57 protein-coding genes (2 of these 57 running past the window's edge) are annotated in these 57011 nt (G+C 57.3%); 26 read left to right on the forward strand and 31 right to left on the reverse strand.

The genetic code is table 11. The features are described 5' to 3' along the window. From prmA to V2S86_RS19400, 6 genes are all read left to right on the forward strand, one after another. A protein-coding gene (prmA, locus tag V2S86_RS19375) for a 50S ribosomal protein L11 methyltransferase (protein WP_330763747.1) crosses the window boundary here: on the forward strand, positions 1 to 510 show its 3' portion. The gene continues 372 nt to the left of window position 1, outside the view; 510 of the gene's 882 nt are visible here — the last part of the coding sequence; the start codon falls outside the window, past its left edge; the stop codon is at positions 508 to 510. A 192-nt stretch (positions 511 to 702) separates the two neighbouring features. Then, entirely contained in the window at positions 703 to 1437 is a 735-nt protein-coding gene (locus V2S86_RS19380; RefSeq protein WP_330763748.1) for a carbonic anhydrase, read from the forward strand. 381 nt (positions 1438 to 1818) lie between these two features. Further along, positions 1819 to 2784 (forward strand): tRNA dihydrouridine synthase DusB, encoded by a 966-nt coding sequence (gene dusB / locus V2S86_RS19385; protein ID WP_004948691.1) that lies wholly within the window; start codon positions 1819 to 1821, stop codon positions 2782 to 2784. A gap of 21 nt (positions 2785 to 2805) precedes the next feature. Then, a complete protein-coding gene (gene fis, locus V2S86_RS19390; protein ID WP_000462905.1) occupies positions 2806 to 3102 on the forward strand; it encodes a DNA-binding transcriptional regulator Fis in 297 nt (98 codons plus the stop codon). Positions 3103 to 3464: 362 nt separating this feature from the next. Further along, on the forward strand, positions 3465 to 4385 hold the full coding sequence (gene lpxP / locus V2S86_RS19395; RefSeq protein WP_330763749.1) for a kdo(2)-lipid IV(A) palmitoleoyltransferase: 921 nt from the start codon (positions 3465 to 3467) through the stop codon (positions 4383 to 4385). A 127-nt stretch (positions 4386 to 4512) separates the two neighbouring features. Next, complete coding sequence (locus V2S86_RS19400) at positions 4513 to 5208, forward strand: CTP synthase C-terminal region-related (seleno)protein (RefSeq protein ID WP_330763750.1); 696 nt, start codon at positions 4513 to 4515, stop codon at positions 5206 to 5208. 43 nt (positions 5209 to 5251) lie between these two features. Here V2S86_RS19400 and V2S86_RS19405 read toward each other — a convergent pair whose 3' ends face one another. Further along, positions 5252 to 5941, reverse strand: a complete 690-nt coding sequence (locus V2S86_RS19405) for an LrgB family protein (RefSeq protein ID WP_330763751.1) — start codon at positions 5939 to 5941, stop codon at positions 5252 to 5254. Beyond that, positions 5934 to 6356: a CidA/LrgA family protein gene (locus V2S86_RS19410; RefSeq protein ID WP_330763752.1), complete on the reverse strand. Its 423-nt coding sequence runs from the start codon at positions 6354 to 6356 to the stop codon at positions 5934 to 5936. The genes V2S86_RS19405 and V2S86_RS19410 overlap by 8 nt, the downstream gene beginning before the upstream one ends. A gap of 135 nt (positions 6357 to 6491) precedes the next feature. Between V2S86_RS19410 and V2S86_RS19415 the strand changes: the two genes are divergently transcribed. Beyond that, a complete protein-coding gene (locus V2S86_RS19415; RefSeq protein ID WP_330763753.1) occupies positions 6492 to 7379 on the forward strand; it encodes a LysR family transcriptional regulator in 888 nt (295 codons plus the stop codon). 38 nt (positions 7380 to 7417) lie between these two features. Here V2S86_RS19415 and V2S86_RS19420 read toward each other — a convergent pair whose 3' ends face one another. The 5 genes from V2S86_RS19420 to V2S86_RS19440 form a co-directional block, all read right to left on the reverse strand. Then, positions 7418 to 9067: a Na+/H+ antiporter gene (locus V2S86_RS19420; protein WP_330763754.1), complete on the reverse strand. Its 1650-nt coding sequence runs from the start codon at positions 9065 to 9067 to the stop codon at positions 7418 to 7420. Positions 9068 to 9249: 182 nt separating this feature from the next. Continuing rightward, complete coding sequence (locus V2S86_RS19425; RefSeq protein WP_330763755.1) at positions 9250 to 10611, reverse strand: NCS2 family permease; 1362 nt, start codon at positions 10609 to 10611, stop codon at positions 9250 to 9252. A 350-nt stretch (positions 10612 to 10961) separates the two neighbouring features. Beyond that, entirely contained in the window at positions 10962 to 11369 is a 408-nt protein-coding gene (locus V2S86_RS19430; protein ID WP_311994605.1) for a VOC family protein, read from the reverse strand. Positions 11370 to 11416: 47 nt separating this feature from the next. Further along, positions 11417 to 12085, reverse strand: a complete 669-nt coding sequence (locus tag V2S86_RS19435) for a glutathione S-transferase family protein (RefSeq protein WP_330763756.1) — start codon at positions 12083 to 12085, stop codon at positions 11417 to 11419. Then, on the reverse strand, positions 12082 to 12525 hold the full coding sequence (locus V2S86_RS19440; protein ID WP_330763757.1) for a lipocalin-like domain-containing protein: 444 nt from the start codon (positions 12523 to 12525) through the stop codon (positions 12082 to 12084). Before V2S86_RS19440 ends, V2S86_RS19435 begins: the two co-directional genes overlap by 4 nt. A 196-nt stretch (positions 12526 to 12721) precedes the next feature. Here V2S86_RS19440 and bhsA point away from each other — a divergent pair, with 196 nt between their 5' ends. Then, positions 12722 to 12982: a multiple stress resistance protein BhsA gene (gene bhsA / locus V2S86_RS19445; RefSeq protein ID WP_330763758.1), complete on the forward strand. Its 261-nt coding sequence runs from the start codon at positions 12722 to 12724 to the stop codon at positions 12980 to 12982. A 56-nt stretch (positions 12983 to 13038) separates the two neighbouring features. On the opposite strand, the gene V2S86_RS19450 is transcribed toward bhsA, so the two are convergent. Continuing rightward, positions 13039 to 13956: a LysR family transcriptional regulator gene (locus tag V2S86_RS19450; protein ID WP_330763759.1), complete on the reverse strand. Its 918-nt coding sequence runs from the start codon at positions 13954 to 13956 to the stop codon at positions 13039 to 13041. Positions 13957 to 14085: 129 nt separating this feature from the next. Between V2S86_RS19450 and V2S86_RS19455 the strand changes: the two genes are divergently transcribed. Next, positions 14086 to 14835 (forward strand): 3-oxoacyl-ACP reductase family protein, encoded by a 750-nt coding sequence (locus V2S86_RS19455; RefSeq protein ID WP_037433713.1) that lies wholly within the window; start codon positions 14086 to 14088, stop codon positions 14833 to 14835. 61 nt (positions 14836 to 14896) lie between these two features. Here V2S86_RS19455 and ssb1 read toward each other — a convergent pair whose 3' ends face one another. Beyond that, positions 14897 to 15433, reverse strand: coding sequence for a single-stranded DNA-binding protein SSB1 (ssb1, locus tag V2S86_RS19460; RefSeq protein ID WP_006317814.1), 537 nt, complete (start codon positions 15431 to 15433; stop codon positions 14897 to 14899). A 277-nt stretch (positions 15434 to 15710) separates the two neighbouring features. Here ssb1 and uvrA point away from each other — a divergent pair, with 277 nt between their 5' ends. Then, positions 15711 to 18545 (forward strand): excinuclease ABC subunit UvrA, encoded by a 2835-nt coding sequence (uvrA, locus tag V2S86_RS19465; protein WP_311994599.1) that lies wholly within the window; start codon positions 15711 to 15713, stop codon positions 18543 to 18545. A gap of 220 nt (positions 18546 to 18765) precedes the next feature. Continuing rightward, complete coding sequence (locus tag V2S86_RS19470; RefSeq protein ID WP_330763760.1) at positions 18766 to 19818, forward strand: NAD(P)-dependent alcohol dehydrogenase; 1053 nt, start codon at positions 18766 to 18768, stop codon at positions 19816 to 19818. Positions 19819 to 19852: 34 nt separating this feature from the next. Here V2S86_RS19470 and maa read toward each other — a convergent pair whose 3' ends face one another. From maa to V2S86_RS19500, 6 genes are all read right to left on the reverse strand, one after another. Further along, a complete protein-coding gene (gene maa / locus V2S86_RS19475; RefSeq protein ID WP_330763761.1) occupies positions 19853 to 20410 on the reverse strand; it encodes a maltose O-acetyltransferase in 558 nt (185 codons plus the stop codon). 163 nt (positions 20411 to 20573) lie between these two features. Further along, the gene (locus tag V2S86_RS19480) at positions 20574 to 20927 is read right to left on the reverse strand and encodes an MmcQ/YjbR family DNA-binding protein (protein ID WP_311994597.1); all 354 of its coding nucleotides are present in this window, start codon (positions 20925 to 20927) and stop codon (positions 20574 to 20576) included. 4 nt (positions 20928 to 20931) lie between these two features. Then, entirely contained in the window at positions 20932 to 21348 is a 417-nt protein-coding gene (locus V2S86_RS19485; protein ID WP_006317808.1) for a secondary thiamine-phosphate synthase enzyme YjbQ, read from the reverse strand. A 126-nt stretch (positions 21349 to 21474) separates the two neighbouring features. Continuing rightward, positions 21475 to 22668 carry an amino acid aminotransferase gene (locus tag V2S86_RS19490; protein ID WP_330763762.1) on the reverse strand — a complete coding sequence of 398 codons (1194 nt, stop codon included), beginning with the start codon at positions 22666 to 22668 and terminating at the stop codon, positions 21475 to 21477. Between the two features lie 41 nt (positions 22669 to 22709). Next, positions 22710 to 23327 (reverse strand): YitT family protein, encoded by a 618-nt coding sequence (locus V2S86_RS19495; RefSeq protein WP_330763806.1) that lies wholly within the window; start codon positions 23325 to 23327, stop codon positions 22710 to 22712. Between the two features lie 313 nt (positions 23328 to 23640). Next, complete coding sequence (locus tag V2S86_RS19500; protein WP_330763763.1) at positions 23641 to 24108, reverse strand: Lrp/AsnC family transcriptional regulator; 468 nt, start codon at positions 24106 to 24108, stop codon at positions 23641 to 23643. Between the two features lie 353 nt (positions 24109 to 24461). Here V2S86_RS19500 and V2S86_RS19505 point away from each other — a divergent pair, with 353 nt between their 5' ends. Beyond that, complete coding sequence (locus V2S86_RS19505) at positions 24462 to 25850, forward strand: amino acid permease (RefSeq protein WP_330763764.1); 1389 nt, start codon at positions 24462 to 24464, stop codon at positions 25848 to 25850. Positions 25851 to 25863: 13 nt separating this feature from the next. Then, positions 25864 to 26631 (forward strand): transporter substrate-binding domain-containing protein, encoded by a 768-nt coding sequence (locus V2S86_RS19510; RefSeq protein ID WP_311994594.1) that lies wholly within the window; start codon positions 25864 to 25866, stop codon positions 26629 to 26631. Positions 26632 to 26674: 43 nt separating this feature from the next. On the opposite strand, the gene alr is transcribed toward V2S86_RS19510, so the two are convergent. Together alr and dnaB are read right to left on the reverse strand one after the other, a co-directional pair. Next, the gene (alr, locus tag V2S86_RS19515; RefSeq protein WP_006317801.1) at positions 26675 to 27754 is read right to left on the reverse strand and encodes an alanine racemase; all 1080 of its coding nucleotides are present in this window, start codon (positions 27752 to 27754) and stop codon (positions 26675 to 26677) included. Between the two features lie 17 nt (positions 27755 to 27771). After that, positions 27772 to 29196, reverse strand: coding sequence for a replicative DNA helicase (dnaB, locus tag V2S86_RS19520; protein WP_330763765.1), 1425 nt, complete (start codon positions 29194 to 29196; stop codon positions 27772 to 27774). A 180-nt stretch (positions 29197 to 29376) separates the two neighbouring features. Between dnaB and V2S86_RS19525 the strand changes: the two genes are divergently transcribed. After that, on the forward strand, positions 29377 to 30360 hold the full coding sequence (locus V2S86_RS19525; protein ID WP_330763766.1) for a quinone oxidoreductase: 984 nt from the start codon (positions 29377 to 29379) through the stop codon (positions 30358 to 30360). A 304-nt stretch (positions 30361 to 30664) separates the two neighbouring features. On the opposite strand, the gene pspG is transcribed toward V2S86_RS19525, so the two are convergent. Both pspG and dusA read right to left on the reverse strand, forming a co-directional pair. Further along, positions 30665 to 30883, reverse strand: coding sequence for an envelope stress response protein PspG (gene pspG / locus V2S86_RS19530; protein WP_006317798.1), 219 nt, complete (start codon positions 30881 to 30883; stop codon positions 30665 to 30667). A gap of 156 nt (positions 30884 to 31039) precedes the next feature. Then, complete coding sequence (gene dusA / locus V2S86_RS19535; RefSeq protein ID WP_004948772.1) at positions 31040 to 32050, reverse strand: tRNA dihydrouridine(20/20a) synthase DusA; 1011 nt, start codon at positions 32048 to 32050, stop codon at positions 31040 to 31042. A 203-nt stretch (positions 32051 to 32253) separates the two neighbouring features. Here dusA and V2S86_RS19540 point away from each other — a divergent pair, with 203 nt between their 5' ends. The 4 genes from V2S86_RS19540 (at position 32254) to zur (ending at position 34775) form a co-directional block, all read left to right on the forward strand. Further along, positions 32254 to 32787 carry a tetratricopeptide repeat protein gene (locus tag V2S86_RS19540; protein WP_330763767.1) on the forward strand — a complete coding sequence of 178 codons (534 nt, stop codon included), beginning with the start codon at positions 32254 to 32256 and terminating at the stop codon, positions 32785 to 32787. 34 nt (positions 32788 to 32821) lie between these two features. Continuing rightward, on the forward strand, positions 32822 to 33322 hold the full coding sequence (locus V2S86_RS19545) for an RNA polymerase sigma factor (protein WP_442996089.1): 501 nt from the start codon (positions 32822 to 32824) through the stop codon (positions 33320 to 33322). Continuing rightward, the gene (locus V2S86_RS19550; RefSeq protein WP_330763768.1) at positions 33319 to 34077 is read left to right on the forward strand and encodes an anti-sigma factor family protein; all 759 of its coding nucleotides are present in this window, start codon (positions 33319 to 33321) and stop codon (positions 34075 to 34077) included. The genes V2S86_RS19545 and V2S86_RS19550 overlap by 4 nt, the downstream gene beginning before the upstream one ends. A gap of 185 nt (positions 34078 to 34262) precedes the next feature. Beyond that, positions 34263 to 34775 (forward strand): zinc uptake transcriptional repressor Zur, encoded by a 513-nt coding sequence (gene zur / locus V2S86_RS19555; protein WP_013814747.1) that lies wholly within the window; start codon positions 34263 to 34265, stop codon positions 34773 to 34775. A gap of 119 nt (positions 34776 to 34894) precedes the next feature. Here the strand turns inward: zur and V2S86_RS19560 are convergent, their stop codons facing one another. The 4 genes from V2S86_RS19560 to V2S86_RS19575 form a co-directional block, all read right to left on the reverse strand. After that, positions 34895 to 35104: a CsbD family protein gene (locus V2S86_RS19560; protein WP_061799184.1), complete on the reverse strand. Its 210-nt coding sequence runs from the start codon at positions 35102 to 35104 to the stop codon at positions 34895 to 34897. Positions 35105 to 35422: 318 nt separating this feature from the next. Beyond that, positions 35423 to 36760 (reverse strand): MATE family efflux transporter DinF, encoded by a 1338-nt coding sequence (gene dinF, locus V2S86_RS19565; RefSeq protein ID WP_330763769.1) that lies wholly within the window; start codon positions 36758 to 36760, stop codon positions 35423 to 35425. A 217-nt stretch (positions 36761 to 36977) separates the two neighbouring features. Further along, entirely contained in the window at positions 36978 to 37586 is a 609-nt protein-coding gene (gene lexA / locus V2S86_RS19570) for a transcriptional repressor LexA (RefSeq protein ID WP_311994588.1), read from the reverse strand. Between the two features lie 119 nt (positions 37587 to 37705). Further along, entirely contained in the window at positions 37706 to 38074 is a 369-nt protein-coding gene (locus V2S86_RS19575) for a diacylglycerol kinase (protein WP_330763770.1), read from the reverse strand. Positions 38075 to 38223: 149 nt separating this feature from the next. Here V2S86_RS19575 and plsB point away from each other — a divergent pair, with 149 nt between their 5' ends. Further along, a complete protein-coding gene (gene plsB, locus V2S86_RS19580; protein WP_330763771.1) occupies positions 38224 to 40689 on the forward strand; it encodes a glycerol-3-phosphate 1-O-acyltransferase PlsB in 2466 nt (821 codons plus the stop codon). Between the two features lie 61 nt (positions 40690 to 40750). Here plsB and ubiA read toward each other — a convergent pair whose 3' ends face one another. Beyond that, positions 40751 to 41623, reverse strand: coding sequence for a 4-hydroxybenzoate octaprenyltransferase (ubiA, locus tag V2S86_RS19585; protein WP_330763772.1), 873 nt, complete (start codon positions 41621 to 41623; stop codon positions 40751 to 40753). Positions 41624 to 41640: 17 nt separating this feature from the next. Then, a complete protein-coding gene (gene ubiC / locus V2S86_RS19590) occupies positions 41641 to 42165 on the reverse strand; it encodes a chorismate lyase (RefSeq protein ID WP_330763773.1) in 525 nt (174 codons plus the stop codon). A gap of 371 nt (positions 42166 to 42536) precedes the next feature. On the opposite strand from ubiC, the gene V2S86_RS19595 reads away from it, so the two are divergent. From V2S86_RS19595 to V2S86_RS19605, 3 genes are read left to right on the forward strand one after another with little or no spacing between them, the layout of a single operon-like run. After that, complete coding sequence (locus tag V2S86_RS19595) at positions 42537 to 43919, forward strand: MFS transporter (RefSeq protein ID WP_330763774.1); 1383 nt, start codon at positions 42537 to 42539, stop codon at positions 43917 to 43919. A 22-nt stretch (positions 43920 to 43941) separates the two neighbouring features. Continuing rightward, positions 43942 to 44943 (forward strand): LacI family DNA-binding transcriptional regulator, encoded by a 1002-nt coding sequence (locus V2S86_RS19600; protein ID WP_330763775.1) that lies wholly within the window; start codon positions 43942 to 43944, stop codon positions 44941 to 44943. Between the two features lie 21 nt (positions 44944 to 44964). After that, the gene (locus tag V2S86_RS19605) at positions 44965 to 45948 is read left to right on the forward strand and encodes a nucleoside hydrolase (protein ID WP_330763776.1); all 984 of its coding nucleotides are present in this window, start codon (positions 44965 to 44967) and stop codon (positions 45946 to 45948) included. Positions 45949 to 46003: 55 nt separating this feature from the next. On the opposite strand, the gene malM is transcribed toward V2S86_RS19605, so the two are convergent. The 4 genes from malM to V2S86_RS19625 all read right to left on the reverse strand — a co-directional run bounded on the left by malM (position 46004) and on the right by V2S86_RS19625 (position 50402). Then, positions 46004 to 46906, reverse strand: coding sequence for a maltose operon protein MalM (gene malM, locus V2S86_RS19610; RefSeq protein ID WP_330763777.1), 903 nt, complete (start codon positions 46904 to 46906; stop codon positions 46004 to 46006). 97 nt (positions 46907 to 47003) lie between these two features. Then, entirely contained in the window at positions 47004 to 48296 is a 1293-nt protein-coding gene (locus V2S86_RS19615; RefSeq protein WP_330763808.1) for a maltoporin, read from the reverse strand. A 32-nt stretch (positions 48297 to 48328) separates the two neighbouring features. Beyond that, entirely contained in the window at positions 48329 to 49438 is a 1110-nt protein-coding gene (malK, locus tag V2S86_RS19620) for a maltose/maltodextrin ABC transporter ATP-binding protein MalK (RefSeq protein ID WP_330763778.1), read from the reverse strand. After that, a complete protein-coding gene (locus tag V2S86_RS19625; RefSeq protein WP_330763779.1) occupies positions 49431 to 50402 on the reverse strand; it encodes an alpha-amylase family glycosyl hydrolase in 972 nt (323 codons plus the stop codon). The genes malK and V2S86_RS19625 overlap by 8 nt, the downstream gene beginning before the upstream one ends. A gap of 359 nt (positions 50403 to 50761) precedes the next feature. Here V2S86_RS19625 and malE point away from each other — a divergent pair, with 359 nt between their 5' ends. The 3 genes from malE to malG all read left to right on the forward strand — a co-directional run bounded on the left by malE (position 50762) and on the right by malG (position 54621). Beyond that, the gene (gene malE / locus V2S86_RS19630; RefSeq protein WP_330763780.1) at positions 50762 to 51955 is read left to right on the forward strand and encodes a maltose/maltodextrin ABC transporter substrate-binding protein MalE; all 1194 of its coding nucleotides are present in this window, start codon (positions 50762 to 50764) and stop codon (positions 51953 to 51955) included. 186 nt (positions 51956 to 52141) lie between these two features. After that, complete coding sequence (gene malF, locus V2S86_RS19635; RefSeq protein WP_330763781.1) at positions 52142 to 53719, forward strand: maltose ABC transporter permease MalF; 1578 nt, start codon at positions 52142 to 52144, stop codon at positions 53717 to 53719. 11 nt (positions 53720 to 53730) lie between these two features. After that, positions 53731 to 54621, forward strand: coding sequence for a maltose ABC transporter permease MalG (gene malG, locus V2S86_RS19640; protein WP_330763782.1), 891 nt, complete (start codon positions 53731 to 53733; stop codon positions 54619 to 54621). 218 nt (positions 54622 to 54839) lie between these two features. On the opposite strand, the gene psiE is transcribed toward malG, so the two are convergent. Further along, positions 54840 to 55247: a phosphate-starvation-inducible protein PsiE gene (gene psiE, locus V2S86_RS19645; RefSeq protein WP_330763783.1), complete on the reverse strand. Its 408-nt coding sequence runs from the start codon at positions 55245 to 55247 to the stop codon at positions 54840 to 54842. A 222-nt stretch (positions 55248 to 55469) separates the two neighbouring features. Here psiE and V2S86_RS19650 point away from each other — a divergent pair, with 222 nt between their 5' ends. Then, entirely contained in the window at positions 55470 to 56906 is a 1437-nt protein-coding gene (locus V2S86_RS19650; protein ID WP_330763784.1) for a capsule assembly Wzi family protein, read from the forward strand. 63 nt (positions 56907 to 56969) lie between these two features. On the opposite strand, the gene pgi is transcribed toward V2S86_RS19650, so the two are convergent. Further along, on the reverse strand, positions 56970 to 57011 hold the 3' end of the coding sequence (gene pgi, locus V2S86_RS19655; protein ID WP_330763785.1) for a glucose-6-phosphate isomerase. It continues 1605 nt past the right edge of the window; only the last 42 of its 1647 coding nucleotides appear in the window; its start codon lies beyond the right edge, outside the window; the stop codon is at positions 56970 to 56972.

Consider the following 57011-nt stretch of genomic DNA (forward strand, 5'->3'; position numbering starts at 1 on the left):
GATGCGGTCAACGTGATGCTCGACCCGGGCCTGGCGTTTGGTACCGGCACCCACCCGACCACCGCGCTGTGCCTGCAATGGCTGGATGGCCTCGATCTGACCGGTAAGACCATTATCGACTTCGGCTGCGGTTCCGGCATTCTGGCGATTGCCGCACTGAAGCTCGGTGCAGCGCGCGCTATCGGCATCGATATCGATCCCCAGGCCATTCAGGCCAGCCGCGACAACGCGCAGCGTAACGGCGTTTCAGAGCGTCTGGAACTGTATCTGCCGAAGGACCAGCCGGCCGACCTGCTGGCAGACGTGGTGGTCGCCAACATTCTGGCCGGCCCCTTGCGCGAACTGGCGCCGCTGATCGGCTGTCTGCCGAAGTCCGGCGGCTACCTGGGCCTGTCCGGCGTACTGGCCACTCAGGCGGCAAGCGTGGCGGAAGCCTACAAAGATAAATTCACGCTCGATCCGGTCGCAGAACGCGAAGAATGGTGTCGCATTACCGGCCAGCGTAACTAATCACACCTTCCCTTCATGCAAAAATCCATCGGAAGTTACCCCTTCCGGTGGATTTTTTTATTTCCCTCTCGCCTGACTGATTTATACCTATCGTTAGTAGGTGTACTCTTTTCCCCCCTGGCGCCAACGTCCACAGAGGCGACGGCGACGCTTCAGGCAAACCTCACACCGTCGTTTTTAAAGGGAGTTAACATGAAAAATCACTTATTGATTGCTGCGCTTTTAGCCGGCAGCTTTTCGGTCACTGCAGCTGAACAGGCGCATTGGGGCTATGATGGCCAGGAAGATCCGGCGCATTGGGGCAAGCTCTCTCCAGACTTCTCGCTGTGCGAAACCGGTAAAAACCAGTCCCCGGTCAATATCCAGGGTGCCCTGAAAACCCACCACGGCCAACTGCAATTGGCGTTCCAGCCAGGCAAACAGCAGATCGTCAACAACGGTCACACCCTGCAGGTCAACGTCAGCGGCGGCAATACATTGGTGCTGGATAACAACACCTTCACGCTGCAGCAGTTCCACTTCCACGCCCCAAGCGAAAATGAAATTGACGGCAAACAGTTCCCGCTGGAGGCCCACTTTGTTTATAAAGGCAAAGAGGGTGAACTGGCGGTGCTGGCGTTGATGTTCCAGCAAGGCAAAGCGAACGCGCAACTGGCGAAGGCCTGGCAACAGATGCCGACCGCCGTCGATCAAACCGCCGTATTGAACGCTCCGCTGGATATCAAAGCCCTGCTGCCCAAGCAGTTTAACTTCTATCGCTTCAGCGGTTCGCTGACCACGCCCCCCTGCTCCGAAGGGGTTAGCTGGATGGTGCTGGATAAACCGGTCAGCGCGTCGGCAGAACAAATCGCCCAATTCAAGGGCATAGTGCGGCATGCGAACAACCGCCCGATACAACCACTGAATGGCCGGGTCATCGTCGACTAAGGCTATAGCAGGTTGCCGCCGGTTTTGGTCGCCGGCGGTGAATCAGCGCCTGTTTAGCCGTCCCCGCGCAAGGTGGTTCAGCGTAATTCCGCCTATTCTCAACGGAATCCCCTGATAAACACCCTATATTGCCGCGGTTCTCCAGTGGAATCCGCACTGATTACAGATAAAATTCTGTTGTGTCGGGAATATTTTATTGCGCACAAAACAGCCAAATTAAGTCAACTCATTGTTAAATATATATAATATTTTTATGAATCCTGACACAGGCCCTTTTCCTTGCCCGATAACGGCGAATTGGTCAAAGTTTGGCCTTTCATCTCAACGCAAAAATGCGTAATATACGCGCCCTTGCGGACACAGTATGGTTACTCTTTGTCTATGCGCATTGGACACCACCAGCTTACAAATTGCCTGATTGCGGCCCCTATGGCCGGCATTACAGATCGCCCGTTTAGAACCCTATGTCATGCAATGGGTGCTGGGATGGCTGTATCCGAAATGCTCTCCTCCAATCCGGAGGTATGGCGGACGGATAAGTCGCGTCTGCGTATGGTACATAGCGATGAACCAGGGATCCGTTCCGTGCAGATTGCCGGATGCGATCCCGATGATATGGCCGCCGCGGCACGCATTAACGTGGCCGGCGGTGCGCAGATCATCGACATCAATATGGGATGCCCGGCCAAAAAAGTGAACCGGAAGCTTGCAGGGTCTGCATTGCTGCAGTACCCGGATCTGGTTAAACAGATCCTCCACGCGGTGGTTAACGCAGTGGATGTGCCGGTAACGCTTAAGATTCGCACCGGCTGGGCGCCAGAACACCGTAACTGTGTAGAGATTGCCCAACTGGCCGAAGATTGTGGTATACAGGCCCTGACTATTCATGGCCGAACCCGTGCTTGCCTGTTCAACGGCAACGCGGAGTACGACAGCATTCGGGCAGTTAAGCAGAGTGTTTCCATTCCGATTATCGCGAATGGCGACATTACTGACCCGCATAAAGCCAGAGCAGTGCTCGACTACACCGGGGCCGATGCCCTGATGATAGGCCGTGCTGCTCAGGGGAGACCCTGGATCTTCCGGGAAATCCAGCATTATCTGGACACTGGGGAGTTGCTGCCACCTTTGCCGCTTGGCGAGGTTAAGCGCTTGTTGATAGGGCATATTCGGGAATTGCACGGCTTTTATGGCCAAGGCAAGGGATTCCGGATTGCTCGTAAGCACGTGTCCTGGTATCTCCAGGAACACGCCCCGAATGACCAGTTTCGGCGCACATTCAACGCCATAGAGGATGCCAGCGAACAGCTGGAGGCGTTGGAGGCATATTTCGAAAATCTTGCGTAACAAAAAAGAGCTGACAGAACTATGTTCGAACAACGCGTAAATTCTGACGTACTGACCGTTTCTACCGTGAACTCACAGGATCAAGTGACTCAAAAGCCTCTGCGTGACTCGGTTAAACAAGCACTGAAGAACTATTTTGCTCAACTGAATGGTCAGGACGTTAATGACTTGTATGAGCTGGTTTTGGCTGAAGTTGAACAGCCACTGTTGGACATGGTGATGCAATACACCCGTGGCAACCAAACCCGTGCTGCTCTGATGATGGGCATCAACCGCGGTACGCTGCGTAAGAAATTGAAAAAATACGGCATGAACTGATACTAGTCAGTTAACGTATTGAAAAAAGGCGCTTTTACCTCATTTGGTAAGCGCCTTTTTCTTTAACCTTGCACCGAATGAACTCAACCGAAATGCGAATGAGAATATTCGCATGCCCCTCTTACTTCGTAGCCCGTATTGTGTGATACAATACGCATTCCTGGAGCCGCCTTCGCTGGCCTATAGCCATCCTTCCGAAGCCTGATAGCAGCGCGAACCGCCCCTTCGAGTGTAAAGATTTAGTCAATTATGGAATCTGGCTAAACCATAATGATGTCTGGGTGTCTTAGTAGTCGTATCGCAATCGAGTGGATCCTTTATGCGTTACAGGTTACAGCCCCCTACTGCATAAATGAGTTGATATGAAGCGTCCACAAAAATTCCGTTCGGCCTTGCTGCACCCGCGCTACTGGTTTACCTGGTTCGGTCTGGGCATTCTGTTCCTGCTGGTTCAACTGCCTTACCCGCTGTTGCACAAGCTCGGCGTATGGATGGGCCGCACCTCGATGCGTTTCCTGAAACGCCGCGTTTCCATCACCCGTCGCAATCTGGAGCTGTGCTTCCCGGATATGGACGAGGCGCAACGCGAGCGCAAAGTGATCGGCAATTTCGAATCCCTCGGCATGGGTTTGCTGGAAACCGGCATGGCCTGGTTCTGGTCGGATAAGCGAGTCAAACGCTGGTTCAACGTCTCCGGCATCAATCACCTGAAAATGGCGCAGCACAATGAGCGCGGCGTGTTGGTGATTGGCGTGCACTTTATGTCGCTGGAGTTGGGTGGCCGCGCCATGGGGCTGTGTCAGCCCATGATGGCGATGTACCGCCCACACAACAATAAAGCGATGGAATGGGCACAGACCAAAGGCCGCATGCGCTCCAACAAGGCTATGCTCGATCGCAAAGACCTGCGCGGCATGGTGCATGCACTGAAGCGTGGTGAAGCCGTGTGGTTCGCTCCGGATCAAGACTACGGCCCACGTGGCAGCGTATTCGCGCCGTTATTCGCCGTCGATCAGGCCGCCACCACCAGCGGCACCTTTATGCTGGCGCGCATGGCCAAGCCGGCGCTGGTTCCGGTGGTACTGATCCGCCGCGAGAAAGGCCGCGGCTATGACCTGTTGATCCAGCCTGCTCTGGAAGATTACCCGATAGGCGATGAACTCGCTGCGGCCACCTACATGAATAAAGTGGTGGAAAAAGAGATCATGCGCGCGCCGGAACAATATATGTGGCTGCATCGCCGCTTCAAAACCCGGCCGGCCGGCGCACCGTCGCTGTACTGAGCCCAGATGCTGTTTCCCAGCCCGGCCAAGACGCCGGGCTTTTTTGTGCGCTGCGTTTAAAAAACCTGCGGCCGGCCCTTCGGCTTTGCTGTAATCTCTTTTTTTACCCGCACAGGAAAAGGAAACGATGAAGACTCAAGTCCGCATTGCTCTGGTCGGTGACTACAAACCCCAGGCCGTATCTCACCAGGCTATCCCCCTCGCTCTCCAGCTCACCGCCGCACACCTTAACGTCGATATTCAATCCCACTGGCTGCCCACAGAAACCCTTACCGACACTTCGGTATTGCAAAATTATGATGCTATCTGGGTGGTACCCGGCAGCCCGTACAACCATGACGATGGCGTCTTTATGACCATTCGCCATGCGCGCGAACAAAATATCCCCTTCCTCGGCTCCTGCGGTGGCTTCCAGTATGCGGTTGTGGAATACGCTCGTAACGTCATGGGCTGGCACGATGCCGGGCATGCGGAAACCGACACCGGCGGTCGGTTGGTTATCTCGCCATTGAGCTGTTCACTGGTGGAAATAGACGGGGACATTATTTTTCAACCGGACACGCTGGTCGCCCGCGCTTACGGCAGGCTGGAAACGCATGAAGGCTACCACTGCAATTTCGGCGTTAACCCGGAGTTCGTTGCCGATCTGCAGCGACACCCGCTGATTATCAGTAGCCATGATCGCGAAGGTGACGTGCGTTCGATAGAACTGCCGGGGCACCGTTTTTACGCCGCTACGCTGTTCCAGTCCGAACGAGCCGCATTGCGCGATGAGCTGTCGCCTCTGGTGGTCGAATTGATTAAAACCGCGGCCAACAGCTGAAAAAAAGCCCTCGCACGAGGGCTTGTAGCATCGTTAAATATCTTTACCACATCACTTGCCCAATCAGCGGTGCGGCGATCACCGTGATAACCCCCGCCAGCATCATCACCAGGCTGGAAACCACGCCTTCTTCCTGCCCCATTTCATAGGCTTTCGCCGTGCCGGCACCGTGCGACGACGCACCCAGCCCCGCACCCTTGGCCAGGCTGCTGCGCACCGCGAGCCGCAGAAACAGAATGTCCCCCACCGCCATGCCGAACACTCCGGTGATCACCACGAACAATGCCACCAAATCCGGCTGGCCGCCCATCTGTTTGGCAGCCTCCAGCGCAAACGGCGTGGTGATGGAACGTACCGCCAGGCTGCGCTGCACCTCTTCCGGCAGCGTTAGCAGCCGCGCCAGCCACACCGAGCTGTAGACCGCCACCAGCACCGCCGTCAACACCCCAGCGGTGAGCGACAGCCAGTGGCGGCGGATAATATGCAGGTTTTCATAGACCGGCACCGCAAACGCGATAGTCGCCGGCCCCAACAACCACAGCAGCCAGTGCGTTTCGCCAATGTAATCCTGATACGAGATATGCGTCACTACCAGCAACAGCACCAGGATCATCGGGGTCAGCACCAACGGCATCAGCAGCAGGGTTCGGCGGCGGCGGTAGAGCTTCTTATTGGCGAAGTACAACGCCAACGTCGCCAGAAAACAAACCAGGCTAAGGATATAATCATTCATCGCGCTGTTTCCGTCGCTGCAGCCAAAGCTCTAAACGGTATACCCGGTCGACCACCAGTCCGGTGGCACCGAGCGTCAGCATGGTGCTGATCGCAATCACCAGAAAAATCTTCCAGCCTTCCACCATCAGCAACTGGGCATAGTTGACCACCGCCACCACCGCCGGAACAAAAAACAGCAGCATTTCTGCCAGCAGCCAGCGCGAGCCGGCCCTGACCCAACTCAACGGCAAAACCTTCAGCAGGATCAGCGCCAGCAGCATCAGCATACCGACAATGTTGGCGGGCAGCGGCAGATGAAATTGCTGTACCAGCCGATCGGCAATCAGAAACAGCACCGCATACAAAACTACCTGAACCGGTACCTGCAGACGGGTCAACAGAGAGGGGGCTGCGCGGCGTAACGCCAGTGACATGGGAGATAACCTCAAAATAATTCAAGGTTTGCAGTATACGCGGCCAGGAAACCTTGCCTGAAATGAATTAAAATCATCAATATCATGCCATCAGGGAATAGTTTCCCGCCGGTATTGCCCTGAGGAGAACTCAACGTGGATGTCCGCACCCTGCGTTATTTCGTGGAAGTCGTGCGCCAGCAAAGCTTTACCCGTGCGGCAGAGAAACTGTTCGTCACCCAGCCGACCATCAGCAAGATGCTGCGGCATCTGGAGGAAGAGTTGGAATGTACGCTGCTGATCCGCGAAGGGCGCAAGCTGCACTTGACCGACAGCGGCCAGGCGGTATACCAGCGCGGGCTGGCGATCCTTGATGAGTTCCGCCAGTTGGAGGCCGAGCTGGAAGACATCAGCTCGGTGAAAAAAGGTGTGTTGCGGCTGGGTATCCCGCCGATGGTCGGCCGGCAGATCGCCGATTTGATCCGTCAGTTTCGCCAGACCTATCCCGGCATCGAACTGAAAATTTCCGAGTTGGGCGGGTTGTCGGTTGAGCAAGCGGTGATGTCCGGCGAGCTGGATCTGGCAATGACGGTGCTGCCCGTCGACCTGGATCAGCCGCTGACCTTCTTGCCGCTGCTGAGCCATCCGATGTGTGTGGTCGCGCCGCGTACGCCGCACTGGCTTAACCGCACCAGCATTGATATCGCCGAAATGGCCAACTGGCCGATCCTGATTTATAACGAAGATTTTTCGCTGTACAAAATGCTGATGAAGGCATTCCGTCAGGCCGGTTTTGAACCGCAGATTGCCGTACGCAGCGGGCAGTGGGATTTTCTGGCATCGATGGTACAGGCCGGGGTCGGCATCGCTACCCTGCCGGAGCCGGTATGCCAGTGGCTGGATAAAGAAAACCTGATCTGGCTGCCGTTGGAACCGAGGATGGAATGGCGCGTGGGGCTAATCTGGCGCCAGGGCAGCTACCTGTCGCACGGCGCCCAGGCCTGGATCGCCTGCTGTCGCGACTACTGGCCGCCGGTCAAATAGCCCCAAGAACAAGGGCCGCATCTGCGGCCCTGTTGGCATTACCCTTCGCGCTCTATCAGCAGCGCTTCCAGCAGGTCGAGATCGTGCAACAGCTTTTGCAGCGTCTCGTTGCTGATTTTCTGCGTAGCACGCAGGTGATACAACTCCCCGCGCTCGGCGCGCAGTGCGGTCAGGCGGAAGCGTCGCTCGAGGTTCTCCAGCATCAGCGCATTTTCGATATCGTCTTTGGTGGTGATGCGCCGCCGCAGCGTACCCACCACCCGCGAACTGATCTCTTTCAGCACCTGCGGGTCGATGTTTTCCTCTACGTCGACGGCCAGACGTTCTTCCATCTTGTTGACGCTTTCGATCGCCACTTCAGCCGCCATGGCAATCGCCATCCGCTCCTCACTCTTGCTGGCGCTCTTATCGACCACCACTACGCCACGCAGCAGCAACGGCAATGCCAGCACCCCGACAATCAATGAAAGCAGGATCACGCCGGCGGCGATAAACACCAACTGATAGCGCGCCGGGAAAGCGGAACCGTCACTTAGCAGCAGGGGAATCGACAGCACGCCGGCCAGCGTGATTGCCCCGCGCACCCCAGCGAACGACGCCACCCACAGCTCACGCGTACTGTAATCGCCAAACTGCAATGGCCGTTTTTTCATAAAGCGCCGGCTGGCGTTTTTCATCAGCCACAGCCAGGTAAATCGCAGCAACAACAACGCGGCATAGATAATCGCCACGTCGGCGAACAAGTACCAGGTCTGAATGGTTGGATCCAGCTCCGCCTGCAGGATTGAGGTTTCCAGAATCCCCGGCAGTTGCAGGCCCAACATGATGAACACCATGCCGTTAAACACGAACTCCAGCATCGCCCAGACGCTGTTGGCGCGCAGGCGCATCGCCAGCGGCGCATTGCGGATCACGCCGGACTGACTGATGGTCATCCCCGCGGCAACCGCAGCCAGAATGCCGGAGACGCCGATGTGTTCGGCAATCAAATAGGAAGCAAACGGCAACAGCAGCAGAAACACAATCTGCGTGGCCGGATCATCGCCGCTCCAGCGGCTCATCATCCGCAGCGATTTGCTGTAGCACCAGGTGACCGCCACGCCGGCCAGCAGGCCGCCGATAGCGACCTTGAGGAACTCCAGGGTCGCGCCGCCCACGGTAAACACCATGGTGCCCATCGCCACTGCGATGGCGAATTTAAGCGAAACCAGGCCGGACGCGTCGTTCATCAGCGCCTCGCCTTCCAGCACGCCCATAATCGGTTTCGGAATGCGCCCTTTACCGACGATGCCCCCCAGCGCCACGGCGTCCGTTGGCGACAGTACCGCCGCCAGCGCAAACGCCGCCACCAGCGGGATGCCCGGCACCATGGCGTAAATCAGGTAACCGATGCCGACCACGGTAAGCAGCACCAGCACCAGCGCCAGCCCCAGGATTTCGCGGCCGTGATGCAGGAATTCACGCGTTGGGGTTTTCCAACCGTCGGCAAACAGCAGCGGCGGGATAAACAGTACCAGGAACAGTTCGGGGTCAAAGTCGACATGCAGCCCGAAATGGGGCCAGGCCAGCAGGGCCCCGATGGCGATTTGCATTAACGGCAGCGGTATCTGGAACGGCAACATACGTGTCACCACCCCGGACAGGGAGACCACCAGGATCAAAATGAGGATTGTAAAAAATATTTCCATGCTTTCCTTAGACTCTCGGGTTCAGACTACATCACTGATGTATACCCGATAGTAGATCACTTTTTTTACGGCGATTAAAGCTTGTTGTGCCTTTCAAAATGCAGCGCAGGCAGAAGGAGATTTTTCTGAAGAAAAATAGGGGCAAACTTCCCCCGCCCAGCGGGAGGGGGAAACGCAGAGAATTAAATCGCCCAGCCGCCGGCGTAGAACGCCACCAGCGCGACGGCAATCAGCACGGTGCCGATATTCAGCCTGCGCCATTCGCCGGAGCAAATGCGGCCAATCACCAGCGAGCTGAAGCCCAGCATGATACCGGTGACGATATTACAGGTCAGCACGATAAACACCGCGCACAGCAGGCCGGACATGGCGTCGACGAAGTCGTTGAAATCCAGCTTGGTGACGTTGCTTAACATCAGCAGGCCGACGTACATCAGCGCCGGTGCGGTAGCGTAAATCGGCACCAGATAAGACAGCGGCGACAGAAACAGGATCAACAGGAACAGCACGCCAACCACGGTTGCGGTCAGGCCGGTTTTCCCGCCCGCTGCGGTGCCCGCTGCGGATTCGATATAGACCGCCGCCGGAGCCGCGCCCACCAGGCCGGAGAAAATGCTGCTCAGGGAATCCGAGGTCAACGCCTTGCCGCCGTTGATGATCTGCCCGTCTTTGTCCAGCAGGTTCGCCTGACCGGCCACCGCGCGAATGGTACCGGTCGCGTCAAACACTGCCGTCATCACCAGCGCCAGCACGCTAGGCAGCACCACGGGTTGCAACGCCCCCATGATATCCAGGCTGAAGATCAGCGAGTTGCCATTGGCGTCCGCCAGGCTTGGCATGGCGAACAGCCCCTGATATTTCACCGCCGGATCAAACAGCAGACCAATCACCGAAATAGCGATAATCACCAGCAGAATGCCGCCGGGGACACGCAGTTTTTCCAACCCGAAAATCACCGCCAGGCCGAGTAGCGTCATCACCACCGGGAAAGACGTAAATGCACCCAGCGCTACCGGCAGGCCATCCAGTGGGTTCTTCACCACCAGACCCACGCCATTGGCGGCGATCAGCAGCAGGAACAGGCCGATGCCGATACCTGTGCCATGCGCCACGCCCATCGGCAGATTGCGCAAGATCCAGGAACGGATGCCGGTGATCGAGATAATGGTAAACAGTACGCCCATCAGGAATACCGCACCCAGCGCCACCGGAATGCTGATGTGTTGGCCCAGCACCAGGCTGAAGGCAGTGAAGGCGGTCAGGGAAATCGCACAGCCGATGGCCATCGGCAGGTTAGCCCACAACCCCATCAGCAATGAGCCGAAACCTGCGACCAGGCAGGTGGCGACGAACACCGCCGTGGGCGGGAAACCCGCTTTACCCAACATGCTCGGCACCACGATCACCGAATAAACCATCGCCAGGAAGGTGGTTAATCCCGCCACCACTTCCTGTCGCACGGAGCTGCCGCGTGCGGAAATATTAAAATAGCCATCAAGCCCGCCTTTTGGTTTAACGGCGTTGTTCGCTTGAGAATTCGACATGTTGCTGTCCCCTGTGTGTCATTGCCAGCCCGTTTCAAAAGGCTTGTTATTCCGCCCGCGCATGTTCATTACGGAATCGTTTCCGTCACGTTGGCTTCCCTGCCCTTCGGCCGCGCCGCCCATCGGCGCCGCGTAAAAAGGCAAACGTTTAACTCTCATCGCGTGATGCGGGTGATTTATGGTGGTTTATTCAAGGCAAACGATTATCCGGCCTTCCATACCCTCTGATCAACCAAAGATCGCGGCAATTCATGCAGAAAAGCGCCGAGATCAATCATTATCGAAAAGGCGATATTTGTCACATAGGTAAATCCGATGGGAGCGCCCCCGGCTCAGGGGGCAAAAACCGGTTACTGAGCCTGTGCGGCTTTTTCGTCCATGTACATCAGTTCCCAGATATGACCGTCCAAATCCTGGAAACCGTGACCGTACATAAAGCCGTAATCCTGCGGCTGATTATAGGTATTGCCACCGGCGGCTATCGCCTTGCGCACCACACTGTCCACCGCCGCCCGGCTGGGCTGCGACAGGCAAATCAGCACTTCCGTCGCTTTCCTGGCATCGCCAATCGGGTTCGGGGTGAACATTTTGAATTTATCGTGGGTCAGCAGCATCACGTAAATGGTATCGCTGACCACCATGCAGGCGGCGGTATCATCGGTAAACTGCTGATTAAAGCTGAAACCCAGCCGGGTGAAAAACTCGATGGATGCAGGCAGATTGCCCACCGGCAAGTTAACAAAAATTTGCGTAGCCATAGGCTACCTCCGAGCAGACATTAACCCCTCAAGTATAGATCATGCCATCAGCTCAGCAGTTCATAAGGACCACCCTGCTCCAGCGCCCGTTGATAGGCCGGGCGGGTATGAATTCGCTGCAGATAGCCGCGCAGCTTCGGGCAACCGTCCAGCGAGCCGCGCGCCGCCATCGCCTCCAGTGGGAAGCTCATCTGGATATCCGCCGCGCTGAAGTCGTTGCCGACAAACCAGGTGCTTTTGCTCAGGTGCTGCTCGAGATAGTCGCGATGCGTGGCGATCTGTTTGTCCAGATACTCTCGCTGAACCCCTTTGCCAATCGCCCCCGCCACCGGTCGCAACAACCAGGGGATTGGCGGTTGTCCCAGGCGACCGAACACCAGCTTCATGACCTGCAGCGGCATCAGCGATCCTTCCGCATAATGCAGCCAGTAACGGTATTGCTGGCGGGCATGGTGGTCGGTCGGGATAAACAGCCCCTGGGCATCGTAGGCCTCTTGCAAATATTCGATAATGGCGCCGGATTCCGCCAGGGTCAGATCGCCATCGACAATCACCGGAGATTTGCCAAGCGGGTGGATCTTTTTCAGCTCCGGCGGAGCCAGCATGGTTTGCGGATCGCGTTGGTAACGCTGCACCTGATAAGGCACACCCAGTTCTTCCAGAAACCACAAGATACGCTGCGAGCGTGAGTTATTCAGATGGTGCACGATAATCATGAAGTTTCTCCAATCCGTTGCCAAACCAGTTCGCCAATCTGCACGCCGTTGCCGATTTGCAGCGGCACGGTGCGCAGCGTCAGCCGATCGTCAGTGAAGCTGTAAAAGCGTACCTGACGGCTGCCGATCCAGTTGGGGAATGAGCTGCCCTCGACCAGGTGAACAATTCGCTGGTCGCTCTCATCCACCCGATAACGGCCGAAGTAACAAATCATATTGATGAAGGCGGCGCGGATTTCCTGCTCGTTGCCCTGGCCAAAATCGTCAGCGGTAAAGCGCGGCCGCGTAGCGCTGTAAAGCTGCGCCGCCATGGTGCCGTTGGCCTCATAATTAATGCGGCCCAGCACCTGCTCCCCCAACGGGTAATTGACCTTGCCGTCTTCGTCTTTAAATACCGAAGACAGTAGCGACCAGCTGCCGATAAATGCATTGATTGCCATGGTGCATCCCCCCTTTAGGATCGTCATTAAAGGGTAGTGGCGATTATTCCAGCACGCCAGCGCTCAAAATTAAGTCAATTTATTTGAATAAAATACTCAAAACTCTCCGATTTTCTCTGTAAGCATGCCGGTCTATTATTCAACACATCGAGAGACAACAACCTCTCACCTGACAAAATACCCTGAGGAATGAATCATGAAAAACATCAAAATTTTTGCTACCGCTCTACTGCTGGCTACCGCTTCTTTCGCCACCGTTGCCGCTGACCAGCCTTCCAGCCAACCTGCTGCCGACGCTCAGAAAATCGGTGTCATCTCCGTTGCCGGCGCTTCTAACCTGAGCGCACTGGAAACCGAACTGGCTAACAAGGCCGCAGCATCAGGCGCCAGCTCTTACCGCATCATTTCCGCCGGTGGCCAGAACAAACTGTACGGCACCGCAGAAATCTTCAACTGATCGTCAGACAGCCCACTGACGGAAGAAAAAAGCCCCGCGAGGGGCTTTTCTCGTTTTCAGCGCGCGTCAAAACGCGTCGCCAGCTTCTGCAGGCGAAATTGCTCGGTAATGTAGTCGACAAACACCCGGGTTTTACTCGGCAGAAATTTGGTGGTGGGGAAGTAAAGATAAACGCTGCCGCGATCGACATACCAGCCTGGCAACACCCGCACCAGGCGGCCGCTTTCCAGATAAGGCAAGGCATTTGGCATGGCGATCAACGCAATGCCCAGCCCCATTTCCGCTGTGTGCGCCGCCGCCGCCGGCTCATTCACCGTCATGGCAATGGTCATCAAGGGTGCCCGCTGCTCGTTATCCGCATTGCGTAACGGCAAGTTGCGAATACGGCCGGTTTGCGGCGAGCGGATAAAAATGCCCCTGTGATTCACCAGCTGTTCCGGCTGCTCCAACGGCGGATGGCGCCGCAGATAGTCCGCCGAAGCCACCAATACCCCGTGGGCCGGCGCCAGTTCACGCGCAATCATTCCCTGCGCCAGTTCAATACCACCGCCGATTGCGGCGTCGAAGTGTTCGCCAATCATATCGACTTTGCGATTGTCAAAATGCCAGTCCGGCACGATCGCCGGGTAACGAGACAAAAACGCCGGCAACAGAGGCATCACGAAATGCAGACCGAAGGCAGTGCCCATACTGACCTTTAGCGTACCTGCCGCGACAGAGCCACTGCTGTTCACCCTTTTCAGCGCACACTGGATCGACTGCAAACCGCCGCTCACTTCCTGAAGAAAACGTTCCCCCTCTTCGGTCAGGATCAGCTTGCGCGTGTTGCGCTGGAATAGCCGTACGCCTACCAGCGTCTCCAGCCTGGTGACATTTTTCCCCACCGCCGCAGGGCTGATGCCCAGCTTGCGGCCGGCAGCGGAGAAACTGCCGTTTTCCGCGCTGCTGACAAAACATTCCAGATGGCCGAGCATGGTTTTCCTCCGTAGATTTCAAACCAATGGTTTAAGCTGATTATAGCGCTTTGTGGCTAGTGACCGCGTTGCGTTTCTCGGATACTGGTCCGGTAGATTTTTTAACCTTACCCACTCTGGAGAAACATCATGTCAGCAACCCTCTCTCTGCAAGGCAAAGTCGCATTCGTTCAGGGCGGCTCACGCGGTATCGGCGCCGCCATCGTCAAACGGCTGGCGCGGGATGGCGCCGCGGTGGCATTCACTTACGTAGCGTCCGCCGACCGGGCCGATGCCGTGGTGAGTGAAATCACCGCCGCCGGCGGCAAGGCTATCGCCATCAAAGCCGACAGCGCCGACGCCGCAGCAGTACAGCAAGCGGTACGCCAGGCGGTGAACAGTTTCGGCAATCTGGATATTCTGGTGAACAACGCCGGGGTGTTTACGTTGGGCAGCACCGAAGAGCTGGCGCTGGAAGATCTGGACCGTATGTTGGCGGTGAACGTACGCAGCGTCTTTGTTGCCAGCCAGGAAGCTGCACGCCATATGAACGACGGTGGCCGCATCATCCACATCGGCAGCACCAACGCCGAGCGCGTGCCCTTTGGTGGCGCCGCAGTTTACGCGATGAGCAAATCCGCGCTGGTCGGCCTGACCAAGGGCATGGCGCGCGATCTCGGCCCGCGCGGCATCACCGTCAACAACGTGCAGCCCGGCCCGGTGGATACCGAGATGAACCCGGACGACGGCGATTTCGCCGAGCAATTGAAACAGCTGATGGCCATCGGCCGCTACGGTAAAGATGAAGAGATCGCCAGCTTTGTCGCCTACCTGGCCGGCCCGCAAGCGGGCTACATCACCGGCGCCAGTCTGAGCATCGACGGCGGCTTCTCGGCTTAAGGGTTCTGAAAAGCAAAAAGCCCCGCAAGGGGCTTTTTTATTGGCTTCAGACAGCCTGATATCAGAAAGGAATATCGTCGTCGAAGTCCATTGGCGGTTCGTTGCTGCTGGCCGCCGGCGCGTTGTTCTGCGCTGGGCGCGCCTGCTGGCCGCCGCTGAACTGGTTGCCGCCCTGCGGTTGCTGAGGCTGGCCCCAACCGCCCTGGCCGCCTGCAGCCTGACCACCGCCGGCAGGTGCGCCGCCGCCTTGACGGCCGCCCAGCATCTGCATGGTGCCGCCAACGTTAACCACAACTTCGGTGGTGTATTTTTCTACGCCAGCCTGATCGGTCCATTTACGGGTCTGCAGGGCACCTTCGATATACACCTGGGAACCTTTACGCAGATATTCGCCCGCCACTTCAGCCAGCTTGCCGAACAACACCACGCGGTGCCACTCGGTTTTTTCTTTCTGCTCGCCAGTCGCTTTGTCACGCCAGCTTTCGGAGGTCGCCAGGGTAATGTTGGCCACTGCGCCGCCATTCGGCATGTAACGGACTTCCGGGTCTTGGCCCAGATTCCCGACCAGAATTACTTTGTTTACGCCTCTGCTGGCCATGAGAACTCTCCTGATGATTGATTTTTACACAGTATAAACGAGTAAGTTTAACACGCTCAGCCTGAAACGACACCCGTGTTGATAACTGCGTATTGTATTCCAGAATTGTCCTTTCGAGCGACCTTGTTGCATTCATATACTGGATATTCATTCAGGTTTTTTTGTGTCATAATTATGCGTTTCGTACTGGCTGTGCCGATTTTTTGCACGTTTGATTACAAAATCACCCGCACTAAATCCAGACAGGCACGGTGTATCATCAAGACGGGAAGTGTAAATGGACAATATCGAAGTTCGTGGTGCTCGAACCCATAATCTCAAAAACATCAACCTGATTATCCCGCGTGACAAGCTGATCGTCGTCACCGGTTTGTCCGGTTCAGGCAAGTCCTCGCTGGCTTTTGATACGCTGTATGCCGAAGGGCAGCGCCGCTACGTCGAATCGCTCTCCGCCTATGCACGCCAGTTTCTTTCGCTGATGGAAAAACCGGACGTCGACCATATTGAAGGTCTGTCGCCGGCGATTTCCATCGAACAGAAGTCCACCTCGCATAACCCGCGATCCACGGTCGGCACCATCACCGAGATCCACGATTACCTGCGTCTGCTGTTCGCCCGCGTCGGCGAACCGCGCTGCCCGGATCACCATGTCGCACTGGCGGCGCAAACCGTCAGCCAGATGGTGGACAACGTACTCAGCCAGCCGGAAGGCAAACGCCTGATGCTGCTGGCGCCGGTGGTGAAAGACCGCAAGGGCGAACACACCAAAACGCTGGAAAACCTGGCGACCCAGGGCTATATCCGCGCACGCATCGACGGTGAAGTCTGTGACCTCTCGGATCCGCCGAAGCTGGAACTGCAGAAGAAACACACCATTGAAGTGGTGGTCGATCGCTTCAAGGTGCGTGACGATCTGGCGCAGCGCCTGGCGGAATCGTTCGAAACCGCGCTGGAACTGTCCGGCGGCACGGCGGTAGTGGCCGACATGGACGACGAAAAAGCGGATGAGCTGCTGTTCTCCGCCAACTTCGCCTGCCCGATCTGCGGCTACAGCATGCGCGAGCTGGAACCGCGCCTGTTCTCGTTCAATAACCCGGCCGGTGCCTGCCCGACCTGCGACGGCCTGGGCGTGCAGCAGTTCTTCGATCCGGAACGCGTGGTGCAGAACCCCGAGCTTTCGCTGGCCGGCGGTGCGATCCGCGGTTGGGATCGCCGCAACTTTTATTATTTCCAGATGCTGCGTTCCCTGTCGGAACATTATGCCTTCGATGTCGAAGCGCCGTTCAACTCTCTGGACGCCAACGTGCAGAAAGCGGTGCTCAGCGGTTCCGGCAAAGAGTCGATCGAGTTCAAATACATTAACGATCGCGGTGATACCACCGTGCGCCGCCACCCGTTCGAAGGCGTGCTGCACAACATGGAACGCCGTTATAAAGAGACGGAATCCAGCGCGGTGCGCGAAGAGCTGGCGAAGTTTATCAGCAACCGCCCTTGCGCCTCCTGTCACGGCACTCGCCTGCGCGAAGAAGCGCGCAACGTATTTGTCGAAGACACCACGCTGCCGGAAATCTCCGATCTGAGCATCGGCCACGCCATGACCTTCTTCCAGAACATGAAGCTCAGCGGCCAGCGCGCCCAGATCGCCGAAAAAGTCCTGAAAGAGATTGGCGACCGCCTGAAATTCCTGGTGAACGTCGGGCTTAACTACCTGTCGCTGTCGCGCTCGGCGGAAACCCTGTCCGGCGGTGAAGCACAACGTATTCGTCTGGCCAGCCAGATCGGCGCCGGCCTGGTGGGCGTAATGTACGTTCTTGATGAGCCGTCGATCGGCCTGCACCAACGTGACAACGAACGCCTGCTGGAAACGCTGATCCACCTGCGTAACCTGGGCAACACGGTGATCGTGGTGGAACATGACGAAGACGCCATCCGCGCCGCCGATCATGTGATCGACATCGGCCCCGGCGCCGGCGTGCACGGCGGCCAGGTGGTGGCAGAAGGCACCGTCGAAGACATCATGGCGCAGCCCGAATCGCTGACCGGCCAGTTCCTCAGCGGCAAACGCGAAATTGCCATCCCTGAGCAGCGCGTACCGGCCGATCCGACCAAGGTGCTGAAGCTGAGCGGCGCACGCGGCAACAACCTGAAAGACGTGACGCTGACGCTGCCGGTGGGGCTGTTTACCTGCATCACCGGGGTCTCCGGATCCGGCAAATCCACGTTGATCAACGACACGCTGTTCCCGATCGCCCAACGCCAGCTCAACGGCGCCACCATTGCCGAACCGGCGCCGTTCCGCGAAGTGACCGGCCTCGAACATTTCGACAAAGTGATCGACATCGATCAGAGCCCGATCGGCCGTACTCCGCGCTCCAACCCGGCCACCTACACCGGCATCTTCACCCCGGTGCGCGAACTGTTCGCCGGCGTGCCGGAGTCGCGCAGCCGCGGCTATAACCCGGGCCGTTTCAGCTTTAACGTCAAGGGCGGGCGCTGTGAGGCCTGTCAGGGCGACGGCGTGATCAAGGTGGAAATGCACTTCCTGCCGGATATCTACGTGCCTTGCGACCAGTGCAAAGGCAAGCGCTATAACCGTGAAACGCTGGAAGTGAAGTACAAGGGCAAGAGCATCCACGAAGTGCTGGAGATGACCATCGAAGAAGCGCGCGATTTCTTCGACGTGGTGCCGGCGTTGGCGCGCAAGCTGCAAACGCTGATGGACGTCGGTCTGTCCTACATTCGCCTCGGCCAGTCGGCGACCACGCTGTCCGGCGGTGAGGCGCAACGCGTCAAGCTGGCGCGCGAACTGTCTAAACGCGGTACCGGCCAGACGCTGTATATCCTTGATGAGCCGACCACCGGTCTGCACTTCGCCGATATCCAGCAACTGCTGGCGGTGCTGCATCAGTTGCGCGATCAGGGCAATACCATCGTGGTGATTGAGCACAACCTGGACGTGATTAAAACGGCGGACTGGATTGTCGACCTGGGGCCGGAAGGCGGCAGCGGCGGCGGTGAAATCCTGGTCTCCGGCACGCCGGAAACCGTGGCCAACTGCGAAGCTTCGCATACCGCCCGCTTCCTCAAGCCGTTACTGAAAATGAAGAAATAACCTTTCTTGCCGGCGGGCCGTTTGCGGCCCGCCCTTTCATCCGCCCGCAAAAATTAAAGAGAAACAGGCAAGATTTAGACATTTTCAGGCATTTCCCTCCCTGCTCGCAGCTTTTATCATCAATGTTCCCTCTGCGCCGCCCGTATGACCTGGGCCGCGTCTCACCGGTACCCTGCTGCCGGAAAACATCCTCCCCCATTCACTGATGACTGGAGTTACCATGAACATTACGCATGCTTATGCCGCGCATGACGCGAAGTCAGCGCTCGTTCCTTTCGATTACACACCGCGCGCCCTGCGCGACCACGACGTGCAAATCGAAGTTCTGTTCTGTGGCGTCTGCCATTCTGATCTGCACCAGGTGCGCAACGAATGGAACAACTCGATTTTCCCGGTGGTGCCCGGCCATGAAATTGTTGGCCGCGTGACCGCCGTCGGCAACCACGTATCCCGCCATCAGGTTGGCGATCTTGTCGGCGTCGGCTGCATGGTCGATTCCTGTCGCAGCTGCCCGAGCTGTGACGAAGGGCTGGAGCAATACTGTGAAAACGGCTTTACCGGCACCTACAACGGCCAGGATCGGCAAACCGGCGCCATCACCTACGGCGGCTACTCGACCGCTATGGTGGTGGATCAGGACTTTGTGCTGCGGGTGCCGGCAAATCTCGATCCGGCGGGCGTTGCGCCGCTGCTTTGCGCCGGTATCACCACCTATTCGCCGCTGCGCCAATGGGGCGCCGGGCCAGGCAAGAAGGTCGGTATCGTCGGCCTCGGCGGCCTGGGGCATATGGGGGTCAAGCTGGCGCGAGCCATGGGCGCTCATGTGGTGCTGTTCACCACGTCGGCCTCCAAAGTTGAAGACGCCAAACGCCTCGGCGCTCATGAAGTGGTGATCTCGCGCAACCCGGAAGAAATGGCGCAGCACGTCAACAGCTTCGATTTTATTCTCAACACGGTGGCGGCTCAGCACGATCTGAACCCGTTCCTCAACCTGCTGCGGCGTGATGGCACCTTGACGCTGGTGGGTGCACCGGAACACGATCACCCGTCGCCGCAGGTGTTTAACCTGATCATGAAACGCCGCCGCCTCGCCGGTTCGCTGATCGGTGGCATTGCAGAAACCCAGGAGATGCTGGATTTCTGCGGCCAGCACGGTATTACCTCGGATATCGAACTGATCCCGATGCAGCAAATCAACGAAGCCTATGAGCGCATGCTGAAAAGCGACGTGAAATACCGTTTCGTGGTGGATATCAACTCTCTGCGAGCGTAATGCGACGGGCGCCCACTGCGGCGCCCGTTTTTTGTCATAGCTGTTTAATCACCCGCGCCGGATTGCCGCCGACCACGCAGTTGGCCGGCACGTCCTTGGTGACTACCGCCCCGGACGCCACCACCACGTTATCCCCCAGAGTGACGCCGGGATTAATGACCGCCCGGCCGCCAATCCACACGTTATTGCCAATGCTTACCGGTTTGCCGAACTCCGCACCGCCGACGCGGGTTTGCGCATCCAGCGGATGGGTAGCGGTATAAATATGTACCCCCGGCGCCAACAGGCAGTTATCGCCAATATGCACTTCGCACACGTCCAGGATGACACAGTCAAAATTGGCGTAAAAATTCTTCCCCAGGTAGATGTTATAACCGTAATCGCAGCGGAACGTCGGTTCGATGGTTCCCCCTTGATACTGGCCCAGCAGTTCCGCCAGCCACTGTTTACGCAGGTCGCCCTCGTCTGGGGATGAATGATTGTAATGATGCACCAGTTGGCGCGCGCGCTTGCGTTCGCTGCGCAGCAGCTCGTCACCGGCATCGTACAATTCGCCGGCAATCATCTTGCGTTTTTCTTCACTCATGGCCATCTCACGGCATCCTTTGGTCTCGCGGCTCATTGATTAAAAGCCTAGCCTTTCCTGGTGCGCAATCAAACGGGAACGTTCCCATTCTCGAATCGCGATCACAATTTCAAGAGAAAAAAGGAGATGAAGGAGCGGAAAAGGCAGGCAGCCACGCCTGCCCTGCCGATTAAGCGCGCAGTTCCTGCCGCACGTGGTCGGGTAACCCTTCCAGCACCAACTGATATGAACTGTCGATCAGGGTATAAAATTGCGAGTTCGGCAAGTTGCCGTCGAGAAACACCGTATTCCAGTGCGCCTTGTTCATGCCGTCGCAGGCGACGATCTCGGGGTGATGTTCGCGCAGGCTTTCCGCCAACTCCGGGCTTGATTTCACCGCCAGGGCCGGCCGGCCCTGTACCTCGCACACCATGGCGAACATCACGTCGCCGACCTTGATCTGGCTGGCCTGCCACTGGTTCTGGTCGCTTTGTTCCGCGCCCGGCTTCGCCATGCAGTATTCCAGCAGTGCTGTGTTATTCATTGGGTTACTCCCCCTGTAAAGTGGCCACAATACGGCGTGAACCGCCGTGGATGCGGTGCTCCCCCAGCCAAATCCCCTGCCATGTGCCCAACATCAGCCGCCCGTGACTCACAGGCAGCGTTAAAGATGCGCCCAGCAGCGAGGATTTGATGTGTGCCGGCATGTCGTCCAGCCCTTCGTAGTCATGCTGATAGGGTGCGTTCTCGGGTACCTGACGCAGGAAATGCTGCTCCATGTCGGCTCGCACCGTGGGATCACAGTTCTCGTTGAGCGTCAGCGAGGCCGAGGTATGCTGCAACAACAGATGCAGCAGGCCAGTTTGCAGGCGGTGTAAGTGAGTTAACTGGTCAGTAATCTCTTCGGTAACCAGATGAAAACCACGCGCTTTTGCGCTGAGGATAAGCGTTTGCTGATGCCACATGAGTGAGCGCCCCTCAATCAGTATATTCTCTATCCGGTTTGCGGCAACTTTGGCGGCAAACCGACAACAAAAAAGGAGCGATATCGCTATCGCTCCTTTGCTAACGCAACTTTACCCTAACAGTTTTTACTGCACCGCGGCAAACGCCTCGGCCACCTGATGCACGTTGTTGTGGTTCAGGCCGGCCATGCAAACGCGCCCGCTGTGGATCAGGTACACGCCGAACTCTTCACGCAGGCGATCAACCTGCGCCGCGCTGAAACCGGTGTAGCTGAACATGCCGCGCTGCTGCAGCAGGTAATCGAAGTTACGCTGCGGCAACGCGATTTTCAGCGCCTCTACCAGCGTTTTGCGCATCTCAAGGATACGGGTGCGCATGCTTTCCACTTCCGCCAGCCACTGGGCTTTCAACTGCGTATCGTTCAGCACCTTCGCCACCACCTGCGCACCGAAGTTCGGCGGGCTGGAGTAGTTGCGGCGTACGGTGGCCTTCAATTGCCCCAGCACGCGCCCGGCGGCTTCTTCGCTTTCGCACACCACCGACAGGCCGCCGACGCGTTCGCCATACAGCGAGAAGATTTTCGAGAACGAGTTACTCACCAGGCACGGCAGGCCGGCGGCGGCAATAGTGCGGATAGCGTAGGCATCTTCGGTGATACCGCCGCCAAAACCCTGATAGGCGATATCGAGGAACGGGATCAGCTCACGCTCGGCAATCACCTTGACCACTTCATCCCACTGGGCATGGGTCAGGTCAGAGCCTGTCGGGTTGTGGCAGCACGGATGCAGTAGCGCGATGCTGTGTTTCGGCAGCTGTTTCAACGCGCTCAGCATCGCGTCGAAGTTCACGCCCAGGCTTTCGCCATCAAAGTACGGATAGGTGTTCACTTTGAAACCGGCCCCGCCGAAGATGGCAATATGGTTTTCCCAGGTAGGATCGCTGACCCACACCTGCGAATCCGGGAAGTAGCTTTTCAGGAAGTCGGCCCCCACTTTCAGCGCGCCGGAACCGCCTACGGTCTGAATGGTAGCGATGCGCCCCTGCTGCAGCATCGGATGTTCGGCACCGAACAGCAGATGCTGAATGGCGGTACGGTAAGGCAGCAGGCCTTCCATCGGCAGGTACACCGACGCGCCCTGATCCACGCTGTTCAACTGCGCTTCCGCTGCGGCAACCGCCTTCATCTGCGGGATAATGCCCCGCTCGTCATAGTAAAGGCCGATACTCAGGTTAACCTTGTGCGCACGTGTGTCTTTTTTGAATTTTTCCATCAGCGACAAGATAGGATCGCCTGCATAGGCATCAACGTTCTGGAACACGGGGTCGTTCTCCTAGATTGGGTTATTCACAGGGTACAGATTCAAACGCTGTAACGACCAGGGCGATGGTTCATCGCGATAATCAGATTCAGCACCATTGCACCTAATATAGACGCAATTAGCAGGGAAATATTCACCACAAACAGTGAGGCTAACACGATAGAAATATCGACCGCCATTTGCAACTTGCCGGCGCGCAAACCGTATTTATCCTGCAGATACAGCGCGAGAATATTGACGCCGCCCAGGCTGGCCTTATGGCGAAATAACACAATAAACCCTAATCCCATGATCATGCTACCGAACACCGTTGCATAAAAAGGCTGCAGGCGATCAAAGTGGATGAAATAGGGATGCAAATCGGAAAATATCGACACCAGCGCCACCGAGCAGAAGGTTTTGACGGTGAACGCCCACCCCATACGGCGGATCGCCAGATAATAGAACGGCAGGTTAAGCAAAAAGAACGCTACGCCAAACGACAGCGGTGTCAGGTAGTTGATTAAAAAAGCCAATCCGGCGGTGCCGCCGGTCAGCGCGCCGGCCTGCCGCAACAGGATCACGCCGAACGACACCATCAACGTGCCGATCAGGATCGCCAGTATGTCTTCCAGCAGAGTATGGGAAATATTGTCTTCAGGGCTGATGCAGTTATCCATGGTGTTATTACTCAAAGTAGGTTGCCGTCACCACCCGGTGAACCGGGTTTGTACGCTGAATAATGCAAAAGCCACACCATAAGATCAGAAAAAAAGCCGTCATCATGCGATTCCGCAGGATGTTCGGCATTTATCCACAATAAGCCGCTGTTTTTATTTAAAATAAAAAACGCACAAAACACGCATAAAAATCAAAATAACTGCAAATACCATGCATTCAATGCAAAATTACCGAGCACTTATCGCATTAAATGCCCATTAATGGTGCAAGTCGCCCCTAAATGGTTCATTAAATGGATGCGACAATGTCCGATCAGCGCGCGACCGGCAGCAACCCGTTTTCTTTCAGCCTATTCAGTACCACCGCGGTTTTCACGTGCGCTACGCTCTTGTGCATCGACAGGGTTTTGCTGATAAAGTCGCTCAACGCTGCCAGATCGGCCACCGCTACCTTTAACAGATAGTCAGCGTCGCCGGTGGTTTTATAGGCGTCGAGAATAGCGTCAACCTCTTCCAGCATCTGATGAAAGCTGTCTACATGCTCCTGAGCATGGTTGGTCAGGCTCACTTCGATTAACCCCACCATCCCCAACCCAACGGCCTCCGGTGCCAACCGCGCATGGTAACCGCGGATCAACTGAGCCTGTTCCAGGCTGATGCGCCGCCGCGAGCACTGAGAAGCGGACAACCCCACCAACTCGCTCAATTCCTGATTGGTCAGACGGCCATTGGCCTGTAACAGCGTCAGGATTTTCATATCAAAATCGTCAATGTTGTACATAGCCACCTGTAAACCCGTTAAGAAATGTTGACGTTACAGACTATCAGTTTTTTTGCCCCTGTAATCCCCCCGTTTTGATTCCCCGGCGACGCCTCACAGTTTCATTGCACCACTCCGGCCCATTTCCGGTCATCGCGAGCACCCAATGCGAGCATTACGTGCGGGAAATAAGGTTAAAACGCCTTGAATGCCGCAATAAACACGGTTTAATGCACGGTTCGTGAGCCAAAGAGAAAAATAATTAAATAACGTTTTCAGCAAGTTATTAGTGAAACGCTCCCATAACCCTTACCCGCTGGCCCGATAGTTGCTAAATCCCCAACGACACGCATTTACCTTTTTGGGGAACACAGATGGACAATCATCAGTCAGAAAACCAGTTGAAAAGAGGGTTAAAAAACCGTCACATCCAGCTGATCGCTCTCGGCGGCGCCATCGGCACCGGCCTGTTTCTCGGCATCGCCCAGACCATAAAGATGGCCGGCCCCTCGGTGCTGCTCGGTTACGCCATCGCCGGGGTTATCGCCTTCTTTATCATGCGCCAACTGGGCGAAATGGTGGTGGAGGAACCGGTGGCCGGTTCCTTCAGCCACTTTGCCAATAAATACTGGAGCGGTTTTGCCGGCTTTATGTCCGGCTGGAACTATTGGGTGCTGTACGTGTTGGTAAGCATGGCAGAGCTGACCGCCGTAGGCATTTACGTGCAGTACTGGTGGCCGGAAATTCCGACCTGGGTCTCCGCAGCGGTATTCTTTGTGGCGATCAATGCCATCAACCTGACCAGCGTCAAAGTGTACGGCGAGATGGAGTTCTGGTTTTCCATCATCAAAGTGGCGGCGATCATCAGCATGATCGTATTTGGCGCCTGGCTGTTGGCCAGCGGGCACGGCGGACCGGACGCCAGCGTGACCAACCTGTGGCAATACGGCGGTTTCTTCCCTAACGGCATCAGCGGCCTGGTGATGGCAATGGCGGTGATCATGTTCTCGTTCGGTGGCCTGGAGCTGGTCGGCATTACCGCCGCCGAAGCGGATAACCCGGAGAAAAGTATCCCGCAGGCCACCAATCAGGTGATTTACCGTATTTTGCTGTTTTATGTCGGCGCCCTGGCGGTGCTGCTGTCACTGTATCCGTGGCAGAAGGTGGTGGAAGGCGGCAGCCCGTTCGTCCTGATCTTCCATGCGCTGGACAGTAATCTGGTAGCGACGCTGCTGAACATGGTGGTGCTGTCCGCCGCGCTGTCGGTGTACAACAGCTGCGTGTACTGCAACAGCCGCATGCTGTTTGGGCTGGCAAAACAGGGCAACGCGCCGCGCGCACTGCTGAAGATCAACCGGCGCGGTATTCCGCTGGCGGCGCTGAGCGTGTCGGCGCTGGTAACCGCATTGTGCGTGCTGCTCAATTACCTGATGCCGGGCAAGGCGTTTGAATTGCTGATGGCGTTGGTGGTGTCCGCATTGGTGATCAACTGGGCAATGATCTGCATTACCCACCTGAAGTTTCGGCGCGCCAAGCGGCTGGCCGGGCAGCAAACGCGTTTCCAAAGTTTGGGCTACCCGTTCACCAATCTGATTTGTCTGCTGTTTTTAGCCGGGATTTTGGTCATTATGTTTATGACGCCAGGCATCCGGATTTCGGTATGGTTGATTCCGGTTTGGCTGTTGGTGCTGGCGGTAAGCTATCTGCTGAAGAAAAAGAACGCCGCCGCGCCGGGCGCCATTGCTGAATCCAATAACGTATAAGCAAGGGAAACAGATGAAAAAGCTATTACCTCTCGCACTGCTGGTCGCCGCCGGGAGCGCCAGCGCCCAATCCCATCTGGATAAGGTGACACAACAGGGCACGCTGGAAGTGTGCACCACCGGCGATTACAAGCCCTACACCTTTTTGAAGGAAGACGGCAGCTACGAAGGCATTGATATCGCCATGGCGGAATCGCTGGCCAAGAGCCTCGGCGCCAAAGTGAAATGGGTGAAAACCAGTTGGAAAACCCTGACGCCGGACTTTGTCGCCGGCAAGTGCGACATCGCCATGGGCGGCATTTCCGTCACGCTACAGCGGCAAAAACAGGTGTTCTTCGCCGATAAGCTGGATACCGACGGTAAAATCCCGCTGGTGCGCTGCACCGACGTGAAGAAATACCGGACGGTCGAGCAGATCAACAAGGCATCTGTACGCCTGTTGGAGCCGGCGGGCGGCACCAACGAAGCGTTCGTACATGCTTACCTGCCTAACGCCAAGCTGACGTTGACCCATGATAACGTGGGTATTTTTCAGCAGTTAGTGGACAAGAAAGCCGATGTGATGATCACCGACGCTTCCGAAGCGCTGTATCAGCAAAAGCGCTACCCGAAACTGTGCGCGGTAAATCCGGACAAACCGCTGCAATACGGCGAGAAGGCCTATATGTTGCCGCGTGATGATCTGAGCTGGAAGCTGTATGTGGATCAGTGGCTGCACCTGGCCAAAGCGACCGGTGAGTATCAGAGCATTATCGATCAGTGGCTGGCGGTAAAGAAGTAACGCGTTGAAGGTTGGGGCCGGCACCTTGCCGGCCCACGACAGGCTATTCGCCGATATATTCCATCGCCACGCGCTGCGTCAGCTTGGTAATCAGCTCATAGGCGCTGATGCCGGTACAAGCGGCAATGCGTTCAACCGGCAACGCCTTGCCCCATAGCACCACTTCATCGCCGACCTTATCGGTCGCGTCCGGCCCGAGATCGACCGAAATCATGTCCATCGACACCCGGCCGACCACCGGAACTTCGCGGCCATTGAGCCACACCGGGGTACCGGAAGGCGCACTGCGCGGGTAACCGTCGCCGTAACCCATCGCCACCACGCCCAGACGAGTGTCGCCTTCGCTCACCCAGGTGCCGCCGTACCCCACCGACTCGCCGGCCTTGTGGTCACGTACCGCAATCAGGTTGGACTTCAGCGTCATCGCCGGCTGCAGATCAAACTGGCTGCCGCAGGAATCCTCCATCGGAGAAACGCCGTACAGGATAATGCCCGGACGCACCCAGTCATTGTGCGCATCCGGCCACAGCAAGGTACCGCCCGAAGCGGCGATCGAGCGCTGGCCCGGCTTGCCACGGGCAAAACTTTCGAAGCACTGCATTTGCTTGAGCGTAGCGTCAGAGTCCGGTTCATCGGCACGGCTGAAATGGCTCATGATATTGACCGGCTGCGCCACGTTACGGCAGGCGCTCAGACGCTGATAAAAGGCTTCGGCCTGTTCCGGACGAACGCCGAGGCGGTGCATGCCGGTATCCAGCTTCATCCATACCGGCACCGGGCGCGCCAGCTCGGCCTGCTCCAGCGCTTCAAGCTGTTCGATGCTGTGCACCGCGGTTTCGATGTTATTCGCCACCAGTACCGGCAGATCTTCAGCGCAAAAGAAGCCTTCCAGCAACAGGATCGGTTTCACGATGCCGCCGGAGCGCAACATCAGCGCCTCGCCAATGCGTGCCACGCCGTAGCAATCGGCGTCTTGCAGGGTGTGAGCTGTTTCCAGCAGGCCATGTCCATAAGCGTTTGCTTTCACAACGGCAATCAGGCGGCTTTGCGGCGCCTGGCGGCGCACCTGTTGCAGATTATGTCGCAGAGCGCGGCGGTCGATGACAGCGGTTGCCGCTTTCATTTCAATTCCTTAGCTGATTATTCATCATCATACTGTGGCCCCGCGTAGTTATCGAAACGCGACCACTGGCCGTTAAAGGTCAGGCGCACGGTACCGATCGGGCCGTTACGCTGCTTACCCAGAATAATTTCGGCAATCCCTTTCATGTCGCTGTTCTCGTGATAAACCTCGTCACGGTAGATGAACATGATCAGGTCGGCATCCTGCTCGATGGAGCCGGACTCACGCAGGTCGGAGTTGACCGGGCGTTTGTCGGCGCGTTGCTCCAGGCTTCGGTTCAACTGCGACAGCGCCACCACCGGCACCTGCAGCTCTTTCGCCAGCGCCTTCAGCGAGCGGGAAATTTCGGCGATCTCCAGCGTACGGTTGTCGGACAGGGCCGGCACGCGCATCAGCTGCAGGTAGTCGATCATGATCAGGCTGAGGCCGTCATGCTCGCGGAAAATACGGCGTGCGCGGGAACGCACTTCGGTTGGTGTCAGGCCGGAGGAGTCGTCGATGTACATATTGCGCTTCTCCAGCAGAATGCCCATGGTGCTGGAAATACGCGCCCAGTCCTCGTCGTCGAGCTGGCCGGTACGAATACGCGTCTGGTCGACGCGCGACAGCGACGCCAGCATACGCATCATGATCTGGTTGCCGGGCATCTCCAGGCTGAAGATCAGCACCGGCTTTTCCTGCGTCATGGCGGCGTGTTCGCACAGGTTCATGGCGAAAGTGGTTTTCCCCATCGAAGGACGGGCGGCGACGATGATCAGGTCCGATTTTTGCAAACCGGCGGTTTTCTTGTTGAGATCCTGATAGCCGGTGTCTACCCCGGTAACGCCGTCGTGCGGCTGCTGATACAGCTGTTCGATACGCGAAACGGTGTCTTCCAGAATACGCTCGATACCTTTCGGGCCTTCATCTTTACTGGCGCGATTTTCCGCGATCTGGAATACCCGCGACTCGGCCAGATCGAGCAGATCTTCGCTGCTGCGGCCCTGCGGATCGTAACCGGCGTCGGCGATCTCGTTGGCTACCGAGATCATTTCGCGTACGACCGCACGTTCACGCACAATGTCAGCATAAGCGCCGATGTTGGCGGCGCTTGGGGTGTTTTTCGACAGCTCGGCCAGATAGGCGAAACCGCCCACCGAATCCAGTTCACCGCGCTGCTCGAGCGATTCTGACAGGGTGATCAGGTCGATAGGCCGGCTCATTTCCAACAGCCGCTGCATCTCGGTGAAGATCAGGCGGTGCGGACGGCTGAAGAAATCGTTGGAGACCACGCGTTCCGATACGTTATCCCAGCGTTCGTTATCCAGCATCAAACCGCCCAACACGGACTGTTCCGCCTCCAGCGAATGTGGCGGCATCTTCAGCCCTTCCATCTGGCGATCTCGGGGGCGATCTCTGGCGTCGTCCGCGTAAGTTTTGTTGGTTGGTTTTTTTCCTGCCATGAAGCGTATTCTTTATCCGGTTGCGAATGGAGAATCCTGACGCGAGAGTATACGTGATTTTTATCTGTGATTCCCGCGGCATAACCGATGCAAAAAAGGTATCAATCCGCGCCCGGCTAAACTGGATCGTCAATACTAAAACGCGTAGGGTGAAATCAGACACCCCAATGAGGCAATGAAATGGCAAAGCGCATTCAATTCTCCGCCACCGGCGGCCCGGAAGTGTTGCAATACGTTGATTTTACGCCTATCGATCCGGCACCCGGTGAGGTCCAGGTTGAGAATAAGGCGATCGGTATCAACTACATCGATACCTATATTCGCAGCGGTCTCTACCCGCCCGCCAGCCTGCCAAGCGGGTTGGGCACCGAAGCGGCCGGCGTGGTGATCAAGGTAGGTGCCGGCGTCAGCGCGGTGAAACCGGGCGACCGTGTGGTTTACGCCCAGTCATCACTCGGCGCCTACAGCGACGTTCACAATGTTTCGGTGGAGAAAGTGGCGATCCTGCCGCATAACCTGAGCTTTGAGCAGGGTGCTGCCTCGTTCCTGAAAGGGCTGACGGTACATTATCTGCTGCGCCAAACCCATGAAGTGCAGCCGGGCGAAGTGTTTCTGTTCCATGCCGCCGCAGGCGGCGTCGGGTTGATTGCCTGCCAGTGGGCCAAGGCGCTCGGCGCAAAGCTTATCGGCAGCGTCGGCTCCGACGAAAAAGCTGAACTGGCTAAACGCGCCGGTGCCTGGGCGACCATCAATTACCATAAAGAAGATATCGCCCAACGGGTGGCTGAACTGACGCAGGGCGAAAAAGTCGGCGTGGTGTACGATTCGGTGGGCCAAAGTACCTGGCAGGCGTCACTCAATAGCCTGAAACGCCGTGGGCTGATGGTCAGTTTCGGCAACGCCTCCGGCCCGGTAACCGGCGTCGATCTGGCACTGCTGAACCAGAAAGGTTCGCTGTACGTCACCCGCCCTTCGCTTAACGGTTACGTCACTACCCGCGACGAGTTGCAATTCGCCAGCAATGAGCTGTTCTCGTTGATCGGCAGCGGCGCAATCAAGGTCGACGTAAAAGATGAGCAAAAGTTTGCGCTGGCCGATGCGCAGCGTGCGCATGAGGTGCTGGAAAGCCGCAACACCAGCGGTTCGAGCCTGCTGATCCCCTGATCCCCAGGCAAAAGAAAAGGGCTCCGCAAGGAGCCCTTTCTATTACTGCATTTGTAGGGGTAGAGCAGAGTCCGCCAGAGACAGGGGTTGCTTCAGCAACGCTCGTATTGGGTAATATTGTCTCTTGCGGTGATGAAATAGGTCGCATCGCTGCATCGACAAACATCCTACCAGCCCCTAAACGCGAAAAACACGCTTAATGTGCCGCATTCGCATTTAAAACGCCAAGGTGTGATCGTCGCCGCATTCATGATGAATTCGTTACGCAAATTTCAGCGTGACTGTCTGATTAATCGACAAAAAATCAGTAACGACGTATTTGCGGCTTCTGCATCGAACGGTATATCCAGACGCCCACCACCGCCAAAATCAGCCAGGGCAACAGCTTTATCACCATCGCAAACAGGCCGCCCAGCAGCATAAACGCCGCCGCGACCAGTAACGCGGCGAACACGCCTAGCAGCGAAATTCCGGTCACCATCAGCATCACTACAAAGCCAATGAGAAAGAAGAGTTCTAACATGATTGCTCCTTCGCAAAACAAAGTCTCTGCAGGAGTATTACAAGATGCGTGCCAGAACGGCGGGAAAGATAAGCAATTGAAATACAAAAGCAGGCAAACAGCAGAGTGCTGAATGCCTGATGAAAAAGACTAACTGTTAGTCAAATTCTTTGTGTATTACGCCACTTCGGTACGCGGCAGACGTACCAGATCCAGCGCAGCTTCCACCACGCGCGCATCGGCGCCCGGTTTGTGGGCGTTCTCGCTCAGATGGCGACGCCACTGGCGCGCTCCCGGCACGCCCTGGAACAGGCCGAGGATATGGCGGGTGATGTGCCCCAAATAGGTGCCGTTCGACAGCTCACGTTCAATATACGGATACAGCGATTCGATAATCGCCACGCTGTCCATGACCTCGGTCTGGCGACCAAACAGCTCGCTGTCGACCCGCGCCAAAATGCCCGGATTCTGATAAGCCTCGCGCCCCATCATCACACCATCCAGATGCTCCAGATGCTGCTTTGCTTCTTCCAGCGTTTTCACACCGCCGTTGATGGCGAGAGTCAGCTGCGGGAAATCCCGTTTCAGTTGGTACACGCGCGGATAGTCCAGCGGCGGTACTTCACGGTTTTCTTTCGGGCTGAGGCCGGACAACCAGGCCTTGCGCGCATGGATAGTAAACATGTCGCACTCGCCGCGCCCGGCGACGGTGGCGATGAAATCACACAAAAACTCGTAGCTGTCCTGGTCGTCAATACCGATGCGGGTTTTGACCGTCACCGGGATCGACACCACGTCACGCATCGCCTTGATGCAGTCGGCAACCAGCGTCGCTTGCCCCATCAGACAGGCACCGAACATGCCGTTCTGCACCCGATCGGACGGACAACCGACGTTGAGGTTAATCTCGTCGTAGCCGCGCTGTTCGGCCAGTTTGGCACAGTGCGCCAGCGCAGCCGGATCGCTGCCGCCCAGCTGCAACGCCACCGGGTGTTCTTCTTCGCTGTAGGCCAGGTAGTCGCCCTTGCCGTGAATAATCGCGCCGGTGGTCACCATTTCGGTGTACAGCAACGTTTCTTTGGTCAGCAGGCGATGGAAGTAACGGCAATGACGATCGGTCCAGTCGAGCATCGGCGCAATGGAGAAACGATTGGCGGCATATTTTGAGGCGTGGTTGTCTGTCGTCATGCTGAGTTACTGGCTACCTGATCTGTCTGGGATTCAACGAACGGCGTACTGCCGCAAACGGCTATTATAACGACAATCGGCGGCGTTGGGAAAACCGCCGTGCCATCAGGCCAAAAAGAAAAAGAAAAAACGAATAAAAACGCCGCTTCAAGTGTTCTCTCGCCAAGGGGGCAATTCGTCCCCCTTCCAATGAGGAAAAAACCATGAACAGTTTCGTTAAACGCCTGTTGCTGACCGCTATTGCCGGCTTTGCGCTGTTTTCCGGCGCGGCCCTGGCAATGGGGGGCGACGACAGCGGCCAAACCACGCCAACCTGCCCGAAAGGCCAGATATACGACACAAAAACCAAGACCTGCATGGTGGATAAAAGCAGCATGATCGGCGACAACGATCGGGCGAACTACGCCTATGCGCTGGCAAAAAGCGGCCGCTATCAGGATGCCCTCGACGTGCTGAACACCCTGAAAAATCCCAACACCGCCGTGGCGCTGAACTACCGGGGCTACGCCACCCGCAAGCTCGGGCGCACGGATGAAGGGATCGGCTACTATTTAAAATCCGTAGCGATCGATCCCAACTACGCGAAAGTCCGCGAATATCTGGGCGAGGCCTATATGGTGAAAGGCCGTCCGGACCTGGCGAAAGAACAACTCGGCGTGATCCAATCGCTGTGCGGCACCGGTTGCGAAGAGTATCGCGATCTGGCGGCAGCCATCGATCACCACCCCGAATCCTAGGGTAAGGCCGGAGGCAATTATCAGCAGCGACGCAATCCGCAACGAAATCGGCCAGTATCTTGCCCGCCTGTGGCGCTATGGTTTAGTGCTCTCTCACCGGCGGGATATCGCCGACGATTTGGTACAAGCCACCTGTGTACGGGCGCTGGAGCGCGCCGCACACTTTACTCTGGGCTCGCGTATGGATCGCTGGCTGTTTTCGATTCTGCATTCCATTTGGCTGAACGAAGTCCGTGCCCGGCATATCCGTCAGGGGCAGGGTTTTGTCGACGTCGACGATCTGGCCGGCGAGGAAAACGGGGAAGAGACGATATGGGCCAATGAGGTGATGCAGCGGGTCAATCGCTTGCCGGAGGCGCAGCGCAATACGCTATTCCTGGTGTACGTGGAGGAGCTTTCTTACCGGGAGGCGGCCGAGGTACTCGGCGTCCCCATCGGCACCATCATGAGCCGCCTGGCAGCGGCACGTCTACGGCTTGCGAACGACAGCGCGCTGCAAACCCGCGCCCCGCAGTTAAAAGGAGAACGATCATGAGCTCATACTACACTGCGGATGAACTGCTGGTCGCCTATCTGGACAATCAACTGGATCCCCAGCAGCGCCGCAGCCTGGAGCAGCGCCTGGTCGATGAACCGGCATTGGCCGACCGTTTGTCGCTGCTGGAGCGCGGCAATCTGCCGTTCAAACAGGCGTTCGCCCCTTTGCTGGATGAGGCGCCGGTGCAACGGCTCCAAGCCAGATGGCCACTTGCCGCGCCAGCCCCACAACACCGCATCAGCCGCCGTGCCCTGATTGCCGCTGCCGTCGGTTTTCTGGCGCTGGGGGTCGCGGGCGATCGCGCCTGGCAGCAAGCGAGCCAGCCGGAAGATAGCTGGCGTTGCCTGGTCGCGCAGTATATGGCGCTCTACACCCCGGAAACGCTGGCGGGCTTCGAGGGATCCCCTGCACTGCTCGCCAGCCAGTTGCAGCACACCGGCGAACGGCTGGGCATTGCCCTCACCGCGCCCAAACTGGCATTGAGGGGTGCAGAGCTGAAAAATGCCCGTGTGCTGGCTTACGACGATCGTCGCATTGCTCAGTTGACCTGGCTGGACGCCCGGTTTGGCCCGCTGGCACTGTGCATTATTCAACAACCGGGCAAGCCGGAGGCCGCACAAAGCGAACGCCGTCAGGGGATGAATGTGGTGTATTGGGCCGATGGCAGTCACAGCTTTATGCTGATTGGCCATAATCCGGCGACGGAGATGACCACGCTGGCGGAGCGCCTGCAACGTTCACTGTCCAGCTGAGGAGGGATCACGACGCTTGCCCACCGCTCCGGTGCCGGCCTAGCGCGTGAAGGGTCACTCATTTTTCATCGCACCAGCCGTATCTCCGCATCAGGTTGCTCCTTATCAGCGGAAAAGGGGGCGACTCTCGGCGATTGCGCTTAATCATGGTAAAATCGGTTTTTTTACGTACCGGGATATTTGCCATGAACTCAAGCACCCAGGAAAAGCTGCTGGCGCAGGCTGAACAACTCTGCCAGCAACGCAATGTGCGGCTGACACCGCAGCGGCTGGAAGTGTTACGCCTGATGGCACAACAGCCCGGTGCCATCAGTGCTTATGACCTGCTGGATCTGCTGCGCGTGGCTGAACCGCAGGCTAAACCGCCAACGGTATACCGCGCGCTGGATTTTCTTTTGGAACAAGGGTTTATTCATCGGGTGGAATCAGCCAACAGCTATGTGTTGTGCCATCACTTCGAACAACCGATGCATACCTCCGCGCTGTTTATCTGCGATCGCTGTGCTCAGGTGACTGAACGCACCACCGAAGGGGTCGAGGAGACGCTGCAAAAGCTGGCGAAAGAGTCGGGTTTTGTGTTGCGTCACAGCGTGGTGGAAGCGCATGGCCTGTGTTCAGGCTGTGTTGAGGTTGAGGCCTGCGACAGCAAGCATGATTGCGGCGAGCACGATCACAGTATCGCCATCAAGAAGAAATAAATTATGCGGGGTTGGTCAGGCACTTCCCTGTACCTGCGGCCGTGGCGTTGAGGGGATGAAAAACGCCGGGCCGGCTACAGTCAGTCGCTTACGGCCACCATCCGCTGTGGCCCTGCTCGCTACCAGCGATACTTGTTGTGGTCTTCCCAGGACTTAACTTCTTTCTCGGCCGCCTCTTTCTGGTAGCCATAACGTTCCTGGATTTTACCGACAAGCTGTTCGCGTTTCCCTTCAATGACCGCCAAATCGTCATCGGTCAGCTTGCCCCATTGTTCCTTCACTTTCCCTTTGAACTGTTTCCAGTTACCGTCAGCTTGATCTTTGTTCATAGTCTCTCCGTTAACCTGTGTTAAATCAGTTTGACACTGTGCTGACTGGGCATCTAACCAAGCAATTTTTATGGTCTATTGCTACCAACCAAAGGGATGCCACTCCCCCATTCATTTAGCCAGCCACATGATTAAGTGTAGACGCAGATAACGAAAAAATAACAAAAACCAGAATAAAAACCCATTAAAAAACTATAAATCAGAAAAACACGCCAACAAACAAGGCGCTACCCAGATGGGACGACGCTTTGAAATATGTAAGCAAATATAAATAAAAACATAAGATAAATTACTTGATTATCGGTAAAGATCACTGACTTATCGTACCGCAAACCAGGTGCCGTGCAGCCGGTGACGGTGCCAGAACCAGCCCAGCGCAATGCCCCGCAGCGACAGAAACACCGCCAGCGCCAGCCATAATCCGTGGTTGCCCAACAACGGGACGGTAAATAACGTCAGGCCGAAACCGACGGCCGCCACCGCCATGCTGTTGCGCATTTCTGCACCGCGGGTGGCGCCAATAAACATGCCGTCCAGCAGATAGCACCACACACCGACCAACGGCAGCGCCACCTGCCACGGCAGATAATGGCTTGCCAGCGTACGCAGTTCCGGCAAAGAGGTTAGCGCGGCCACGATATGCTGCCCGGCAACGGCATACACCACCCCAAAGGCCAACGCCACCAGGCAGGCCTGGCGACATGCCGCGCGCCACACCTTGCGCAGTTGGCTGTCGTCGCGGGCGCCATAGGCATGGCCGGAATGCGCTTCTACCGCATAGGCAAAACCGTCAAGCGCGTAGGCGGTGAAAGTCAGTAAATTCATCAGCACCGCGTTTACCGCCACCACGTCACCGCCCAGCCGGGCGCCGAAGATGGTCAGTGAAGCAAAACACACTTGCAGCAACAATGAACGCAGCATAATGTCGCGATTCAGTGCCAACAGGCGCCGCAGATTACCGCGCCAGGCCCGGCGCAGCATCGGTGCGGCAATGCCGCGTATGCGCATCACCCGCCAGGTAAGCCACAGCCCCAGCAACAACGTGGCGTATTCAGAGATGGCGGTGGCTATCGCCGCCCCCTGCACGTTCCAGCCCAACCCCATCACCAGCCAGATATCCAGTACGATATTCAACAGATTACCGACAATCAGCAAGATCACCGGCGCACGCACGTATTGCACCCCAAGCAGCCAGCCCAGAATCACCATATTGGCCAGCGCTGCCGGCGCGCTTAGCCAGCGGATCTCGAGGAAAAGCCGCGCCTGTTCCAGTACTGCGCCATCACCGCCCACAATCTGTAGAGCTGCATCGATCAGCGGATGGCGCAGCAATACGATGGCCAACCCGGCCAATACCGCCATCAGTAGCGGCTGCATAAAAGCGCGTGCCAGTGCCGACGGATCCTGCGCACCGAGCGCCTGCGCCGCCAGGCCGGTAGTGCTCATGCGCAGGAACAGCAGTAGCATAAACAGGAAGCTGGTAGCCATGGCACCAATAGCTACGCCGCCCAGATAGGTGGAGCTTTCCAGGTGGCCAATCACCGCAGTATCCACCAACCCAAGCAGCGGGACGGTAATATTGGAAAAGATCATGGGCAACGCAAGGCGCCATAGGGCTTTATCAGTATCGCTGGTGAAGGCAGAAAGCAGGCGCATAGTGAAATGTTCCCGTGGATACCCTTCATCTTTCAAGGTGCAGATGTGTTGGCTACGCGCGCTCACCCCAGCCACTTACTTGAGTAAGCTCCTGCGGATTCTCTCGCTGGCCGCCTTCCTGCGCCTTGAAATCTATTGGGTATTACATTGAATTAGAAATGACATCGCCCCAGAACTGGGGCGATTTAAATCAGGAGACGACGTTCTGGCGGGTGGGTTAAATCCAGTCGCCATTGCGGATCACGCCGACTGCCAGGCCTTCAATGGTGAAATTCTGCTGACGCAGATCGACCACGATAGGCTGGAATTCGCTGTTTTCCGGCAGCAGCTCGACCACATTGCCGTTTTTTTTCAGGCGCTTGACCGTGACTTCGTCTTCAATACGCGCCACGACCACCTGGCCGTTACGCACGTCCTGGGTTTTATGCACCGCCAGCAGATCACCATCGAGAATGCCGATATCACGCATCGACATGCCATTGACCCGCAGCAGGAAATCCGCGCTCGGTTTGAACAGGGAAGGATCCACCTTATAGTGCCCTTCGATATGCTGCTGCGCCAGCAGCGGTTCACCGGCGGCCACGCGGCCAATCAGCGGTAAACCTTCTTCATCTTCCATCAGCAGGCGAATGCCGCGCGAAGCGCCGGAGACGATCTCGATCACGCCCTTGCGCGCCAGCGCTTTCAGGTGTTCTTCTGCAGCATTTGGCGAACGGAACCCCAGACGCATGGCGATCTCGGCGCGCGTTGGCGGCATGCCAGTTGACGAAATATGATCGCGAATCAGATCATAGACTTCTTGTTGTCTGGTAGTTAGTGCTTTCATTCCGCCCCCTGTTTGTTTATACAGTCTTGCTGTGAGTATATACAGGTAAGCGCGCCTTGGGAACCGAAGAATGAATAAAAATCAGGGATTAGCGCCCCCGCCGCAACCGGGCATTCCACTCAGGCAAAGTGCTGCCACAGTACAGAACCCCAGACAAACAGCGCCAGGACGATCGTCAGCGTTACCGCCGCCGACCCCATATCTTTCGCGCGGCCGGAAAGCTCGTGGTGTTCCGTGCCCACCCTATCGACAATGGCTTCAATCGCGCTGTTCAGCATCTCGACGACCACCACCAACAGCACCGAGCCGATCAGCAAAATGCGCGCTATCGCACCCACATCCAGCCAGATCGCCAGTATGATAGCCAGCACGGTCGCCACCAGTTCCTGGCGAAATGCGGCTTCGTGCTGCCAGGCAGCAGAAAACCCTTTATAGGAATAGCCGGCGGCTTTAATAATACGGGTCAGTCCGGTTGCTTGGTTTGCCATGTTTTTTAGTGCCTTTCACAGAGGTAAGTCATAATTATAGAGCTTGGGTCAGGAAACTCTCCCGGCTCCCGGTTTTCCAACACCACAGATCTGCTACCCGGTTTCTGGTATGCTTGCGGCGCATTGCTAACAAGAGGCTTCACGTTGTTATGTCAGGTTGGCGTAAAATTTATTATAAATTATTGAATTTACCACTCAAATTGTTGGTAAGAAGTAAGGTTATCCCTTCAGATCCGGTCACGGAGTTAGGGTTGGATCCCTCACGGCCGATTCTGTATGTTTTACCTTATAATTCCAAGGCGGATTTACTGACGCTGCGCACCCAGTGCCTGGCGCAGGATTTGCCCGATCCCCTCAATCCGTTGGAGATAGACGGCACCGTACTGCCAAGCCACGTGTTTATTCACGACGGCCCGCGCGTGTTCCGCTACTACACGCCGAAAGAAGAGTCGGTCAAACTGTTTCACGACTATCTGGATCTGCACCGCAGCAATCCGGATCTCGATATTCAGATGCTGCCGGTTTCGGTGATGTTTGGCCGTTCCCCTGGCCGCGAAGGTCACGGCACGCCGCATCTGCGCCTGCTGAACGGCGTCCAGAAATTCTTCGCCGTGCTGTGGCTGGGCCGCGACAGCTTCGTGCGTTTCTCCAACACCGTTTCGCTGCGCCGAATGGCGACCGAACACGGCACGGACAAAACTATCGCGCAGAAACTGGCACGCGTGGCGCGCATGCATTTCTCGCGTCAACGTCTGGCCGCCGTCGGCCCAAGCCTGCCGGCCCGTCAGGATCTGTTCAATAAGCTGCTGGCCTCCAAAGCGATCGAAAAAGCGGTCGAAGACGAAGCGCGCAGCAAGAAAATTTCCCATGAAAAGGCCCAGCAGAACGCCATTGCGCTGATGGAAGAGATCGCCGCCGATTTCTCGTACGAAACGGTGCGTCTTTCCGATCGGGTGCTGAGCTGGACCTGGAACCGGCTGTATCAGGGCATCAACGTCACCAATGCCGAGCGCGTGCGCCAGCTGGCGCAGGACGGCCACGAGATCGTGTATGTGCCGTGCCACCGCAGCCATATGGACTACCTGCTGCTGTCCTACGTGCTGTATCACCAGGGTCTGGTGCCGCCGCACATCGCCGCCGGCATCAATCTCAACTTCTGGCCGGCCGGGCCGATCTTCCGTCGCCTGGGCGCGTTCTTTATTCGTCGTACCTTCAAAGGCAACAAGCTGTACTCGACGGTGTTCCGCGAATACCTCGGCGAGCTGTTTACCCGCGGCTACTCGGTGGAATACTTCGTCGAAGGCGGCCGTTCCCGTACCGGACGCCTGCTGGAACCGAAGACCGGCACCCTGTCGATGACCATTCAGGCAATGTTGCGCGGCGGTACTCGCCCTATCACGCTGGTGCCGATCTACATCGGTTACGAACACGTGATGGAAGTGGGTACCTACGCCAAAGAACTGCGCGGTGCGACCAAGGAAAAAGAGAGCCTGTTGCAGATGCTGCGCGGCCTGCGCAAACTGCGCAATCTCGGTCAGGGTTACGTCAACTTCGGCGATCCGCTGCCGTTGACCGCCTACCTGAACCAGAACGTGCCGCAGTGGCGCGAATCGATTGACCCGATCGAAGCCCAACGTCCAAGCTGGCTGACGCCAACGGTCAACGACCTGGCGGCCAAGATTATGGTACGCATCAACAACGCGGCCGCCGCCAATGCCATGAACCTGTGTTCCACGGCGCTGCTGGCCTCACGCCAGCGTTCGCTGACCCGTGAACAGCTGCTTGAGCAGTTGGAGTGTTATCTGCAACTGATGCGCAACGTGCCTTACGCCGGCGACGTCACCGTGCCAACCCAGACGCCGGACGCGCTGCTGGATCACGCGTTGAACATGAACAAGTTCGAGGTGGAGAAGGATAACATCGGCGATATCATCATCCTGCCGCGCGAGCAGGCAGTGCTGATGACCTATTACCGCAACAATATTCACCATCTGCTGGTGCTGCCTTCGCTGATCGCCACCATAGTGATGCATCACCGCCGGGTGTCACGCGCTGAACTGCTGCGGCAGATCGGCCTGATTTACCCGATGCTGAAAGCCGAACTGTTCCTGCATAACGACAAGGAACAGTTGCCGGAAGTGCTGCGGCTGCTGATCGAGGAAATGATCCGCCAACAGCTTATCTGCGACAAAGGCGAGGATCTGGTGCTTAACCCGGCGCGCATTCGCCCTCTGCAGCTGCTGGCCGCCGGCGTGCGCGAAACGTTGCAGCGCTATGCCATCACCATGTCTATCCTCAGCGCCAACCCGAGCATCAACCGCGGCGCGCTGGAGAAAGAGAGCCGTATCATGGCCCAGCGCCTTTCGGTGCTGCACGGCATCAACGCACCGGAGTTCTTCGACAAGGCGGTATTCTCTACCCTGGTGGCGACGTTGCGTGAAGAAGGCTACATCAACGATATCGGCGATGCGGTTCGTGAGCACACCCTCGAGGTGTACAGCATGCTGAGCGATTTGATTACCCCGGAAATCAAGCTGACTATCGAAAGCGTCAGCATGCCGGCGGAAACCAACGCGCAGCCGGAAACGGCGACTGTGGAAGAGAAAGACGAATAATCGATTGATAATCGAAAACAAAAAGGCACCCTCAGGTGCCTTTTTTATTGCCGAAATACCGCTATCCCTGCCAGTAACTCAATACGATACCGATAAACAGTACCAGCCCGACATAGTTGTTATCCAGGAACGCCTTGAAGCAGGCGTCGCGATCGCGGGTAGCGATTTGCTTTTGCTGATGGATAAACAAGGCACCCGCCAGCAGCAACGACCAATAAAATGCTCCGCTCAGCTGTGCCAAATAGCCCACCGACAGCAGCAGCAGCAGTGTGGCGAACTGCAGCAGACCGACGATCAGCTTGTCGTAACGGCCAAACAGAATGGCGGTGGATTTGACGCCAATCTTCAGGTCATCGTCGCGGTCTACCATTGCATACAGCGTATCGTAAGCCACCGTCCAGCAGATATTGGCCAGCAGCAGCAGCCAGCAGCTCAGCGGCAACGACTCGCTGACGGCAGCGTAACCCATTGGAATGCCCCAGCCAAACGCCGCCCCCAGCACAAACTGCGGCAGATTGGTCACCCGTTTCATAAACGGATAGATCCACGCCAGCGCCAGCGCCGCCAGCGATAGCCAGATGGTCATGGCGTTCAGCGTCAGTACCAACCCAAACGAGATCAGCACCAGCACCACGAACAGGATCTTGGCCTCTTTCTCGCTCACCCGACCGCTCGGCATTGGGCGCCCCGCCGTGCGCTTCACGTGACCGTCAACGGCGCGATCGGCATAGTCATTCACCACACAGCCGGCAGCGCGCATCAGGAACACCCCAAGGACAAACACCAGCAGAATGGACAGCGGCGGCACACCCTGCCCCGCAATCCACAGCGCCCACAACGTTGGCCACAGCAGCAGCAGGCTGCCGATCGGTTTATCGAGGCGCATCAGATGGCTGTAAGCCCGCCATTTGCTTTGAGTCACGCTTCCCTCCAAGGTATTTCCTCTCCTCATCATGCGGTTTCCGTACTGCCCGCCGCGTACAACGGCGAAGCGGGTAAAAACAGTTCGGTCAGCAACAACGGCTTGCCCGCCAGCCGCAAACGGGAGCGGCGCGCCCACAGCGCACCCTGCCGACCCATATGAATGTAATCGCGAGTCAATTCACCGCTGCTGAACAGATAGCGCCCCAGCGGCAGCGTGCCCAAATCCACCAGCGCCTGATCCGGGCCGGTCAGGGTTTCCTGCGGGATCACCGTGCGCCCCAGCAGCCAGGGCTGGTTATCGCCCAGCAGTATAATCTCGCGCAGCCAATAACGCGGGCTGTCCGGCAGATGCTCGGCTTCTTCACCCAACTGGTCGCGGGTAACGAAACACTCGCGCTGCGGTTCAACGTGTACGCGCCCGCAGTGGCGTTCAAAACGGCGGGTCATGGATCCTAACTCCATCAGCCAGTCGCTGACGGCGGCGGGTACCGGGGGGGATTGCGCAGATAACCACTCAAGCGGCGGCAGGATGGAATCCCTATTGCCAGACATTGTTCTACTCCAGGCCTGTCGCCGCCCCCTGCGGGCCGCACCAAACCATACAAACTGTTAACAGAAATCCATTGTAACGCAGAAATCCAAAAGCGGCAGGCTGATTCGTGGCGCGGCAGGCAGCAAAATCGCTGCGGCAAAATGCCGTAATGTCATCTTTTTGCCATCTGTTTTCTCTACCTTAAGGTTCCGGCACGGCGGTGATTCTGTGATCGTCAGCAAAGTTCTGCCTTAGCTGCATTGTGTTATCTACGCGCGTAGATAAGCTGATGTCGCAGCGTTGAATCGCCATATGTCCGACATTTTCGTCAGCAAACCTTCTTGCCGACACCAGGGAAACCAACTGCAGCAAAACAGAGGATATCAATACAATGAGCGAAACAACGCTTGCTACCCCACAGGCCACCGGCGATACGCTGGCGGCCGATGAACGCCTGGCCACCAAAGAAGGGCGCAGTCAATTCTGGCGCGCCACCTTCTCGTGCTGGCTCGGTACCGCCATGGAATATGTCGATTTCGCCCTGTACGGCCTGGCGGCCGGCATGGTGTTCGGCGACGTGTTCTTCCCCGAAGCCACCCCGATGGTGGCGCTGTTGGCCAGTTTCGCCACCTACTCGGTCGGTTTTATCGCTCGCCCTATCGGCGCGTTGATTTTCGGCTGGATTGGCGATCGCAAAGGCCGCCGCGTGGTGCTGATCTCCACCGTGGCGCTGATGGGCGTCTCCACCACGCTGATCGGGCTGATCCCCTCCTATGCGCAAATCGGCATCTGGGCGCCCACCTGCCTGGTGATACTGCGCTTCGCTCAGGGCTTCGGCGCCGGGGCGGAGCTTTCCGGCGGCGCGGTGATGCTGGCGGAATACGCACCGGCCAAACGGCGCGGGCTGGTCGCTTCGATCATTGCTATCGGCTCCAACAGCGGAACCCTGCTGGCCTCGCTGGTCTGGTTACTGGTGTTGCAGTTGGATAAAGCCGATTTGATCGCCTGGGGCTGGCGCATTCCGTTCCTTGCCAGCATTCTGATCGCCGGCGGTGCGCTGTATCTGCGCCGCCACGTGCGGGAAACGCCGGTATTTGAACGCGAGCTACAGCAAAACCACCAGCGCATGCTGGATGCCTCCGCCGCCGCGCCGGATAACCGCAGCTATCTGCAGCGTACCAAGGCCTTCTGGGTGATGCTCGGTCTGCGCATCGGCGAAAACGGCCCCTCTTATCTGTGCCAGGGCTTTATCGTGGGCTATGTCGCCAAGGTGCTGATGGTGGATAAGTCGGTACCGGCGTTGGCGGTGATGATCGCCTCGCTGTGCGGCTTCCTGGTCATTCCGCTGGCCGGCTGGCTCTCTGACCGTTTCGGCCGCCGCATCACCTACCGTTGGTTCTGCCTGCTGCTGGTGTTGTATGCCTTCCCGGCGTTCTGGCTGCTCGACAGCCGCGATCCGGCGACAGTGATTTCGGTGATTGTCGTCGGCATGTGCATTGCGTCGCTGGGGATTTTTGGCGTGCAGGCCGCTTACGGGGTGGAACTGTTCGGCGTCAAAAACCGCTACTCCAAAATGGCGTTCGCCAAGGAGCTGGGTTCCATCCTTTCCGGTGGCACCGCACCGCTGATCGCCACCGCGCTGCTGTCCGGTTTCGGTCACTGGTGGCCTGTCGCCTGCTATTTTGTTGTAATGGCGGCCATTGGCTTAATCACTACCTTCTTTGCACCGGAAACCCGCGGCCGCGATCTCAATCTGCCACAGGATGCGGTGTAACCAGGGCGCACAGGAATCCAACTTGGATAAACAACCCTCACGGCGCATCACCCGCGCCGACGTCGCCCGCGTAGCGGGCACGTCGGTCGCCGTAGTCAGCTACGTGATCAACAAGGGCCCGCGCCCGGTCGCAGAAGCCACTCGCCTGCGGGTGCTGGCGGCGATCGAGCAGACCGGTTATCGGCCGAATGACATCGCCCGGGCGCTGGCCTCGGGCAGTACGCAGACCTACGGTTTGGTCGTGCCCGACATCTCCAATCCGTTTTTCGCCACGCTGGCCCGGGCGCTACAGCGTGAGGCGTTCAGCCACGGTCGCGTGCTGCTGCTGGGCGACGCCGGCGACGACCGTCAGCGCGAGTACGAATTAATTAACCATCTGCTGAGCCGTCAGGTCGATGGCCTGCTGTACACCAGCGTCGATCGCCACCCGTGGTTCGATCTGATCCGCGCCTCCGGCACCCCCTGCGTGATGATAGACACCATCGACAGCCATGCCGGTATCTGCGCCATACGCGTCGACGAACGCGAAGCCGCCTGTCAGGCAACCCGCCATCTGTTACAGCACGGCTACCTGGAGATCGGCATTTTTGTTGGCCCGTTGACCATGCTTAACGCTCAGGATCGCCTGAACGGCTGGCGCGATGCGTTGCTCGAAGCCGGCATTACGCCACGCGAAGAGTGGATTTTTGAAGCGCCCTATACCCGCCAGGGCGGATTCCAGGCTGCACAGAAAATGGTTCGAGGCCCCCGTCCGCGGGCGGTATTCACCTCCAATGAACAGCAGGCGCTCGGCTGTCTCTCCGCGCTGGCGGAACATCAGCTGCGTGTACCGGACGATCTGGCTATCATTTGTTTCAACGGCACGCAGCAATCCGAGTTCAGCGTGCCGCCGCTCAGCGCGGTCGAACAGCCGATTGACGCGATGGCCAGGCAAGCCATCGCCATGCTGGCCGCCGGCGCCGCGCAGCCGGAGCTGCACGAATTCGCTTTCCAGTTGCATATCCGCCGTTCATGCGGCTGTTAGTTTTTTATTCAGGTAACCGTTATGCGTTTGATTATTGATTGCGATCCCGGCAACGGCATTCCCGGCGCCAACGTGGACGACGGGTTGGCGCTGGCATTGGCGCTGGCGGCCAAACCGCAAATCTCGCTGGAGTTGATCAGCATCGTAGCGGGCAATACCCCGCGCGACGTCGGCTTTGCCGTGGCCAACCACCTGCTGCAGCAAACCGGCTACCAGGTGCCGGTCGTGGCCGGAGCCACCCGTGCATTGAGCGAACCGCCAGAGCCGTGGCGCACTCACCTTGACCGGGCGATTACCCGGCCGGATTTGGCCGGCCTGTGGCATAACGTCCCTTACCCGCAAACGGCGGCGATTGCCACGCCAAACGCTGCCGTGGCCATCGGCCAACTGATCTGCGACAACCCGGGGGAAATCACCCTGGCGGCGATAGGCCCGCTAACCAATATCGCTCATGCTCTGCAGTTGTACCCGCAGATGGCGCAGGCGGTGAAGGAAATCGTGATTATGGGCGGGGTGTTCAACGTGGAGGGTTACCTCAAGGATACCAATTTCGGTCTCGATCCTGAAGCCGCCCGACAGGTGCTGACCAGCGGCGCCAACATCACGCTCGCGCCTCTGGACGTCACGACGCAAACCATGCTCACTCAGGCGAATCTGACGCGCATGACGCAACCGGACACACCGCTGTGCCGCTATTTGCGGGCCACTACCCAGCCCTGGATCGAATACTCGCGCCAGACCCGCCACCTGCCGGGTTGCTGGATCCACGATGCGTTGGTGATTGCCTGGCTGCTTGAGCCACCGTGGGTGAGCACGGCAGAGTATTATGTGGATGTCGCCCTGGAAGGTGCCATGACACGCGGCAGCTCTCGTCGCTGGCGGCCGGACAGCCTGCGGTTGACGGTCGGCATGCCGGAACCGCAGGGCAAACCGGTACGGGTGATGGAACAGGTAGATAACGCCCGTCTGCTGGCGCTGATTGGCGAAACGCTGGCCCGCGCATGAAAAAAGGTGCGCCGGGGCGCACCAATCATCGAGCCAGCATCGGCAGCGTCGGGTACTACCCCTTGCCTTTCACGCTGCCAATAAACGTTTCACGCGCTGTGGTGGAACCCAGTCTTTCAGCCTCATTCATCAGTTTCAGCGCTTTATCGATATCGCCCGCCTTCACCGCCTGCCTGATGCTGTTATTGAAGTAGCTTTCGGTGTCGTTCAGCATCGGCTCCGAAGGCTTGGCCGGCGCCGCGGCAGGTGCCACCGTGGCCGGTGCGGTTGACCCCACCACCACCGGTGCAGCGGCCGGCGCCGGTTGCAGCATACCGATCATCACGTTGCCGGAACCCTGTTCAGCGCTCACCTTCAGCTTAAGCGTCCCGCCGGTGCTGTGGCTGGCGATCGGGTCAGGAATATCAGGTACCGCGTTACCCACACCGGCGGCATAAGCCTTGGCCGGGTTAGTCAACTGGGTGGTTTTGGCCAGATCCTGACGGGTGGTGTACACCAGCATATAAATCTGTTTTTGACCGAGCGCCGGAGTCAGCTTCAGCGTGCCCTCGAGGCGATCGGAGGACATCGCCCCCGGCGGTTGGTACGGGAAGTAGCTGCTCGGGTAATAGGCTGCCGGGCGCAGGTGCTCGTCCAGCACCAACACGCTTGGCGCGTAAATCGAATTATTCTTGCTGATGCTGCTCAGCGTGACTTCCAGCGAACCGCGATCGGCCGGCAGCGTATAGGCGGCGATGGCGCCCTGAATGTCGCCCTGATTGATTTGCGGGCTGACATTATCCAGTTTCACTTCCTGGCTGACCGGCGGTACCAACGGCTGCCATGGCAGGCTTTGCAGCGTGGCTGCGCTGATGGCCGGAGCAACGGAGACATTGGCCGGCGTATCGGCATTGGCCGCCAATGGCGCACCCAGGCTCAGCGCCAGTGACAAGCAAAGTGACAGCAGATTCTTTTTCATTGTTATACCCTCTATCAGCGCCGACGCAGGTCAGGCAAGAGAGCCGGCGTCGGCGAATACATGTTGGGGAGAGCGCATGGCCCTCCCCGTCCTGTCATTACCACCAGATTTCCATCTGGGCGCCGAAGGTGACTTCATCGTCATTGCCGCGGCTGAAGGTGTGTACGCTGGTGTCGTTATACGCGGTACCTGAGTTGTAACCGGTGCCGGAATCGCTGTTGGCATAGCCCCATTTCTCATCCCACTTGGCGTAGGTTGCGAAGACGCGGATAGCCGGACGTGACCAGATGCTGTTGCCCGCCTGCCATTGTTGCGCCAGGGTGACTTTGTACTGGCCGTTGCGATCGCCGGTGCGCTGGGATTTCACGTTGTCGTAACCGGCTTCCAGCAAGGTGCTCATGATTGGCGTCCATTTGTACATGGGGCGCACGCCCACGGTGTACCAGGTGGTGCCGTTGTTGTTGTCGCGATCGATATCCTGGAACATGCCGACGTACATCAGCGCCCATTTATCGTTGAAGTCGATGGCACCGTGATCCAGCACGCGGATCATCTTGCCGTTATTGTCGATGGTGGAGCCCTGATTGCGACCGTTGTTTTGCGACGTCATCGAGTCGGTGGCGTATTGCAGCACGAACTTGTTGTAGCCGCTCAGGATGCTCTGGGTATGTTCAGCAGTGAACATCCAGCCGTCTTTGCTGGCGCCGTCAGCCAGGCTGTAACCGTCCTGCACATTGGCGCGGCCGTAGTCCACGCCGAGTTCCAGCGTGCCGCCCGGGTTCAGCTCCAGACCGGCCAGGCGCACGTCGAAGGTATCGTTGACGGTTGGGCGTTGATCCCACTCATTGTCCAGATAGCCGTAGGAGCCGCCGGATTCGGAGTTACGGGTCACGGCGGCAGACAGCTTGCCGAAGCCCAGATCGATGTTTTCCAGACCGGCACCCGGGCCAGAGATATCCCAGTAGTAGAAGTCGATCATATGGACATCATGACGCTGATAGAAGCGCTTACCGGCCCACATGGTGGAGCCCGGCAGCCATTCGATCAGGTTTTTACCCTGCACGTTCACTTCACGGAAGCCCGGAGTCACGTCTTCCCAGTCGGAACGTTGTGAAACGGAATAAGCCAGATTGGTATCGAAGTAGAAGCTTTTATCGCCTTCTTTCCACACTTCCTGACCCAGTTTCAATTCAGCGTAGGTTTCACATTCGTTACCGAGACGGTATTTGCTCGAGGCGCCGGTGGCCTGGAAGCACTGTTGCTCACCGCCGCTGCCGGTCCAGCCGATGCCGGAACGCGCATAGCCCTTAAAATCAACGGCCATTGCCTGGGTGGTCAGCACACCAGCGGCGATTGCCAGTGCCAGAGGAAGTTTGCGCAGAGTAGTCATCATTATTCTCCTGTTATACAGACTGTGATGCTTTAAACGCCCGGCTCCTGGTGCAGCCGTTTACATGCCGTACCGTCTTCACGGAACAGATGGCAGCGGTGAGGCGGCAGGCCTATAGCGAATGTTGCACCTTCTTCTACCAGCACCACGTCGTTCTGGCGGTAAACCAGGTTCTGACGAATTGCCGGGATTTGGATGTGGATTTGCGTCTCGTTGCCGAGTTGCTCCACCACCTGTACGTCCCCTGAAAGCTGAACTTCAGAGGCATTGCTGGGCAGCAGATGTTCCGGGCGGATGCCCAGAGACATGTTCGCGCCGGCCTGAACCTGCGTGCCTTCCACCGGCAGCCATACCAGCTGGCGGTTAGGCAGTTCGACCTGCACCTGTTGCGGCTCTGCGGCGGTCACTTTGACCGGCAGGAAATTCATTTTTGGCGAACCGATAAAGCCGGCGACAAAGCGGTTGGCCGGGTAGTGATACAACTCCAGCGGTTTGCCGACCTGGGCGACTCGCCCGGCGTCCAGCACGACGATCTTGTCGGCCAGCGTCATCGCTTCCACCTGATCGTGAGTGACGTAAATCATGGTGCGCTGCAGGCGTTTGTGCAGACGGGAAATCTCGATGCGCATTTGTACCCGCAGCGCGGCGTCGAGGTTTGACAGCGGTTCGTCGAGCAGGAACACATCGGGTTCCGCCACCAGCGTACGGCCGATGGCCACCCGCTGACGCTGCCCGCCGGACAGCGCTTTGGGCCGCCTGTCGAGCAGGTGGGCCAGTTGCAGCACTTCCGATACCTGATTCACCCGCTGGCTGATTTCCGCTTTCTTCGCACCCGCCAGTTTCAGGCCGAACGACATGTTGTCGGCCACGGACAAATGCGGGTAAAGGGCATAGGACTGGAACACCATTCCAATACCGCGCTCGGAAGGCGGTACGTCATTCATGCGTTTATCGCCGATCAGCAGGTCACCGGAGGTAATGTCCTCCAGCCCGGCGATCATGCGCAGCAGCGTCGATTTACCGCAGCCCGATGGCCCGACAAACACCACAAACTCACCGTCATCGATGGTCAGATTGACGTCTTTGGAAATCACAGCTTCGCCGAAGGCCTTATAAACGCTGCGCAGTGTGACGCTAGCCATGCGTTACTCCCCTGCTTTCGCAGTTAACATTTCGTGTAAAAATGGCGGACGCAAAACCCGCCAAAACCCATTGATGACCCTCTTGCTGCGCGCCGTGCTGCCATGCCAGGGGCAAGGTCGCCTCAGACGGCGCGGCCGCCTGAGTATAAGGCTGCAGATTAATCAGCGCTTCAAGGCATTGATCCTGATGGGTAATAAGTAAACGAATCACACCGTTCTTTTGGCTGACTGCGCTCAACTCACCGTGCTGAATCACCGGTAAGCGACGCAGCGCCAGCAGCGACTGGCAGTAACGTAAAGTGGATTGGCTGTCATGCTGTTGACGACTAATCGCCAGCGCGCGATGCTCTATCGCCACCTGCTGATACCAGTGGATTTCCCCGGCAGTCACCTGTTCTGGTGCCTCGTGCCACGGCATCGGCGTTTGCGCGCCCAGCGGATCCTGCAGGCCGGCGGCGTGCGGCAGGCCCAGTTCCTCGCCCTGAAACAGGCAGACAGGCGCGGGCAGCATCGCCAGCAGCGTCAAAAACGCATCGGCGGAGCGTAAATTCCCCTGTCCCCAATGGCTGACCACCCGTGGCTGGTCGGCATCGCCGGTGCTCCACAGACTGTCAGCCAGCGTGGCGCGACGGGCATGCAATACCTCGACCAGCAGCTCGATGCTGAAGGGCACAACCTCCAGCGCCAACGGACTGCGGACGTACTGCTGCCGGGCGGCAGAATGGCGAACAAGGCTCTGCCCATCGCAGTACCACAACCCGAGCCCCTGAGCCGCTACCGCGGCGGCGGCCTGCGTCGACAGCTCATGCGGCAATACCAGGCCATCGACAGACAGCGTTTTCAGGTAAGGCAGCGCCGCAACCATGCCGTGCACGTCGCCCACGCCATCCCCGTTTCCATCGCGGAAACTGACCGGATGGATCCGGTACAAGGTGGGTTGAGTGGCGGTAGGCATTAGCGACATAAATCCGGTTCCCTGCTGCACGTGACGATGAAAATCAATGCAGCCGATACTGCGGTAATCCCCACAAGGGGTAATCATCCGTAACAAGATTTTTCATGGGGGAGGAGATGGGAGGATGAGAGAACGACGGGCGCGGCGAGAAGTTCAACGCTTAAAGCAAATCTGTGATCCCTATGGCAAAAATCGTCACCCTATTCTGTGTCTGACACCACAAAATAGGGCACAACGTTAACTGGATCACACTACGCAGCCGTGGGGCGTAGAGGGGGGGAGGATGAGAATGTGTCGCTTTGTGACCCACTATTATCGCGAAACCTCTCTCCTTGATTTACGTGCCCACAAAAAAGAAGGATTGGATTATGACTCGCAGCTTTACCACCGCCCGTACGCTGGTGCTTTCCGCTCTGACCACCTTGGTGCTTTCCTCTTCCGCCTTCGCCAAGATCGAGGAAGGGAAACTGGTTATCTGGATCAACGGCGATAAAGGCTATAACGGCCTGGCCGAAGTCGGCAAAAAGTTTGAGAAAGACACCGGCATTAAAGTCACCATTGAGCACCCGGACAAGCTGGAAGAAAAATATCCGCAGGTAGCCGCCACCGGCGACGGCCCGGACATCATCTTCTGGGCTCATGACCGCTTTGGCGGCTACGCGCAGTCCGGCCTGTTGGCCGAGATCCACCCTTCCAAAGCCTTCCAGGACAAGCTGTTCCCGTTCACCTGGGACGCGGTGCGTTATGACGGCAAGCTGATTGGCTACCCGATCGCGGTAGAAGCGCTGTCGCTGATTTATAACAAAGACCTGATCAAAGAAGCGCCAAAAACCTGGGAAGAGATCCCGGCGCTGGACAAAGAGCTGCGCGCCAAAGGCAAGAGCGCCATCATGTGGAACCTGCAGGAACCCTACTTCACCTGGCCGATTATTGCCGCCGACGGCGGTTATGCCTTCAAGTATGAGAACGGCAAGTACAACATCAAGGACGTCGGCGTCGCCAATGCCGGTTCACAGGCCGGCCTGCAGTTCATCGTCGATCTGGTGAAAAACAAACACGTCAACGCCGATACCGATTACTCGATTGCCGAAGCCGCCTTCAACAAAGGCCAGACCGCCATGACCATCAACGGCCCTTGGGCGTGGTCAAACATCGAACAAAGCAAAATCAATTACGGCGTTACCCTGCTGCCGACCTTCAAAGGCAAGGCGTCCAAACCCTTCGTCGGCGTGCTGACCGCCGGGATCAACGCCGCCAGCCCGAACAAAGAACTGGCGACCGAATTCCTGGAAAACTACCTGCTGACCAACGAGGGTTTGGCGGACGTCAACAAGGACAAACCGCTGGGCGCCGTGGCGCTGAAGTCATTCCAGGAGCAGTTGGCGAAAGATCCGAAGATTGCCGCCACCATGGCAAACTCGCAGACCGGCGAAATCATGCCTAACATCCCGCAGATGAGCGCCTTCTGGTACGCCGAACGCAGCGCGGTGATCAACGCCGTCAGCGGCCGCCAGACGGTGAAAGCCGCGCTGGACGACGTGCAAACCCGTATTACCAAGTAACAAACGACGTTGTTCGGGATTAGCATCCCCAAAATAATTGGAGTTACACCGCGACGGCAAGTACGCGCCTCCCCGGGAGCCTAGACAGCTATGTGACCGGGGTGAGCGGACGCAGCCAACAAAGGTGTCGCTTCAAGTATGAAGGGGACAAGCATCCCGCTGTTGATCTACAGAAAGGAACGCCCTATGCAATTAGCTCACGCCGGGTCGCCTGCGCGCAAGAAGTCGAAGTGGTGGCAGAGTGACGTACTGAAATGGCTGGTGATCGGCCTGTTCAGTCTGGTTACCTGCTACCTGATTGTGTTGATGTATGCACAGGGTGAATACCTGTTTGCCATTCTGACGCTGATTCTGGTCAGCGCCGGGCTTTACGTCTTCGCCAACCGCCGCGCTTACGCCTGGCGTTACGTCTATCCGGGCATCGCCGGCATGGGGCTGTTTGTCCTGTTTCCGCTGATCTGCACCATAGCCATCGCCTTTACCAACTACAGCAGCACCAACCAGCTCACCTTTGAACGCGCCCAGTCGGTGCTGATGCAACGCCAGTTCCAGACCGGCAAGACCTTCACTTTCGGCCTGTATCCGGCGGAAAACCACCAGTGGCGCCTGCAGTTAACCCACCCAGACAGTGGCCAACAGCTGATTTCCGGGCCGTTCAGCTTTGACGCCAACGCGCCGCAAACGCTGAAACTGACGGCGGAAAACGCCGAGCCGACAGGCGAACGCGCCACGCTGCGGGTGATTACTCAGAACCGCCAGGCACTGAGCCAATTGGTGGCACAGTTACCGGAAGGCGGCGAGCTGCGCATGAGTTCACTGCGCCAGTTTTCCGGCACATCTCCGCTGTACCTGCTGGACAAAGACAGCAAGGTACTGACCGACCAACAGACCCATATTCAATACCGGCCGAATCCGGAGATTGGCTTCTATCAGGCGCTGAATGCCGACGGCAACTGGGCCAAAGAAACCCTTAGCCCGGGATATACCGTCACCATCGGCTGGAAAAACTTCCTGCGCGTTTTGCAGGATGAAGGCATCAAAAAACCCTTCGTGTCGATCTTTATCTGGACCATCGTGTTCTCGGTGCTGACCGTGATCCTCACCGTGGCAGTGGGCATGGTGCTGGCCTGCGTGGTGCAGTGGGAAGCGCTGAAAGGCAAAGCGGTGTATCGCGTCATGCTGATACTGCCCTACGCGGTGCCGTCGTTTATTTCGATTCTGATTTTCAAAGGGTTGTTTAACCAAAGCTTCGGTGAAATCAACATGATGCTCAGCCATCTGTTCGGCATCAAACCGGCCTGGTTCAGCGATCCCATTACCGCCAAGAGCATGATTCTGATCGTCAACACCTGGCTGGGTTATCCGTACATGATGATCCTGTGCATGGGGCTATTGAAAGCGATCCCCGACGATCTGTACGAAGCCTCGGCAATGGACGGCGCCACCCCGATGCAGAACTTTTTCCGCATCACTCTCCCGCTGTTGATCAAGCCGCTGACGCCGTTGATGATTGCCAGTTTCGCCTTTAACTTTAACAACTTCGTCTTGATTCAGCTGTTGACCAACGGCGGGCCGGACATGATCGGCACCACCACGCCGGCCGGTTATACCGACCTGCTGGTCAGCTACACCTACCGCATTGCCTTCGAAGGCGGCGGCGGGCAGGACTTCGGTCTGGCGGCCGCGATTGCCACGCTGATCTTCCTGCTGGTAGGCGCCCTGGCGATCCTGAACCTGAAAGCCAGCAAGATGAACTTCGACTAGGGAGAAAAAGAATGGCTATGGTCCAACCCAAATCCCAGCGCCTGCGCCTGTGGATAACTCATATTTTGATGCTGTGCTTTATTGCCCTGATCATGTTTCCGTTGCTGATGGTGGTGACGATTTCACTGCGCTCCGGCAACTTTGCCACCGGCAGTCTGATACCGGAGCAAATTTCGTGGGATCACTGGCGTTTGGCGCTCGGCATGAGCGTGACGCACGCCGATGGCAGTGTCACTCCGCCGCCGTTCCCGGTGCTGCTGTGGTTGTGGAATTCGATCAAGATCGCGGTGATCACCGCCATCGGCATCGTCACGCTGTCCACGACCTGCGCCTATGCCTTTGCCCGTATGCGCTTTCGCGGTAAAAGCACGTTGCTGAAAAGCATGCTGATTTTCCAGATGTTCCCGGCCGTGCTGTCGCTGGTGGCGCTGTACGCGTTGTTCGATCGTCTGGGTCAGTACATTCCCTTTATCGGCCTGAACACCCACGGCGGGGTGATCTTTGCCTATATGGGCGGCATTGCGTTGCACGTCTGGACCATCAAGGGCTATTTCGAAACCATCGACAATTCGCTGGAAGAAGCGGCGGCGCTGGATGGCGCGAGCCCGTGGCAAGCCTTCCGCCTGGTGCTGCTGCCGCTGTCGGTGCCGATCTTGGCGGTGGTGTTTATTCTGTCGTTTATCGCCGCTATTACCGAGGTGCCGGTAGCCTCTCTGCTGCTGCGCGACGTCAACAGCTACACGCTGGCGGTGGGGATGCAGCAATATCTGAACCCGCAAAACTATTTATGGGGCGACTTTGCCGCTGCGGCGGTGTTGTCGGCTATTCCAATCACCGCCGTATTCCTGCTGGCTCAGCGCTGGTTGGTGGGTGGCCTGACGGCCGGCGGGGTGAAAGGTTAAGGTTTTTGCCACTGCAATGCGCTTGATGTACTTCTGTTCTTTCCGATCAATACCTGTGTCTTCGGCGGCCCTGCGGGCCGCCATTTTTATAGCATACCCAAAATAATTGGAGTTGCAGCAAGGCAGCAAACGTGTAAATCCCCAGGAGCTTACTCAGGTAAGTGACTGGGGTGCACACGTGCAGCTAACGCTGCTGCAGCTTCAAGTATCAAGGGTATTTATTCGCGTTTTAAGCGGTCGGTGTTAGCCAAATAGAGAGTCACTACCAACAGCAATATCGCCCCGGCATAAATCAAGGTATCAAATGGGTTTTTATGATCCACTATGATCAAACGAATAATCGCGGTAATGCCGATATAGATGAAATAGCGCAGCGGAAAATGATATCCCGATTCAAAATACTTGACGATCAAGGCGATGAACTCAAAATACAGAAAGTAAATCACGATGCCTTCGATCAACAGATAGGACGATGATTCCTCATTGTTTACAAACAAGACTTTCGCCAAGTGAATAGTTTCTTTCACCAAAAAAACGATCAAGATCGCCGCCAGCAGCAGCAGTCCGACGTTCAGTACCCGCTGCAACCCCTTCGCAATCATTATCGAACGCGATGTTTTCGCCATAAGAACCCCCTTAAATACCGCTAAAATTATCCGCGCATCCTAACATAGGCATTATCTTAAAATTTATTACCCTGATGAAATCACTTTAAACTCACTTTAATTCAATAAGTTACATTAGGATATTTCTGGTTGATATATTTGTAGCAAATTGAAATGTCAACTATGATGGGACATAGATCTTTACATAAAACTAATAACCTCGAATTAACAAGGGAATTCTTTATGCGCGCTAAACTTAACGGACTGGTCGCGGCGGGCCTGTTTACCTGTGCATTAACCGGCCACGCCGCCGGCCTGGTCACTCCTGATAACGATCTGCGTAATGACCTCGCCTGGTTGTCCGACCGCGGCGTGATTAACGTCAGTTTGTCCACCTGGCCGCTGAGCCAGGAAGAAATCAGCTCGGTTATTTCACAAGCCAAGCCGGTAACCAGTACCGAGAAAAACGTCATTGACCGCGTTCAGCGCCGTGTCGATGCCCTGAAAGCCAATATCCGCGTCAGCGGCTACGCCTCTACCGATAAACCCGGCACCCCGCAGGGCTTCGGTCAGAATGAATATGCTGACGATCGCCTGACTATCGGCGCCGGCGCCAACGGCGAATTCTGGGACGTGCGCGTCCAGGGTTCAGTCGAAGGCGATCAACGCGTCGGCGACGGTTCAAAATTCAACCTGAATGGTTCCTACGGTGCAGTAAAAATCTGGAACCAATGGCTGTCCTTCGGTGAAGTATCCCAATGGTGGGGCCCGGGTTACGACGGCAGTCTGATTCGCTCCGACGCCGCACGCCCGGTGGCCGGCTTTATGCTGCAACGCGCCGACCAGTCCCCGTTTGAAACGCCTTGGCTGTCGTGGATTGGCCGCTGGCAGTACCAACTGACCGCCGGTCAGCTGTCGCAATACTCTTCCGTACCCGATACCAAGCTGATTGGCGGTCGTTTTACCATGATGCCAACCGACTTCCTGGAACTGGGCGCATCGCGCATCATGATGTGGGGGGGTGAAGGCCGACCTCAGTCCTGGAGTTCTTTCTGGGACGCCTTTACCGGCAAGGATAACGATGACTCCGGCAAAGGCAACGATCCGGGCAACCAGCTTGCCGGCTTCGACTTCAAGTTGAAAATGCAGCCGTTGATTGGCCTGCCGGTAAGCTTGTATGGCCAGTTGGTGGGTGAAGATGAAGCAGGCATGTTGCCTTCCCAAAACACCTACTTGCTGGGGCTGGAAGGGCACCCGGAATGGGGCACGACCACCATCAACTGGTCTATCGAAGGGGCTGATACCCGCGCCGATATGAACCGCAAAAACTATGTGTATAACCATTACACCTACAAAGGCGGCTACTACCAGCAGGGTTACCCGCTGGGCCATGCGATGGGCGGCGATGGCCAAATGCTGTCCGGCCGCGTAGAACTGGTACTGGATGACAGCCAACGCTGGAGCACCCGTTTGGTGTACGCCAAAGTGAACCCGAACAGCCAGTCAATCAACCAGGCATTCCCGAAATCCGACACGCTGAAAGGCATTCAGCTCGGCTGGGGTTACACCCTGGATTCCCAGGTCAAGTTTGATACCAGCCTGTGGTATACCGATAACAATGCCAGCACCGCCGATGACGTGGGCGCAGGCATCAGCTTCGAAGTGCCTATCAACCTGTAATCATCCAGATGTAAAAAAACCCGCCGCGGCGGGTTTTTTATTGGCATCAATAGGATACAGCGATTAACGCCATTCTTTGAAGCGGTTGATCAGCGCATTGGTTGA

The organism is Serratia sp. C2(1), assembly GCF_036352655.1.
GTDB lineage: Bacteria > Pseudomonadota > Gammaproteobacteria > Enterobacterales > Enterobacteriaceae > Serratia > Serratia inhibens.

Coding starts and splice junctions, on each gene's coding strand:
- V2S86_RS19510 (WP_311994594.1), top strand. CDS start 25,864: ATGAAAAAGCTATTACCTCTCGCACTGCTGGTCGCCGCCGGGAGCGCC.
- uvrA (WP_311994599.1), top strand. CDS start 15,711: ATGGACAATATCGAAGTTCGTGGTGCTCGAACCCATAATCTCAAAAAC.
- malM (WP_330763777.1), bottom strand. CDS start 46,906: ATGAAAAAGAATCTGCTGTCACTTTGCTTGTCACTGGCGCTGAGCCTG.
- V2S86_RS19485 (WP_006317808.1), bottom strand. CDS start 21,348: ATGTGGCATCAGCAAACGCTTATCCTCAGCGCAAAAGCGCGTGGTTTT.
- ssb1 (WP_006317814.1), bottom strand. CDS start 15,433: ATGGCCAGCAGAGGCGTAAACAAAGTAATTCTGGTCGGGAATCTGGGC.
- V2S86_RS19595 (WP_330763774.1), top strand. CDS start 42,537: ATGAGCGAAACAACGCTTGCTACCCCACAGGCCACCGGCGATACGCTG.
- malF (WP_330763781.1), top strand. CDS start 52,142: ATGCAATTAGCTCACGCCGGGTCGCCTGCGCGCAAGAAGTCGAAGTGG.
- pspG (WP_006317798.1), bottom strand. CDS start 30,883: ATGTTAGAACTCTTCTTTCTCATTGGCTTTGTAGTGATGCTGATGGTG.
- alr (WP_006317801.1), bottom strand. CDS start 27,754: ATGAAAGCGGCAACCGCTGTCATCGACCGCCGCGCTCTGCGACATAAT.
- V2S86_RS19425 (WP_330763755.1), bottom strand. CDS start 10,611: ATGTCGAATTCTCAAGCGAACAACGCCGTTAAACCAAAAGGCGGGCTT.
- V2S86_RS19400 (WP_330763750.1), top strand. CDS start 4,513: ATGAAGACTCAAGTCCGCATTGCTCTGGTCGGTGACTACAAACCCCAG.
- V2S86_RS19575 (WP_330763770.1), bottom strand. CDS start 38,074: ATGGCAAACCAAGCAACCGGACTGACCCGTATTATTAAAGCCGCCGGC.
- V2S86_RS19605 (WP_330763776.1), top strand. CDS start 44,965: ATGCGTTTGATTATTGATTGCGATCCCGGCAACGGCATTCCCGGCGCC.
- V2S86_RS19440 (WP_330763757.1), bottom strand. CDS start 12,525: ATGGCAATCAATGCATTTATCGGCAGCTGGTCGCTACTGTCTTCGGTA.
- V2S86_RS19450 (WP_330763759.1), bottom strand. CDS start 13,956: ATGCTCGGCCATCTGGAATGTTTTGTCAGCAGCGCGGAAAACGGCAGT.
- ubiC (WP_330763773.1), bottom strand. CDS start 42,165: ATGTCTGGCAATAGGGATTCCATCCTGCCGCCGCTTGAGTGGTTATCT.
- V2S86_RS19540 (WP_330763767.1), top strand. CDS start 32,254: ATGAACAGTTTCGTTAAACGCCTGTTGCTGACCGCTATTGCCGGCTTT.
- malE (WP_330763780.1), top strand. CDS start 50,762: ATGACTCGCAGCTTTACCACCGCCCGTACGCTGGTGCTTTCCGCTCTG.
- lpxP (WP_330763749.1), top strand. CDS start 3,465: ATGAAGCGTCCACAAAAATTCCGTTCGGCCTTGCTGCACCCGCGCTAC.
- V2S86_RS19625 (WP_330763779.1), bottom strand. CDS start 50,402: ATGTCGCTAATGCCTACCGCCACTCAACCCACCTTGTACCGGATCCAT.
- V2S86_RS19650 (WP_330763784.1), top strand. CDS start 55,470: ATGCGCGCTAAACTTAACGGACTGGTCGCGGCGGGCCTGTTTACCTGT.
- dusB (WP_004948691.1), top strand. CDS start 1,819: ATGCGCATTGGACACCACCAGCTTACAAATTGCCTGATTGCGGCCCCT.
- malG (WP_330763782.1), top strand. CDS start 53,731: ATGGCTATGGTCCAACCCAAATCCCAGCGCCTGCGCCTGTGGATAACT.
- V2S86_RS19615 (WP_330763808.1), bottom strand. CDS start 48,296: ATGACTACTCTGCGCAAACTTCCTCTGGCACTGGCAATCGCCGCTGGT.
- V2S86_RS19495 (WP_330763806.1), bottom strand. CDS start 23,327: ATGGATAACTGCATCAGCCCTGAAGACAATATTTCCCATACTCTGCTG.
- V2S86_RS19525 (WP_330763766.1), top strand. CDS start 29,377: ATGGCAAAGCGCATTCAATTCTCCGCCACCGGCGGCCCGGAAGTGTTG.
- V2S86_RS19410 (WP_330763752.1), bottom strand. CDS start 6,356: ATGTCACTGGCGTTACGCCGCGCAGCCCCCTCTCTGTTGACCCGTCTG.
- V2S86_RS19405 (WP_330763751.1), bottom strand. CDS start 5,941: ATGAATGATTATATCCTTAGCCTGGTTTGTTTTCTGGCGACGTTGGCG.
- V2S86_RS19480 (WP_311994597.1), bottom strand. CDS start 20,927: ATGAATAACACAGCACTGCTGGAATACTGCATGGCGAAGCCGGGCGCG.
- V2S86_RS19550 (WP_330763768.1), top strand. CDS start 33,319: ATGAGCTCATACTACACTGCGGATGAACTGCTGGTCGCCTATCTGGAC.
- maa (WP_330763761.1), bottom strand. CDS start 20,410: ATGGCCATGAGTGAAGAAAAACGCAAGATGATTGCCGGCGAATTGTAC.
- malK (WP_330763778.1), bottom strand. CDS start 49,438: ATGGCTAGCGTCACACTGCGCAGCGTTTATAAGGCCTTCGGCGAAGCT.
- V2S86_RS19435 (WP_330763756.1), bottom strand. CDS start 12,085: ATGATTATCGTGCACCATCTGAATAACTCACGCTCGCAGCGTATCTTG.
- V2S86_RS19430 (WP_311994605.1), bottom strand. CDS start 11,369: ATGGCTACGCAAATTTTTGTTAACTTGCCGGTGGGCAATCTGCCTGCA.
- dusA (WP_004948772.1), bottom strand. CDS start 32,050: ATGACGACAGACAACCACGCCTCAAAATATGCCGCCAATCGTTTCTCC.
- V2S86_RS19380 (WP_330763748.1), top strand. CDS start 703: ATGAAAAATCACTTATTGATTGCTGCGCTTTTAGCCGGCAGCTTTTCG.
- V2S86_RS19500 (WP_330763763.1), bottom strand. CDS start 24,108: ATGTACAACATTGACGATTTTGATATGAAAATCCTGACGCTGTTACAG.
- V2S86_RS19505 (WP_330763764.1), top strand. CDS start 24,462: ATGGACAATCATCAGTCAGAAAACCAGTTGAAAAGAGGGTTAAAAAAC.
- dinF (WP_330763769.1), bottom strand. CDS start 36,760: ATGCGCCTGCTTTCTGCCTTCACCAGCGATACTGATAAAGCCCTATGG.
- V2S86_RS19470 (WP_330763760.1), top strand. CDS start 18,766: ATGAACATTACGCATGCTTATGCCGCGCATGACGCGAAGTCAGCGCTC.
- V2S86_RS19455 (WP_037433713.1), top strand. CDS start 14,086: ATGTCAGCAACCCTCTCTCTGCAAGGCAAAGTCGCATTCGTTCAGGGC.
- V2S86_RS19560 (WP_061799184.1), bottom strand. CDS start 35,104: ATGAACAAAGATCAAGCTGACGGTAACTGGAAACAGTTCAAAGGGAAA.
- zur (WP_013814747.1), top strand. CDS start 34,263: ATGAACTCAAGCACCCAGGAAAAGCTGCTGGCGCAGGCTGAACAACTC.
- V2S86_RS19420 (WP_330763754.1), bottom strand. CDS start 9,067: ATGGAAATATTTTTTACAATCCTCATTTTGATCCTGGTGGTCTCCCTG.
- bhsA (WP_330763758.1), top strand. CDS start 12,722: ATGAAAAACATCAAAATTTTTGCTACCGCTCTACTGCTGGCTACCGCT.
- psiE (WP_330763783.1), bottom strand. CDS start 55,247: ATGGCGAAAACATCGCGTTCGATAATGATTGCGAAGGGGTTGCAGCGG.
- fis (WP_000462905.1), top strand. CDS start 2,806: ATGTTCGAACAACGCGTAAATTCTGACGTACTGACCGTTTCTACCGTG.
- dnaB (WP_330763765.1), bottom strand. CDS start 29,196: ATGGCAGGAAAAAAACCAACCAACAAAACTTACGCGGACGACGCCAGA.
- lexA (WP_311994588.1), bottom strand. CDS start 37,586: ATGAAAGCACTAACTACCAGACAACAAGAAGTCTATGATCTGATTCGC.
- plsB (WP_330763771.1), top strand. CDS start 38,224: ATGTCAGGTTGGCGTAAAATTTATTATAAATTATTGAATTTACCACTC.